Below are 57,671 nucleotides of genomic sequence, written 5' to 3'. Positions count from 1 at the left end.
CCCCGACCGGGAAGAGAGCCTTCGACAGGCGGCTGCCCAACAGTGAGCCCAGACTCCAGCAAGTTCTGGTGAAGTTGCGGGCCAAGCACGGCACCGTGCTCATGGTCGTCGACCAGCCAGCCTCCATCGGCGCCCTGCCCATCGCAGTCGCCCGCGACATGGACTGCCAGGTCGCCTATCTGCCCGGCCTCACGATGCGGCGGATCGCCGATCTCCATCCCGGCGAAGCCAAGACCGACGCCCGCGACGCCTTCGTCATCGCCGACGCCGCCCGGTCGATGCCGCAGACACTCCGCTCCACCGACCTCGAAGAGGAGACCGTCGCCGAGCTGGAGATGATCGTCGGCTTCGACGACGACCTGGCCGGCGAGGCCACACGCATCAGCAACCGCCTCCGGGGCCCGCTCACCCAGATCCACCCGCACCTCGAACGCGTCCTTGGCCCGCGCATCCAGCACCCGGCCATCCTCGGACCGCTGGACCAGTTCGGCTCCCCCGCCCTGATCCGCACAGCCGGACGGCGCCGACTGGTCAACCTGATACGCCCCAAGGCTCCTCGGATGGCCGGGCGACTGATCGAGGACATCTTCACCGCACTCGACGAACAGACCGTCGTCGTCCCCGGCACGGACGCGGTCGCCCTGATCGTCCCCAGCCTCGCCAGCTCGCTCCAAGCAGTCCTCGACCAGCGCAAACTCCTCGCCACACGGATCGAGGAACTGCTGGAGGCCCACCCTCTTTCCAAGGTCCTGACGTCCGTGCCCGGCATCGGCGTCAGGACCGGGACCCGAATCCTCATCGACGTCGCCGACGGCAGCCGCTTCCCGTCCGCCGCCCACCTCGCCGCTTACGCCGGACTGGCTCCCGCGACCCGCAGTTCGGGCTCCTCGATCCGCGGCGAACAACCCTCCCGCCGAGGAAACAAGCAGCTCGAACGAGCCTTCCTCCACTCCGCGTTCGCAGCCCTGGCCAACCCGGTCTCGCGGGCCTACTACGACAAGAAGATCGCTCAAGGAAAGCACCACACCCAAGCCCTCCTCTGCCCCGCGACACGACGAGCCGACGTGCTCTTCGCCATGCTCCGCAACGGCGCCTTCTACGACCCCCGACCCGCCCCACAGGTTTCTGCGGTCCACGCGTTCCCCGCACCACCCTTCGGTTTCCCGTTCGGGCAGCAGAAGTGGTTGCCGCGACTCCAGCGAACCGAGGCGGACTGCCGCGCCCGGCAGACAAGGTCACCGTACGACCGAAGGAGGATCACGCCGGGCCGCCGGTCCCCTTCGGGCCCTGAGACGGGACCGTTGAGGAAACGGTCCCCCGGCCGGTGCGCCGAGAACGGGCATCCGCTGCTTGCGCGCGTCGTGCTCGTAGGGAGCCGGCTCCCGGCCCGAGCGCTGAGCGGGTACGGGGGCCCGTGTCCCTGATGCTGCGGGGGCCGCGGACGATGCCGTACTTGGCCCGCCAAGCGGAACGATGAGCGCAGTTCTGGGCCCGTCGACGCCGATGGGTCCGTACGGACGCCGAGACGAACGCCTTCAGCCCACGTACGGACCCACCGCGGACAAGCCCCCGCCAGCCCCCTCACGAACCCGGGCCGGGCAGAGACGCGCCCGGGATCCCACCGTGCCACGGCGCCGGAGGCGCCCCCGCCCAGCGCGAGGTGCGCGCCTCGTTCAATGGGTTCCGCCGGTCCTGCCGCCGAAGTTCTGCGCCGCCTTGATGTTTCGCTCCTCGGTCTCCTGGTTGCTCCGCACCGTTCCGTCGGTCAGGTCGGCCACGGTACGCAGCGCCTCCATGAGCTTGTCCAGCTGGGTGATGGTGATGTTTCCGTATTCGTGGAAGGCGCGCGTGAAGGTCCTGCCGATCTCGTCGTCCCACCATTCGGGCCGCTCCATGGCGAGCAGGTCGCCGAGCCGCTTTCGCTCCGCGGAGAGGAACTCCGGCAGGGCGTCCTTCAGCGGCCGACCGTGGTAAAGCAACCCCTCGGGGTTCAGAGCGTACTTGTCCGGCGCCACGCGAATCACCTCTTTCTCTAGGGGATGGGCTGGACTACTCGTCCAGCAGTGCTGTCTGCACCTGGGTCTTTCGCCTCCGGGAGATCCAGTAGCCGCGTCCGGGCGGGAACTCACGGGGCTTCACGTCGCCGAACAGGACTCCCTCCGACGGCGGGCAGGACAGCAGCACGCTCGGGGTGTTGGCCTCGATGAGACGGCGCAGCAGCGGATCGTTCATCGCGCGGCCCGCGCCGCCCGCCGCCCGGGCGACGATCAGGTGCAGCCCGATCTCCGCGCCGTGGCTGAGGTACTCGAGGATCGGGTCGAAGGGGCTCGGCCCGTATCCGCCGGTGCCGAGCAGGTCGTAGTCGTCGATGACGAGGAAGACCTGCGGGCCGCTCCACCAGTCGCGTTCGCGCAGCCGGTCCGGGGTGATCTCGGGGCCCGGCACCCGCGCCTTGATGGCGTCGGCGGCCGCGGCGATCATCTCGCGCACCGCGTCCAGCGATACCGAATAGCTGAGCTGGTATTCCTCGGGCACGGAGTCGTAGAGCTCGCGCCGCAGGTCGACCATGGCGAACAGGGCCTCACGGCTGCCGTGCCGGCTGACGATGGACCGGGCGAGGTGCCTCAGCAGGTTGGTCTTGCCGCTTTCCGTGTCGCCGATCACGATCAGGTGCGGGTTGGTGTCGAAGTCGTGCCAGAACGGCTCGAGTTCGTTCTCCTCGACTCCCAGCGGGATCCTGATCCCCTCGGCAGGGGGCAGTTCCCGGGCCGTGAGGGTCGCCGGGAGCATCCGTACAGCGGGGGCGGAAGGACCGTCCCAGGCCTCGTTCACGGCCGTGATCAACGCCTGGGTGCCCTCGCCCAGGTCAGCAACCGAGGCGTTGCCGTCGATGCGGGGCAGGGCCGTCAAGAAGTGGTGCTTGTCCTCGGTCATGCCCCGGCCCGCGATGCGCGGCACCTCCTGGGCGGCGCGCATGCCCAGGATGGAGTCGACGGGGTCACCGAGACGCAGCTCGAACTTGCTCGCGATCTGGTCGCGCAGGGCCGACTGGAAGTCCGCCCATCGGGGCGAGGCCACCATCAGGTGAAGGCCGTAGGCCAGGCCCCGGGCAGCCAGCTGGGTGACGGTCTGCGCCAGCTCGAAGAAGTCCTGGCGCAGGATCGTCCAGCCGTCGATGACGAGGAACACGTCTCCGTGGAGGTCCTCGGGGAACCGCCCGGCGGCCTTGAGGCGGCGGTAGGTGGCCATCGAGTCGATGCCGTGGGCGGCGAACTCCCTTTCCCGGCGGGCCAGCAGGGAGACCATCTCGCCGATGGTACGGCTGATGCGTTCCTCGTCCATGCGGCCGGTGACGGTGCCCAGGTGCGGAAGCGCCTTGAGCTGGGCGAGGCTGCCGCCGCCGAAGTCCAGGCAGTAGAACTGCACTTCCTTCGGCGTGTGGGTGACAGCCAGTCCGGTGATCAGGGTGCGCAGCAGGGTGCTCTTGCCGCTCTGCGGTCCACCCGCTATGCCGACGTGTCCGCCGGCGCCGCTCAGGTCCGCGACGAGCGCTTCGCGGCGCTGCTCGAAGGGGCGGTCGACAATACCGACGGGCAGGCGCAGACCGCCGCCCTCCGGGCGGGGGGCGTGGTAGTTGTCCGCGGGCGCGGCGACCAGGTCCCCGTCGACGGCGAGCAGCCCGTCCAGGGTGGGCGGGATGGACAGCGGCGGCAGCCAGATACGGTGGGCCGACCGGGCGCCCGGCCAGGTGCTGAGCCTCCCGACGGCCACCTGGAGCAGGCTCTCGGCGTTCTCGTCCGGCTCCGGCTCCGGTTCGGTGAGCGGCGCCGCGGGCGAGGCGGCCGGCTGTGTCGGCAGCACATAGCCGGCGTCGAAGCGCACGACGGCGCCGGTCCCGCCGGCGGTCTGCGCCTTCTGGTGCTTGGGCCGGTACGGCCCCGAGACGTAGGCCGCCTTGAAGCGGGTGAGGGTGGCCTGGTCGCTCTTGAGATAGCCGTTGCCCGGCGCCGACGGCAGCTGGTGGGCGTCCGGAACGCCGAGGACGCCGCGGCTCTCCATGGCGGAGAAGGTACGCAGACCGATGCGGTACGACAGATGCGACTCCAGCTGGTGCACCCGGCCCTCGTCGAGGCGCTGCGAAGCCAGCAGCAGATGGACGCCGAGGCTGCGGCCCAGGCGGCCGATCATGACGAACAGGTCGATGAAGTCGCGGTGCGCGGCCAGCAGCTCACTGAACTCGTCGACCACGACCAGCAGCGACGGCAGTGGCTCCAGCGGGGTGCCCGACAGGCGGGCCCGTTCGTACTCCAGGAGGGAGCTGTAGTTGCCGGCCGCGCGCAGCAGTTCCTGGCGTCGGATCAGCTCACCGTGCACCGCTTCGCGCATACGGGTGACCAGCGCCGCCTCGTCGGCGAGGTTGGTGATGACGGCGGAGGTGTGGGGCAGCCTCTCCATGCCGAGGAAGGTGGCGCCGCCCTTGAAGTCGACCAGTACGAGATTGAGCACCTCGGACGAATGGGTCAGGGTCAGGGCGGACACCAAGGTCCGCAGCAGCTCGCTCTTGCCGGAGCCGGTGGCGCCGATCAGCATGCCGTGCGGGCCCATGCCGCTCTGCGCCGACTCCTTGAAGTCCAGTTCCACCGGCGAGCCGTCTTCGGCGATGCCGATGGGCACCCTCAGGTGGTCGCTCTGGCCGGGGTTGCGGTTCTCCCAGAGCCGAGGGATGTCGTAGGTGTACAGGTCGGGGACGCTCAGCAGGGCGGTCAGATCGAAGTCCGTGGTGAGCGGCTCGGCGATCTCCGTGCCCATGTGCATGCGGTACGGCGCCATCAATCGCGCCAGGGCCCGGGCCCGGACCAGGCTGAGCGCATCGGGGCGGCCCAGCGGGGTGAGACTCTCCCGCCCGGTGCGATCCTGGCCGACCATCTGAAGCTGCTCGGGGTCGACCTCGAGGCTGAGTATGTGCGGGCCGGCCTCGACGGGCAGCGAACCGCTGATGTCGACGACCACCGCGTTGCGGTAACCGCCGCTCGCGAGGCGTGAGTTGGCGGACACTTCGGCGGCGTCCAGCACGATGACCGTGAAGGGTTCCTCGGTCGAGGGCGCCGACTGCGGGTCGAAGCGCAGTCGGCCGGTGAAGCCCTCGCCGAGGACCTCCTCGAGGTCGGCGGTGGACCGGGTGATCAGCCGACGCTGCCCCGCGCCGTCGCTCGTGATGGTGTGCTGCGCGTGCGGCAGCCATTTGACCCACTCCCAGTACGCGGTCTCGTCCGCGCCCGAGCAGACGGCGATGTTCAGTTCGTCGGGTGCGTGGAAGACGGCGAGTTGCCCGAGCACGGCCCGCACCATGGCGCGTGCGGCGGCGGTGTCCCCGCGCAGTTGCACCCGCTCGTACGCCCGCAGATGTACGGCGATGGGCTGGTCCGCGACCGAGGTGTAGGCGCGGATGAAGCGGCGCAGCGCATGGGCGGCCAGCGGTTCCAGGTCCTCGACGGGCTTGGTCTGGAGGGGCGCCAGCCGTACGCCGAGCCGTTGCTCGCCGACGGCCAGCCGGACCTCGGCGAAGTCGCCGTGCCCCGAGCGCCGTTCCCACAAGCGCGTGGTGCGCACAACGGACCACAGGGCGGCCGGTTCGGGATTGCGCCAAGCGTGCACGTCCCGTTGGCGGGCGACGACTTCACGCACGCGACGCCGCATCTGGGTCAGGTAACGCAGATAGTCCCGGCGGTCGCCCCCCACACGTTGCTTGCGTTCGCCGGCCGAGCGCATGATCTGTGCGACGAGCATCACCGCCGTGGAGGCCACCATGACACCGCCGATGACATAGGTGTACACGCCGCTGCCGCCGGTGGCGCCCGGCCGCGCGTACAGCAGCACCATGCTGAGCGACATGATCGCCATCGGCATGTAGCTGAGCAGGGCCGACATCCCGTTCTGTCGCTCGGGCAGCACGGGCGGTTCCTGTAGCTCAAGCTGCCCGGAGGGCACCTCCGGGCCCGGCCTGCGCGGCGGGCGACGGAACAGTAGGAGACTCACACCAGGTCCTTCCCATTCGGCGCCCCGTTCCGGATCGCTGCCGGCCGCCGCCGGGGGCCGGCCTGGCCCGTCGCCAAGAACACCTCACAGCCGTCGGGACGTCCGCGACATCGTCCGCGAATCTCCGCGCATGGCACACCCTGTGTGTACGTGAGGGATCCGCTTCTGTTCGCCCCGAGGAGCTGTGCCAAGAGCGCGTCCTCAGCGTAGGGCCGCCGGTACGGGGGCCTGGACCGGCGGGCCCTTTCAGGCCCCGAGGCGGGGCCGTTGAGGAACGATCCACGGCGGGCGCAGAGGGTGCCGGCTGGACGTTGTTAGCGTGAGTCCCACTGCACGGAGCAGTCCCGCCATGGACCCGACCGCTGTTCCGAAGCCGTCAACAGGCACCGCTGACCCACTTCTGCCGTCCTGCCATGACCCCCACGGCCCGTGTCGGCTCTTCGGCCGCCCAGGCCGACCTGTCGGCCCGCCCGGGAACGGAAACGCCGCGTGAGCACAACCAACGCCAACGTCATCGCCGCCGATCTGACACGACTGGTGGTGCATGCTCCCAGCCGCGTCATCGACATCGCCGTGCCCTCCGACGTACCGCTGGCCGAGCTGCTGCCCGTACTGGTGAGCCACGCCACAGCCGAGGGCGACGATCTCGACGAAACCGGTCTGGAGTATGGCGGTTGGGTCCTGCAACGGCTGGGCGCGGAGGCGTTCGACGAGGACAGCACGCCCACGGAGCTGGAGTTGCGTGACGGCGAGACGGTGTATCTGCGGCCGCGCAGCGAGCAGTTGCCCCCGGTCCACTTCGACGATCTGATCGACGGTGTCTCCACGGGCATGTCGGAACGCAGCGACCAATGGCGGCCCGAGTTCACCCGGTGGCTGCTGCTCGGTGTGGCCGGCGGCGCTCTGGCCGCCGGCTTCGCCGTCCTCCTCGCCCTGCCCGGCACTGGTCTGCGGATGGCGCTGTCCCTGGGACTGGGTGTCACGCTGCTGCTCGGCACGTTCTCCGCGTCCCGGGCAATGGGGGACGCCGTCACCGGCACCACCCTCGGACTGCTGGCGGTGCCTTTCTTCGGGCAGGCGGGCTGGCTGGTCCCGGCCGGTCCACCGGGCACCGAACTGAACGGCGCCCGCATGCTGGCCGCCGCCACGGCCTCCGCCGGCGGGTCGGTGCTCGCCCTCTCGGCTGCGGCCGCGGCGGCGGCCCTGTTCTCGACCGTCGTCCTGCTCTGCCTGATCACGGCCGTTGCCGGGGTCCTCGCGCTCGCCGCCGGCCTGTCACCGGCCGAGAGCGCGGGCACCGTCGCGGCGTTCACGGCCTTGTTCGGTACCTTCATACCGGTCCTGTCCTTCCGGCTGTCCGGGCTGCGCCTGCCACCACTGCCCACCAACGCCGAACAGCTCCAGGAGGGCATCGACCCGCTCCCGGCGCGCGGCGTCCTCACCCGGACCACCGCCGCCGACCGCTACATGACGGCTCTCTACCTGGCCTGCGGCATCGTCTGCGCCGTGTGTCTGACCGCGCTGTCCACGGGCAGCGGGTGGGCACCGTACGCCGTTGGCGGTGTCCTCAGTGCGCTGCTGATGCTCCACAGCCGGGGGATGGCGAGTGCCCGGCAGAAGCTGGCGATCGCCCTGCCCGGGTGCTACGGCGCGCTGCTGCTGCCGGTGGAGGCGGTCCGGCACGCGGGGACGCCGTACCGGCTGGCCGTGCTGGTAGTGGCGGCCGCCGCCTGCGCGGTGCTGGTCCTGGCCGCCTGGAACGTACCCGGCCGCAGGCTGATCCCCTACTGGGGCCGGGCCGCCGATCTGCTGCACTCCCTGGCCGCGATCGCCCTGATCCCCCTGGTACTGGTCGATCTCGGTGTCCTCCCGGTGCTCCGCGAGATGTGGAGCTAGCGGCCGTGCAGTCCAGACGCGACCAGGTCCAGGCCTATACCTTCACCGTCGGCCGACTGACCTCCGGCATGCTCATGGCCGACCCGGACGCCGTCGACACCCCGATGAACCGCACACGTCGCGGCGGCGTGATCGGCCTCGTCATAGGCGCTCTGATCTGCGCCGGCTTCATGGTGGTCGGGCTGCTCCTCCCCAAGGACTCCGACGCCTGGCGCCGGCCGGGCGTGCTGATCATGGAGAAGGAGACCGGAGCCCGTTATGTGTACGGCGCCGGAACGCTGCGCCCGGTGATCAACTACACCTCGGCAAAGCTCGTCACCGGTGACAAGGGCACGGTCCAGCAGGTCTCCCGCAGCACCCTCGCCGACGTGCCCCGCGGGACACCCATCGGCATTCCCGGCGCACCCGACTCCCTGCCCGCGGCCGACCGGCTCACCGACGCCCCCTGGCGGGTGTGCGCCACCTCGCGCCCGGCCGACGACGGCGCTCTCGTGCCCACCACCACGCTCATCGCGGGCGTCACGCCGCAGGACGCCCCCGAACTGGGGCAGAACGAGGCGCTGCTCGTGACCACTCGCAACGGCAGACAGAGCACCGACCTCCTGCTGTGGCACGGCACCCGCTTCCGGCTGGACTCCGCACACGGCGCCTTGCAGTCCCTGGGCTACGGCACGGTCGAACCGCTCGCCGTCGACGACGCGTTCCTTTCCGCGATCCCCGCCGGTGCGGACCTCGCCCCGTGGACGGTGCCGGGCTCCGGCTCGACGGGCCCCCGGCTGGGCGGCCGGCTAAGCCGCGTCGGCCAGCTCTTCGTCGTACGCACTCCCGGCTCCCCCGATCAGTACTACCTGCTCGACCGGGCGGGTCTGGTACCCCTGACCCTCACCGAGCTCCAGCTGCTGCGCGGCGACCCGCGCACCCGCCAGAAGGCCTACGCGGGGCAGCAGCCGACGGTCATGACCGTGCCGCCGGACGAGGCCGCACAGCACATGGCACCGCAGGGCACCGCCGCCCGCGCCGGCGCGGACACGCTGCCCGTACGTCCGCCCGCCGCGCTGGCGCCGCAGGCCGGCAGCGTGCCCTGCCTCCAGGTCACGCCGGGCGAGGCCGCACCCCGCCAGTCCATCGTGCGAGTAGCGGCCGCAGAGGCCACGGGCATGCCCGTGGGGACGCGGCAGGGCGTGGCCCCCAGCTGTCCCGGCCCCGACGCGATCACCGTCCGCCCGGGCAGCGGCATCCTGGCAACGCCCCTGTCGGGCGGGACCACTACGAGCGGCGCTCGATACCTGGTGACCGACGACGGCATCAAGTATCCGCTGGCCGCGCCGGCGGTCTCCGGCCTGCTCTCCTACCCCGACCAGAACCTCGTACGGCTGCCGTCGGCACTGCTGCGGCTGCTGCCGACGGGACCCGTGCTCGACCCGGACCGGGCGGCCGACCCGGCCCTGTCCGGGCCCGAGCCCGCTTCGCCCGACCCCGAGTGCGGCCCGGCGAGGCGAACCGGCTCATGACCCCATGACCCCGGTGACCGGAGAACCGCTCCGGCCACCGCAGCCAATTCAGAGAAAGGCAGGAGTGCGATGAGCCCCGTACGCACAGTCGCCGATGACAGCGCCTATCAGGCGGCCGCCCAGGCGATCGAGACGACGCTCGACCAGTGCGACAAGATCACCGCCCATGCCGTATCCGCGTCCGAGACGCTGATCTCCGCATGGCAGGGAAACGCCGGCAACGCGTTCCACCAGGCACTGCAGGCGTGGCAGCAGCAGTACGCGCAGCTGCGGCAGATGATGGACACGTTCGCGTCGACGCTGGCCGGTACGCGTAGCAACATGAACTCGCAGGAGAACGCCGCCTTGCAGAACGCCCGGCGCTTCCACAGCATGATCAACGGTTAGTCACCGCGGCCGGACCGAGAAGTCCACGGCCACCAGATCCACACAGCCAAAGACCAAGAAGGAGACGGTCGTGCCAGACGGAAGTTCGTTTTCCATCACCTACGGACAGGCGGAGGAAGCCCACCAGGTCCTGGTGCAGGCCACCAACAGCATCGGCCAGCAGATCAACGATTTGCAGAGCCGCGTGTCCCAGGTCATCCAGAACATCGACGGTGACATGGCCCGCAGCTATCACGCGGAGCACGTGAAGTGGATGCAGCTGGTCGGCAAGATGGGCGACACCCTGTCCACCGGAACCACGACCTTGGCCACCAGCGCTGAGGAATACCAGCTCACCGACCGGACCGAGGGCGCCAAGTGGGAGTCCGCCGGAGGCTGAGCCCACGGGCGGGGGGCGCCGACGTGACTTCGGCGCCCCCCCGCCGATCCGACATCACGACCGGTCGTCCGGTACACGCCCCACCCTCTTCCACCAGGTACCGACCAGAGCCGAAACGGAGCACCGGATGCCCAAGTCAGAGAACACGGGTACCACGAAGTTCACTCCCGAGACCCTCCAGGAGTACGGGACCTCGGAAGGCTATCTGCCTGGCATGCGCAGAGAATCCCTGGCACACCAGCAAACACTCCAGGGATACAAGGACGAAACGGGGAAGATCCGTGCGGGCAATCCCAGCTTCGCGCCGGCCAAGGCATTCGAGGAAGCGTTCCTCAAGGCGTGCGAAGGAGCGAACGGGGAGTTCGTCTTCAACGACACCATGCTGATGTCGTTCACCGAGACGATGCGGGGCAATCACGCCTCATTCGAGAAGGTCGAGGAGAAGAACCTCGAGGACAACAAGAAGCTCGGACAAGTCGTCAGCCAGGATCTGCAGGCGCGGATGGCGAACCCCGGAGGAACCACGGGCATCGGCGGCACGGGCGGCGGTCCCGGCTCCAACACCGGCGGAACCAACGCCGGTTCCGGTAACACCAAGCCCTAGCGGTGTCGAGCCCGGAGCACGAACATGCCTGACTACAACCAGTGGAACCAGCTGATCAACATCTTCGTCCCCGACAAGGACGCGGCGCCCGGCACCCCGGGAAAGATCCCGGCGGCGGAAGAGGTGATGGCCCCGACCTGGGTCTACGGGTTCAACATGGCCAAGCGGCCCAAAGTCGCGAACACGGTCAAAACCATCCGCTACTCAGTGATGGGAGAGATGGGCCACGTTTACGACGCCTGGGCGGGTTTCGCGCTCTACGCAGGCGTCAAGGGCGGCGGCGAGGGCGACTCCGGTGGCGGCTGGTGGCGCTACTACCAGGGCAGTGTCATGGCGCTCGACGCGATGAACGGCAACGGGACGGAAGTCGCGAGCCCCCGCAGCTTCGACGAGGGGCACCGACAGGTCTCCGCGGTCGCCGAGTACTTCGACAAGTGGGGTCCGAACGTCAGGACGTGGAACAACGCGCTCCCGCACGACGGCTGGGAGGGCCTGGCGGCTTCGGGCTTCGGCGACATCATCGGCCGCGTGGCTCTCGCCTACGAGCACATCCAGGACACGGTCTCGGGCAGCGGGGGGCGCGGAGGTTACGCGGCAGCCGTCGACCAGGCCCAGCTGGCGCTCAGGGAAGCACGCAACAGCGCCGCCACCCATCTGCACGACTGGCTGTCGGACCCGGCTTGGTCACCCGAGGCAGCGGCCGCACAGGTCGCGCAGGGCCTGCTGATCCATACCACGGGGGGCAATGCCTACGTACAGCTCGACGGTGTGGATGTGGGTCGTGCCGGAGATGCCAACACCTGGATGGCCGTCGACCGGCTGGTCAAGGAGAAGTGGCACTCCGCGGTGCAGCAGCGCCTGGACGCCGCCGTGTCGGGCATCGTCAGTGCGCTGACCGACGGATACACCCGGGCGCAGATGATGCTGGTTCCGTTGAACAACGTCATTCAGACCGCGCTCGGCGGGAACCCCGCGAATCCGAAGTCCGTCGACGACATCCTCAACAAGAACCAGAAGGGCGGGGGAGACGGCGCCAACCTGCCCGATCGCGAGAACCTCGATGGTCTCAACGGCGGCGGCGGGGGCGGTGGGGGCTCTGAAGGCGCCGGCGGAGGCGGTGGGGGGATCAACGCCGATGAACTGTTCGGTGGATCCGGCGGGGGCGGAGGCCCCGAGGGTCTGGGCGGCGCCGGCGGAGGCGGAGGCCCCGAGGGCTTGGGCGGTACCGGCGGAGGCGGCACGTTCGACGGTCTCGAGCCCCCCGGGACCGGCGGTGGCAGTGGCGGCGGTGGCGCCGGCCTCGGCTCCGAGGGGGTCTTCGGCGGGGGTGGCAACCTCACCAACCTGGCTCCCCCCGGAACCGGTGGCGGCGGTGGCGCCGGCCTCGGCTCCGAGGGAGTCTTCGGCGGCACCGGGACCGGCGGCAACCTCACCAACCCGGCTCCCCCCGGAACCGGTGGCGGCGGAGCCGGAGGCATGGGAGCCGGTGGGTCCGGAGCCGGTGACACGTTCGACTCCCTGTTTCCCCCGGACGGTGAGCTCGGCGGCTCGAGCTTCGGTCCTGGCGGGACCGGTGGTGGCGCGGGCGGCCTCGACAATCCCAACGCCTTCGACCCCGGCAGCGGGAACTCCTTCCCGAGCCTGGCTCCCCCTGGCGCAGACCCAGGAAGCAACAGCAGCACGTTCCCGACTCTCACTCCGCCCGGTAGCGTCTTCACCGGCGGCCCGGGCGGGACCGGCGGCACAGGAGGACCCACCACCCAGCAGCCGGGAGGCGGCAAGACGAACGACGGCGCGGGCGGTGTCCTGGCACCCGACGTGCCGCAGGACGACTTCCCCTCCTTCGACGACCTGATACCCCGTCCCGGAGAGGGCGAGAGTTTCACGAGTCTCCCACCCGGCCCCCATGGGGGCACGTACACCCCAGGTACGGGTGAGGCCACGTTCGGATCCGGTCCCGGTGAAGGCACGTACGGCGGTCCGGGCCCGGACGTGCCCGGCTACGACTCGGGACAGTACGACGCGGGTTTCCCGGACGGCGGCGAGGCCCTCGGTCCCGGCTACAGCACACCGACTTACGAGGAAGGGGGCTTCCAGTCACTGGCGAGCACTGGCCACTACGAGCCGGACGGCTACGGCGCCGAGTCCTACGACTTCCCCCAGCAGGGCCTGTCCTCGAGCGGCTTCCAGGAGGCGTACGGCAGCGCCGGCGCGGGACTGGGCACCGGCCAGGGCGCCGGGCAGGGCACGGGGCAGGGTGCCGGGCAAGGCGCAGCCGGTATGAGCCCACAAGCGCCTTACATGCCAATGATGGGCGGTACGCCTGGTATGGGAGGGATGGGCGGTACGGGAGGCGAGAACAACAAGGAGCGCGAGCGTTCCGTCTGGCTCTCCGAGGACTCCGCCGTCTGGGGCACCGATCCTGATCTCGCGCCCACCGTCCTGGGCAGCACTCCACAACAATCCGTTCCCACAGGAGGTACACGTGGTCAGCAACCCGTTGCAGGGATACCTGGACGAGGCCCAGTCGCAACTGGACGAGGCACTGGCGCGGGCAGGCCAGGCGCGGGAGGCACTGTCGGGCATCAGCGCGATGGCCACGTCCAAGGATCGTCTGGTAACCGTAACGGTTGACGCCAGGGGCACCCTGACGGAGCTGAAGTTCAACTCCTCGCGCTACCGCTCCATGGCACCGTCCGAGTTGTCCGCCGTAGTGACCGAGACCATCGCGAAGGCCCAGAAGGACGTCACCGACCAGATGAAGGAGATCTTCGGCGAGACCGACGGGAACCTCGACGCGGTCAAGGACATACTCGGCGGTTCCTCCTATCAGGACGAACTGCACGAGATGCTCGAAGCGTTCATCGACGGCAGGCTGCCGGGACAGCCGAAGACGGACTGAGGCAGGAAGAGCCAGGGAAGACAGCGGCAACCGGCCGGCCTCCTGCGGGGAGGCCGGCCGGTCCGTCGTCACGGCCCGGCCCGCAACCACTGCCGTACGTACTGGCGACCCGTGTGCAGACGGGATTTGACGGTGCCCAGCGGCAGACCCGTACGTTCGGCGATCTCGGCGTACTCCATCTGGCACAGGTCGCGGTACACCAACGGTGCCACGAGCGCCGGATGCTCTCGTTCCAGTCGTTCGAGGGCGTCCAGCAGATCGAGCCGCGAGCCCGCGATCACACTCGTGGTACGCGGATCGGGGCTGTGCACGTCCACCGCAGGCAGCGGCTGTTCGGCAGTCCGCCGTTTCAGCTCTCGGTACTTCTGACGGGCGGCGTTGGCGACCACGGTGTGCAGCCAGGTGCTGAACAGACTGCGCCCCTCGAAAGTGTCGATCTTCCGGGCCACGTGCAACAGCACATCCTGGGCTGCCTCTTCCGCGTCCTCCCGGTTGGGCAGGAAGCGACCGCACCGGCGCAGCACCTCGGGCCTGATCCTTTGGAGGAGGGTCTCCAGAGCCTGCCTGTCGCCCTTCGCGGCTCGCTGGGCGAGGGCTTCTGTGTCATAGGGGAGCATGAGACAACTTTCTTTCGGCGAGGGCACATTGCGGCGTGGAGGACGGAAACGGCCGAGGTGACGAGATACTCGGCCGCAGAGGGCCGAACGGGCAGACCCGGTTTCCTCTCCGGGCCCCGCACGGGTGGCTGAGCGCCTGTGGAGCGCGTCGGCGCCTAGAGTCCTGTACACCCCCCCTGCCGTACGACACCGGAGACGACCGACGCGATGAGCACCGCCGGCGAGCACCATCGCGCAAGCCGGCGTCACGCGCGTCCTGTCGTCCGTGTCCGGCGTCCGTATCACCCGTTCCTTCCCGGCCCGGTGTCAATGCGCCGTGCCGGCCGACCAGACGACCTGGTCGTTGTGGAGGATGTTGACACTGCCGTCGGCACCGAGGCACAGGAGCGCCCCGTCGTGGTGGTAACTGCCGGAGTGCCACTGCGGCACCTCGTCGGGGTCGAAGACGACAAGGTTGCCGTCGCCCTGGAAGAAAGCCCGGTAGCCGTTTCCGGAGGTACCCGAAGACCAGCGGCGCCGGTTGTTCTCGTCGTAGATCACCAGGTTCCCGTCCGTCTGCATCACCATGCGGGTGCGGTTGGTGCTCCAGGCTTGCCCGGTGAGCAGCCAGGTGTTCGGCTGAACGCACGTTGTCGTCCACTGGGGAGCGGAAGTCTCCTGCCGGGGCGAAGCGGTGGACGGCTCGGCACGCGGGTCGTCGACGACCGGTCCGACCCCTGGGGTCCGGCGAACGGTGCCGACGGCGTCCGGTGTCCGGCCGGCCTTCGGGGAGGCTGCGGGAACCACGGAGGCACCGGGCGCGGCGGAGGCGGAACTGCGGGGGCCGGGGGACGCCGTCGCGCGGGGCGAGGGCGGCCGGGAGAGCTCGCCGCGGGGTGCGTGGGTCTCGCCGGCGGCTGCCACGTCCGGAGGGCTCGTCGTGTCGAGCCGCATCCAGCCGGTCAGTGCCGCGGTGGCCACGGCCAACACACCCGCGCCGAGTGCGAGCCGTCGGCCGCGGTGGGCCCTGTTCCCGGGCGCACCGCGGCCGGCCGTCCTGTTCCAGGGCCGCCGCCCGGCGCCCGGCAGGGCACCCGCCTGCTGAGCGTACTCGGCCGCTGCGGCGTCGAGTTCGTCTGCGAACGCCGTGGCACTGGGCCAGCGCCTGTCGCGGTCCCGTCGCAGAGCTCGCACCACCGCCCGGTCCGCGCGGTCGGGAACGCCCTCACGGAGCCGGCCGGGCGCGGTGACCTTGTCCGACGCCGCGGGAACGGCCCCAGTGAGCAGATGGTGGGTGAGCGCGCCCAGCCCGTAGACGTCGGCGCGCTCGTCGACACCGTCCTGCGGGTCGGCGAGTTCCGGGGCCATGTATCCGGCCGAACCCGCCACCATGGTGAGCCCGGAGGCGTTGGCCAGGCTCTTGGCCAGGCCCAGGTCCGCCACCAGCACGCGGTCGGGACCTCCACCGTGACGGGAGGCGAGCAGCAGGTTGGACGGTTTGATGTCCCGGTGGAGGATGCCCGCGTCGTGCAGCACAGCCACGGCGCGAGCGGCCTCCGCCGCCAATCGCAGCGCCTCCTCGACGGGCAGCGGCCCGCTCGCGAGATGATCCTCGAAGGTGCCTCCGTCGGCATACTCCATGACGAAGTAGGGGCGTCCGTCGTCGAGTTCACCGATGTCGTAGATCTGCACCACACGTGGGGAAGCCGCCTTGCGCAACAGCTGGGCCTCGGTGAGGAAGCGCTGGCACAGATCCATGCGCCGGGCCCAGTTGTCGGCCATGACTTTCACGGCGACGGGTGCCTCCAGGCGCTCGTCGTGGGCCATCCAGACGACGCCGAAGGCACCGACACCCAGCGGCTTCTCCAGCCGGTAGCGGCCGATGTTCTCGGAAAGCTGCATGGCTCCATGATGCGTGAATAACATGGTGTGCATTATGTGCCACCATAATGTTGGTGCGATAGCCAGTCGAGGGACAGCGGCGGGACACGCGTTCACCACCGCATGCTCCGGATCATCCGGGGGACACCGGCCGATCGTCCGCACATCCGCATCCCGCCGAGGCCGAGCACCCGTGAGCTGCCTCGGCGGCCCTCACCGGAGGACTCCGTAGTGCGCACGTGGAGACAGAGAGCAGCGGTCGCCGTCAGCTGTGCGACCGTCCTCGCGGCAGGCGGCGTCACAACGGCACAGGCGGCCCCGCCCCATGCCTCGTCGGCCTCGAACACAGTGCCCCAGGTACCTGAATGGCTCGACCAGAACAAGGGCTGCACCCACCCGTCGAAACGGACTGTCGCCAAGACCCCCTGGGCGCAGCAGGCTCTCGGGCTGCGCCGGGCCCAGGAACTCAGCCTCGGAGACGGGGTGACCGTGGGGGTCGTGGGCACCGGTGTGGACGGTGGTGTCCCATCGCTCGCGGGCCGGGTCTCGGGTGACGGCAAGGACGACTGCGTGGGCCACGGCACCTTCGCCGCCGGCCTCGTCGCCGCCGCTCCGGAAGAGGGCGTGGGCTTCGTCGGGGTCGCGCCGCACGCGCGGATCCTCGGGGTGCGCGCCACCACGGAGAAGGGAATGACGGACGCGGACTCGATCGCCGCCGCGATCACCACCGCGGTCGACGGCGGCTGTGACGTCGTACTGGTCTCGGTGCCGTACGGGAGGTCGAGCAAGCGGCTGGCTTCGGCCGTCGAACACGCGGCGAAGAACGACGTGGTGCTCGTGGCTCCCGCCGCTGGCGGTGAGCAGAGCAGTGCCCCCGCCTATCCCGGCGCCCTTCCCGGCGTCGTCGGCGTCGGCTCGGTCGGGGCGGACGGCGCCCCGTATCCGACCGGGCGTAAGCCGACGCCGTCGCCGCCCGATCTGGTGGCCCCCGGCGACCGGCTGATCAGCGTCGGTCCGGGGGGTGGCCACTTCACCGCGAGCGGTGACTCGGTGGCCGCGGCGTATGTGGCCGGTACGGCTGCGCTGGTGCGCGCGTACGACCCGTCGCTGCACGCGAGCGACGTCGTGGAGCGCCTCCAGGGCACGGCCGTGCGGCCCTCGGGGTCCGTGCCGGGTCCGCTGTCCGGGTACGGCATGATCGACCCGGTGGCGGCGGTGTCTGGCGTGTCCGTGGGCTCCGAACAGGCCCGGGGCACGACGGTCCGTCCCTATCGCGCCCCGGAGCCGGAACCCACCGTCTCGGCACTGCCGGCCTGGGGGGTGGCAGGCGGTGCGGCCGTGGTGATCGCGCTGGCGGCGGCAATGGTCGTGGTGGTGCCGCGCGGGCGGGCCCGGGGCTGGCGGCCGGGAGCCCCGATGAGGGAGCCGGATGCCGCGAAACACGGCTGATCCCTTTCAGGCCCCGCAGCGGGACCGATGAGGAACGATGGCGCCAGGACCGGCAGGTGCCCGCGGAGCCGCTGTTACGTTGGGGCGCGGCAAGGCGGTCACCACGACGGGCTCCGTCACTCGATGTCCCCGCAGGACAGCACTGTGCGTTCGGGTCACACCGCCGCGCACCGTACGGTCCACCGCAGGGCCGGGGTCCCAGTCCCCTTGTCGCCATGGGCGGGCATTCCCCTGCCCGGTCCTCTCGTGTGCACCCTGTCGACCGGCGACCTGTTGGGACCCGCACCGACCTTGCAGTCCGACGTCGAAGAGGACAGAGCACGCGATGAGTGAACCCACGGCGACGCCCGCCGAGTACGGCAGGGGTTCAGCTGCCGCGAGGCCAGGAGGGCCGGCCGGTCCGCACGGCGCCGGTGCGTCGATCGCCACGTCCGCCCCGACTCCGGCTGCCGCCGCTCCGCAGCCGCCCATGTCGGCCACCTCGTCGGGCGCCGGTCCGGCGCCGGCTGCGGCCACCACGAGCCTCGCAGAAGCCGGCATCGGCGGCTCGTCGCCGGCGGCCGTCCCGGACTTGTCGACGGCGCCCACTGCCACGGCCGGCAATCCGCCCGTGCCCCCGTCCGGTTCCGCATCCCCCGATCCCGGCTCCCATGACAAGGGCCGGACGGGCCGGATGTCTCCTGGAGTGCTGGCCGGCGCGGCACTCGCCGGACTGCTGCTGGTGGCCACGCCGTTCGTGCTGGCCCAACTGTCCCGGAACTCATCACCGGACCACCGCACCGAGGCCAGCGGGCCGCGCGAGCTGGAGATCACGCCGGACAACGCGGATCCTGGGTTCGTACCGGTCCCGGCGGCCAGTTCAGGCGTTCCGCACGCACGGGCACTTGCGCCTGACGTCCCCCGCTCGGGCGGGAAGCCGGGACGGGTCGGCGCCGGCAGGGCCGGGGCGGCGCCGTCGGGCACCCCGGCACCGTCGGCGGGCACCAGGGATGCCGCGAAGCCGACTGCGAAGTCCGCGGCGGCGTCGGGCACGAAATCCGCCGCGAGCGCGCACGACAACAGCAGCCGTACGTCGGCCACCCAGAAGCCGCCCTCCCCCGCCCCACAGCCCGCGAAGGTGGAACTCGTCAGCAAGTTGAACGACAAATGCCTGGATGCCACCGACAGCAACTTCACGCCAGGAAACCCCGTCCAGATGTGGACGTGCCTCCAGCGCGGCAACCAGTACTGGCAGTTCTACCCGGACGGCACCCTGCGGGCGGGCGGACTGTGCACAACCAGTGAGTCGACCTCGAACGCGAACGGATCGCCGGTCCACCTGGAGCGGTGCGACAACCGCCCGCAGCAGCAGTGGGTGCTCGGCAAGGGCGAGAACATCGTCAACCCGGCCTCCGACAAGTGCCTCGAGATCGTGGACGTCAACCGCAACGACAGGGCGCGTCTGCAACTGTGGTCATGCAACGGCCAGACGCACCAGAAGTGGTACAAGCGCTGAAGCCGGCGCCTCGTCGGATCCACAGCTGAGCCGCCCTCTCGACCCGGGCCCCGCCCGGTCACCCCAGGACTCCCGCGCCGTCGCGGACCGGAAAGGAGAACGCCCCATGACCCGGCAAGTACTGGCCGTCGACCCGGACGGCACAGGGGGTCACGCGTCCATCGCGGACGCCGTGCGGGCCGCGAGCAGCGGTGCCCTCATCACCGTGGCCCCTGGCCGGTACAGCGAAGCGCTGGTGCTGTCGGACGTGGTCACCATCATGGCCACGGAGGGCCGGGGTTCGGTGGAGATCGCCCCCCGGGCCGGTACCGCGGTGACGGTCACCGCGGAGGCGGTCAAGCTCACCGGGCTGGTGATCAGGGGCAGTGACGAGAAAGTGCCCGCGGTCGACGTGCCGGCGGGCCAGCTCGAACTGGACGATTGCGAGATCAGCGCCGTCTCCTGGACCGCCGTACTGGCCAGGCACTCCGGTGCGCTGGCCATGCGGGACAGCAGGATCACCAATGACACCGGCGCGGGGATCGTGGTGACCAGCGAGGGCGAGAGCATCGTCGAGGACTGCGTACTGGAGGACCTGGGGGCGTCCGGCCTGGTGATCGGCGAGCGCGGCAACCCCCTGGTCCGGCGCTGCACGGTGCGGGACGCCGCGGGCAACGGGGTGTTCGCCAGCGGTGAGGCACGCGGCCGGATCGAGGACTGCGACATCTCCAAGACGGAGAAGCCGGGCATCGCGCTGGAGGACAGCAGTTCCACCGTCGTCGTGCGGACCCGGGTGCACCAGGTCGGTGTCATAGGGATCCTCATCTCCAGCCGCAATCGCGTCCAGGTGGAGGACTGCTCGGTGCAGGATGCGGCCGGACACGGGCTGGTGGTGACCAGCGACGCGGAACCGCTGGTGCGCAGGCTGCGGGTCACGGCCGCGGCGCAGCAGGGTCTGAGACTCGGCGACAAGTCGCGGGGCCGGTACGAGGACTGCGAGGTGCTCGATCCCGCCGAGGCCGGACTCTGGGTCGGCGGTACGGCGTCCCCGGTCGTCACCGGACTGACGGTGCGCGGCGGCGACGCGGACGGTGCGCACCTGACCGACGACTCGACGCCGGAGCTGGACCAGCTGCACATCAGCGGACCGTCCGGCAGCGGGGTCCGGGCCGACGAGAGCACCAACCCGCTGGTACGGCGGACCACGGTCGCGGACTGTGACGGGCAGGGCCTGGAGATCGGTGACGGCGCCCGGGGACGCTACGAGGACGTGGAGATCACCGAGGTCGGCAAGTCCGGGGTGCGGCTGACAGGTTCGGCCCATGCGCTGCTGCATGCCGTCCTCGTCCGGGAGCCGGGGGACAACGGCATTTCGGTCGGCGGGGGGGCCACCGCGACCCTGCGGGATTGCGACACCTTCCGCCCCCGGAACCACGGCCTCTCGGTCGCCGCGGGTGCCAAGGTGACGGTGAGCCGGTCCCGGTTCCACGGCTCCGGCCGCGCCGGCGTCATGATGGCGGCGGGCAGCTCCGGCACGCTCACCGACTGCGAGGCCTTCGACAACTCCGGTGACGGCATCCTGCTGCACACGATGGAACGCGTCGTCATCAGGAAGTCCGCGGTCTTCGACAACGGGCGCAGTGGGCTGCATCGCACGGTGCTGAGCGAGAACACCGTCCTGGAGGAGTTGCTCAGCCGGTCCAATCGCACGCCGGACGTCCACGGGGAGCCCGAGGTGAGCCTCGGAACACCCACCGCCGACGTGGCGACACCGCTGCGGGCGCGGATCGAGAGGGTGCCGGCCGACCACCGAGCGGACACCGCGGACGGCGATGGCACCACCCGCCCGGACGGAACGGCGACCGCGGCGGGGCCGAGGACGGACGGCACCTGGGCGGACGACGGCGCCCGGGGCGAACGGAAGAAGAAGGGCAAGTCGACACCGCTGGAGGAGCTGGAGTCGCTGATCGGCCTGGAGTCGGTCAAGCACGAGGTGAAGACCCTGGTGAGCCTGAACCAGATGGCGCGCCGCCGCGCCGAGATGGGCATGTCGGCACCGCCGATGAGCCGCCACATGGTTTTCGCCGGCCCACCCGGTACCGGCAAGACCACCGTGGCCCGGCTCTACGGCAGCCTGCTGGCCGAGATGGAGGTGCTGCGGTACGGGCACATCGTCGAGGTGGCGCGGCAGGACCTGGTCGCCCAGGTCATCGGCGGTACGGCGATCAAGACCACGGAAGCCTTCGAGAAGGCCCGTGGCGGAGTGCTGTTCATCGACGAGGCCTACACCCTGACCTCGCAGTCGGACGGTGGCGGCGGTGCCGACTTCGGCAGGGAAGCCGTGGACACCCTGGTGAAGCTGATGGAGGACCACCGCGACGACACCGTGGTGATCGTCGCCGGATACTCCGTCGAGATGCGGCGATTCCTGGCCACCAACCCGGGCCTGGGATCACGCTTCAACCGCACCATCGAGTTCCCGAACTACACGGTGGACGAGCTGGTCACCATCTTGGAGCACATCTGCGGCCGGCACCAGTACGAGCTGGGGCCGGGTACCCGGGAGGCCCTCACCTCGTACTTCGAGAACATGAAGCGGGACGACACCTTCGGCAACGGGCGTACCGCGCGCAAGGTCTTCGAGGAGATGGTCGACCGCCAGGCGTTCCGCCTCGCCGGGGAGGCGGACGTGACGCCCTCCGACATGGTGCGCCTGATGCCCGAGGACCTCGGCGAGAACGCGCCCGGAAGCGCCGACGACGGTGAGGCGGGCCATGGGGAGCTCGACATGCTGCTCGCCGAACTCGACGCCATGGTCGGGCTCGAACAGGCCAAGGAGTCCGTGGCCTCCCTGGTGCATCTGGTCGCCAACACCCGCCGTCGCGCGGCCGCCGGCCTGCCCACGGCGGCACTCAGTCATCACGCCGTCTTCTCCGGCGCCCCCGGAACCGGCAAGACGACCGTGGCCCGGTTGTACGGGCGGCTGCTGGCCGCGCTCGGCGTGCTCTCCAGCGGCCAGGTCGTCGAAGTGGCCCGCGCCGACCTGGTCGGGCGTTATGTCGGCCACACCGCCCAGATGACCAGCGACGCCTTCGACCGGGCGCGCGGCGGGGTGCTGTTCATCGACGAGGCCTACACCCTCACTCCCGGTGGAGGCGAACGCGCCGGCAACGATTTCGGCCAGGAGGCCGTCGACACCCTGGTGAAGTTGATGGAAGACCACCGCGACGACGTCGTGGTGATCGCCGCGGGGTACACCAGGGAGATGGCCGGGTTCCTGGCGTCCAACCCGGGGCTCGCCTCACGCTTCTCCCACCAGATCGAGTTCCACGACTACTCGGCCGACGACCTCGTCGTCATCGTCGAGCGCATGGCCGAGTCCAGCGGCTACACCTGCGCCCCGGAGCTCATGGAGCGGATCCGCGAGCACTACGCGACGCTGCCGCGCGACGGCTCCTTCGGCAACGCCCGCGACGCCCGCAAACTCTTCGAGTCCATGGTCACCCGTCAGGCGTTCCGGCTCAGCAAGTCCGTCTCGCCGACCCTCGACGAACTGCGCCGACTGCTCCCGGAAGACCTGGTGGTCTGACCGGGCGGCTCGCCGACACCACCGCTTCACACTGACGCATGTTGTGACACTAATCTCTCTCTGGGAACCGAACTTTCTACCCACGGTGTGCATCGAAGAAGGGTGGCCGAACCGACCGGCGTTCGGCTGCCCTTCACTGCTGTCTCTCACACGCCCCGTGCACGGGAGCAGCCGACATACCGAGGACCCAAGAAGATGAGCAAGCCGCACGTAGCGGTACAGTCCACGGACCCGATCACCCGGTGCGGCCTGGAGCACGCACTGGAGCGCAGCCCGCAGCTCGTGCTGACTTCCGTCGAGGAGGCCGATGTCGTAGTGGTGGCGCTCGACACCGTGGATGCCGCGGCCCTTGAGACCTTGCAGGCACTGAAGCCCGGCGAGGACGCCCGATTCGTCGTGGTCGCATCCCGGGGCTGGTACGTCGATCCGACCCTCGCCGTCGAATGCGGTGTCAGGGCTGTGCTCTGGCGGGAGGAAGCGAACGCCAACGCCCTGGTGCGCGCGGTGGCCATGGTGGCCGCCGGACAGGCCTGGCTGCCGCCGTCGGTCCAGGGACGGCTGCTCGATCAGGTTGAGCACGTGCAACGTGAGGTGTTGCGCCCGCGCGGCTTGACTTCCTCTGGTTTGACCGGCCGGGAGGTAGACGTCCTGCGCATGCTCTCAGAGGGCCTGGATCTGGCGGAGATCGCCCAGAAGATGAGCTACTCCGAACGCACCATCAAAAAGATCATTTCCTCCGTCACCACGCGCCTCCAACTGCGCAACCGCGTCCACGCGGTGACCTACGCGATCCGGGCCGGGCTGATCTGACCGTACCGGCCCGCGTCGCGGCCGGCCCCGGAAAGTGACCCGGGCGCCACAGCGTCGGGGGATCGCGTGGCGCCCGGGCCGCACCCGCAGGGTTGAGGAGTTGCGGGTGCGGCGTTCTGAACGCACCACGTGACCGTGTCGAACCGGCGTTCAGAACGTCTGACCACATACTATCAAAAAAACGGTTCAGTTACACAACGTGTGACAGCGAGGAATCTGTGTCCGTCCTGGCCCGGCCGCAGCGGACGGGGCGTTCCTTGCACCAGTCCTCGTAGCGCGTGGCCCAGGTCTCCACACCGGGGTCGCCAGTGAGCACGTCCGCGGGGATGCCGGCGAACGGTCCGGCCGTCTCGTCCGTGACCACGGCCAGGCCGCCCCGTCCCGCCAGGGTGATCTCTCCCAGCCGGTCCAGACGGTGGACCTCGGGCCCCGCGATACGGCGCACACCCCGGAGCGGGTCGCTTTCCACCACCGCCGCCAAGGCCAGGGCCGTGTCGGAGGCCGCGACAGGACGCACCCGGGTGGACGGCAGACGTGCCTGTCCGTCCCGAACGGCCAGGCCGGTGATCAGTTCCACGAACTCGAAGTAGAGCCCGGCCCGTACCACGCTGTAGGGCAGGCCACTGTCCCGCACGGCCCGCTCCTGGGCGAGCTTGGCGCGGCAACAGCCCATGCCCGGCAGACGGTCGACACCGAGCGACGAGAGGATCACCAGGTGACGCACGCCCGCTCTCACCGCGGCCTCGGTCAGATGCCCCGTCGACCGGGTGACGTACCGCATGGCCGTGTCGGCGTCCCAGAACGGAGCGTTGGACACGTCCACGACCACGTCCGCCCCGCCGAGGAGCTCATCAAGCCCTCCGCCGGTGAAGGCGTCGACTCCGGTGCCGGGGAACCCCGACCGCGCATCGTGACCGTGGTCCCTCAGGATGTCGACCAAGGGCGAACGGATCAGCCCGGTACCGCCGACAACCACAACTCTCATCACGCTCTCCGTCCACCGCCGCGTCCGGCCGATGCAAGGCCGATCCGTCCTGGCCCGGCGGCCATCGCACCGGGAACAGGTCGCTCAGGGATGATCTCGCGGTTCGGCACGGCGGGGAGCGCCCGCATCGGATGGGGAACCTTGGGGACCACAAGAGGGTCCAAGAGAGCGCTGCGAAGGGCTCGTTGCGGAACGGAACCCGCCTGGACGGCGTACCAGCCCGTCACCGGGCCCCGGCGCGGCACCACAGCTCGGCTCGGCCGCTCCTCAGTCGCCACTGCCCGCTTGCCAAGGACCTGCACCCTAAGCGTTCGCCGTCGCCGGACGTCCGCGTGCCGGAGACCGCGACGCCACGCTGCGGCCTGGTGCCGGCCTCCGCGAAACAAGCCCGATCGTCAGGCGCAGGAGAGGCGTCACGTTCGCGCTGCACACGGGCATCAACAAGTACCAACGCCTGCGCATCCCCTGGGAACGGCGTGACGACACGCGCGAGCAGACCCGAAAGGGAATCATGTCCATCCCCGATGAGCCCGCTTGTTGCGCAATAAGTCCTCGGAGGTGAGGCTGAAAGTCAATCAACGGAACCGCGCAGCCGCACGCATCGATTCCGAAATGAGGAAAAGCCGCCCACCTGGGCCGAAGACCCAGGTGGGCGGTCTCTTATGCGGCGGGCGCCGTGGAAGGCGTGAGCCGGATCAGCCCTGCGCCAGCCACCAGCCGTCGCCGGCGATCCACACGCAGTAGGTGCCAGGCTCCTGGTGTGCCGCGACGGCGCAGGCGATACCGCCGCCAGGCCCGAACGGCTTGATGAAGAGGGTCTGAGAAGACGCCGACGCCGAGGTCGCGGTTACACCGGCCAGCGCAAGCCCTATGAGACCGGCAGTAGCCATCCGGCGGCCGAATCGTCCGAGCATCAGTAACTCCTTGTGTGTGGGGTCAGGACTTCAGCGAGGAAGATGGTGTCAGCACGTAACGTAAAAAGCAACGTGTGTCGACAAGTTGAGCACACGGTTGCTCAAAGGTGGGGTGAAAATGCGGCGGACGGCGGTGGCCGCGGTGCCGGCCGACGGCGTCCACGGCGGCATCGGTCCGACCGTGGTCACTCGCCGCAGACCACCGTTCCGACCTGTTTGTTCCTCACCGCACTCGGGTCGAGACGCCTCCACGGCGGAACGAGATGGCGGCGCCCCGCTCCCCCGTCGCCCTCAGGACGGAAGGCCCGTCACACAACAAACGTTCACAACATAATGCTATGAACTGCGCTCCAATGACCTAGCCTTGACCCTCGACCACTAGCAGTGAAACGGAGTCACACCTTGTCCAGTGCCCGCACGGCCGGAGGCCGTCACCGCAAACCCAAGTCCGTGAGCCCGGCGGTGCGCCGCACACTCATCGTCGCCGCGGCCGCCCCGGTGGCGGGAGCACTGTTCACGGCACCGTCCGCGTTCGCAGCCGACCAGCTCACCCCGACAGAGCAGCGGATCTCGGACAACCTCGACGCCCGAGTCGTCGACGAGCGGATCGGCTCCACCTTCAGCGGTGTCGTGCTCGACGCCGAGTCGGACACCGTCATCTGGAGCCATGACGCGCAGACGGCGCTGATGCCCGCTTCCAACACCAAACTCGCCACCGCCACTGCCGCGTTGACCGTGCTGGGACCCGATCACCGGTTCACCACCAAGGTCGTCTACGACAACGGCACACTCACGGTCATCGGTGGCGGCGACCGCACTCTGACGGCCGATGACATCGCGGCCCTTGCCAAGGACGCCGCCGCGGGGTTGAAGAGCGCAGGCCTCGACACGGTGAAGGTCCGCATCGACGACAGCCTCTTCCCCGAGCCGGAGCTCGCCCCCGGGTGGACACAGAACTACTACGACGACCAGGTCGCGCCCGTCCGGGCCCTGTCCTTGAGCGGCAGCCTCAACGCGGACACAGCGATCGAAGCGGGTGAGGCGTTCGCCCGGCAACTCGGTGAGCAGGGCATCACGGTCGAGGGGGGTGTCACCCGTGGTCAGGCCGGCCCGGGTACCGTTCCTGTCGCCGAGCACGCCTCCGAGGCACTGTCGTCGGTCGTCAAGCAGATGCTCAAGAAGAGCGACAACTCCATCGCGGAGGCGTTGCTGCGGGCGACCGCCTTGGGCTCCGGGCGGCCGGCCACCTTCGAGGGCGGTGTCGAGGCGGTGCGCACCGTGCTGAGCGAGCGATACGGGGTGTCGATGGACAACTTCGTCATTCACGACGGCAGCGGGCTCTCCCGCGACAACCGTATCCCCGCGCAGACCATCGCCGACATCCTCGACAACGTCACCGAACCCGCCAACCGGGACGTGCTGAGGTCCATCGACGAGGGCCTGCCGGTCGCGGGCGAGACGGGAAGCACTCTTGGTCCCGAGTGGGGCCGCTTCGACACGGCGGACTCCAAGTGTGCCGTGGGCGAGGTCAAGGCCAAGACGGGCACACTGACGGGCGCCGCGGCACTGAGTGGCCTGACGAAGGGCGAAGACGGCCGCTGGCGGGTGTTCGCCTTCGTGGAGAACGACTCTCCCGCCGCAGCGGCCGACGTCAAGGACGCTCTCGACGGCCTCGCCGCGACAGTCAACGGCTGCTGGGCGTAGTGCCCGTGGGCCGGGGCCGAAGGCCGGTCGGCAAAGCCCGAGGGCGCCTGCCCTCCAGGCGGATCGCCTGACGGCAGCGAACGCCGCCCGTACCGTAGTGCGGACATCAGGTGCGGGCGGCATACGAGCAGGCCATGCGGCGCTCGGAGCGCAGGATGACCACGACTGCCAGTGCGGCCTGCGCGGATCCGCGCTTCTCCTGTCGCGCAGCGGCCGATCGAACCCGTTCCCACTACTTACGCGATCACGGAAGCCACGGCTACTCCTGCCACGCTGCGCTGTGTCTACGCGCGTGCCGAGAGAACCGCGAGCCATCCGTGGTCTTGACTGCACCGGTGCCGCGACAACCGCACACGAGTGTCCGGGCGCCGCAACATGGTGATCCTCGAACATGCTTTTGAGAGACATCCGGATGAATCGCAAGACCTTGGCGCTGGCGGCGATAGCCGGCGTCCTCACTCCTGTCCTCGCCGCGTGCGGAGGATCGGACGGAGAGGGGAAGGGCGGCGGCACCGTCGTCGTGGGTACCACTGACCGGTTCACCGCCACCAAGGAAGAACCGGCGCCACTCGACCCTGCGTACACGTATGACACCAACGCCTGGAACCTCTTGCGTCAAACCGTCCAGACCCTGATGACACAGCCCAGAGGCGATGGCTTGCCAGTGCCGGAGGCGGCTCGGAGCTGCTCCTTCACTGACAAGGGAAATGAGAGGTACGTCTGCGAGCTGCGCGACGGACTGAAGTTTGCCGATGGTAGCGACGTGACTGCTGCCGACGTGAAGTACTCCATCGAGCGCTCCCTCGGCATCAGTGCCGAAACAGGTGTCGCCAGCTTGCTGAACACGATCGACACCATCGAGACGCAGGGCACTCGCAGCATCGTTTTCCATCTCAAGACCGCTGATGCCACATTCCCGTACAAACTCGCCACACCTGTGGCGGGCATCGTCAATCCGAAGAAGTACGCGAAGGACAAGTTGCGTAACGGCTTCCAGGTCGACGGTTCCGGTCCTTACACCTTCAAGGCTGCCGTGAAGGACAACACGGTCACCAGCGTCACCTATGTCAGGAACCCCCTCTACAAGGGAAGTCTGAAGGTGAACAACAGCCAGGTGGAGATGAGAGTTTTCGAAGACGCTGACGCCATGGGCTCAGCGATCGAGGAAGGCGACATCGATCTCATGACACGAACCATGTCGCCCTCTCAGATCCAGAAACTGGATTCCAGCTCCGACGACAGCGTGCACCTGGTCGAGATGCCCGGCCTTGAGATCCGCTATCTCGGGTTCGACACCAACGCTCCCACCGTGAGGACCAAGGCCGTCCGCCAAGCCATGGCGCAGGTCATCGACCGTTACGCGCTGATCTCAAAGGTCTACGGAACTCAGGCCGATCCGTTGTACTCACTGGTTCCGGCCAGTGTCGTCGGCCATTCCAACGCATTCTTCAACAAATATGGCAACCCGAGCGTCGACAAGGCCAGGGGCCTGCTGAACGCGGCTGGCATCAAAACGCCGGTGAAGTTCACCCTGCACTACACCACCGACCACTACGGGACCGCCACCAAGCAGGAGTTCGAGGTGCTGCGGAAGCAGCTCAACGACAGTCGCCTGTTCGACGTCACCCTGCGGGGTCACCCTTGGTCTACATTCCGGCCCGCCGAGCAGAAGGGTGAATACGACGTCTACGGAATGGGTTGGTTTCCTGATTTCCCCGACCCCGACAACTTCCTCGCCCCATTCCTGGACAAGAACAACATCCTGGGGTCGCCGTACTCCAACACCACCATCCAGAAGACGTTGATTCCGCAGTCGCGCCGCATGCAGGACCGGCTGGCGGCAGCGCGCAGCTTGACCCGAATCCAGGACACCGTCGCCGAGGACGTGCCCGTTCTGCCGCTCTGGCAAGGCAAGCAATACATCGCTGCTCGGGACGACATCACGGGCTCCGAGTATGCCCTCAACTCCTCGTCCGTGCTCTGCCTGTGGGAGCTCAGCCACGGAGTGAGCCAGTGACAGACGGGCACGGATGTCGGAGGCCCGACATATCGGCCGGTACCCGTGACGCTTTGCCTGGCTGACGGGACAGCCACTCATCCTTTGCCGGGTGTACGCCGACTGGGATCTGCCCAGCGAGATCCACGTGCCCAAAGCAGTCGCCCGAGCCTTCGATTCCGCCTCACCTGCGCCGCGTCGCCGAGCTCGACCGTGCCCGAACGCTGGAGACGACACAGTGACAAAGTCCCGTGTTCTGCAACGGTATCCCCATCGCCGTCATCATGCTCGGTGTGAAGCGCGGCCATTGGACTGACAACCACGTGCGAGTCCGTGAGCAGCGTGCCGTGCTCCTCATGGCCACGATGGCGTCGGTACTGACCGGCACATCTCTGCTTGTCGTCCCCGGTGCGCCCCGCGAGGTGTTCGCCCTAGTCGTACTTCGTGACCACACCAGCACCCAGACAGTGGCAGGAGGCCTGCTCGGAAGGGTCGTTGCCGCTGTCGCATTCACCGCGATGCGTTGACGAACACCGGATCCCCGGCCAGCTCGGTGACATCGCGCGAATCGGTGGAAACACTGGTCCCGGAGGCCGCAGCCACCAGAGCGATCCCGCTGTGGCCGGTTGCTGCGGCCTCGCTGGCCAGGTAGAGCCGATGACGACGCTCATCGATCGAACTGGCCCGCAAGGCGGTGACCGGAGGACGCACAGGCATGGTCCACCATCCCACGAACTCCCAGAGCAAGCAGTAATTGAAATACAAGCCCCGGAGGTGCCGGTGTACTGCCGGCCGACCCCGGCCGAGGTGGTGCCCTTCTTGACGAATCCGGCGTCGACGATCAGCACCCCGTCTGGCCCCAGCCGTTCGGCCACGTACTCGCGGACATCGTCACGCAGAGCGTCCACGTCCCAGACGCTGCTGTCCAGCAGCCGCTGGAAGCCGTCCGAGGTGCGGCGCCCAGCCCATTCCGCGAGGTGCCGGCCATTCTTGCGCGCCGCCCGCTCCAACAGACCACGGACGTAGTCCCGCATCCGCCACCGCAGATCCGCCCGGTCGAACCTCCCCGCCATCCGACCGAACACCGAATCCGAGGCGAGTCCACCGTGGTGCTTGTCCAGGACGAGTCCCTCGGACGTAACCCGGAGGGTTGGTGCGTCCATAGCGGCCCAGGCAGACCCCATCTATCCCCTTCTCGGGGGTTCACCTCCCCGACCTCGACCAGCTGCTTGCCCGTGGAGGAGTACTCGGCGTCTCCGCACGGAGAGGTGGTCAAGCGCGCGACCCTGTCGACAACGCTCGTGCGGCCGTCGTGCGCGGACCGCTCAGTCCACGGTCGCGAGAACCAGGGATACACACAGGATGAGCACAACCCCGGCGAGGAAGGCCAACGCTGCGCAGGCATTTCTGCGCAACCGTGTGTAGCGTTCGGTGTGACGTGCTTCCACCATCGCAATCTGATCCGTGACGTGGTCTGCGATCGTAAGGGATGTCCTGATCTGTTCCTCGACGTACCACCACTCGATGTCCGCCTTCTGCCCCTCACTGAGTCCCGGCACACGGGCGGCGAAGTCGGCCGCGCGGTCTTGGGCGGCCCGGCGGTAGGCATCCCAGTACAGGTAGTCCTCCAGATCCGTCAGACCACGCATGACCTCGTCCTTCGCATCCATGGTGTGCTCCAGCCATAGGTGTGCCACGTAACGCCCACGGCGGCGGGGGCCAATGCGGTCTGCCGTCTATACGGTCGGGCGGGCGGGCATGTGCCAGATAGTGTCAGGTACCCATCGTATCTCTCGCTCGCGAGGGGCGGACGGCTGCGGCACGCCTTATGGGCCGTCACACCGGCCATCCGTACTGCGCTACACGAAACGGGGTCATTCCGGCGATGCGCAGCGGAACAACCTGGCCTCACAACAGTGTCACTACATGTTGCGTCGCTTGTGGGGGGCGCCACGCCTCAATGGATCACCCGAAGGCGTGAAGCACTCCGCTTCGACGCTGTGCCCGGACTTACACGGTCACCGTCCCTCACGACGCCGCCCACGTCGACAGCGCCACACGTCGCCAGTGGTGCTGGAGGCGGTCGTGCACACCACCGCCGACGAGGGCCCCGGGTGCGGGTGCGGCTCGACGGCCTGGCCGCCGAGCCGCACCCGTATCGGTGAGTCTGGGAGCGACGGCAGAGGTCGAAGTGCATCTGGGCGACGCTCCCCCCTCGGTGGCGGTGCCCCGTCTTTGATCGGGTGATGATGCGGGCGTCCGCGCCGGCTTCGACGCTGCGGGGTGAGGCGCCGGACCCGGACGTCGTGGTCCGGCTCAACTCGGTCGGCCGGGTCTTCGACGCCGGCCCTCACATGCAGGTCCTGAAGTAGGGCGAGCTGACGGCCCGCGACCGGTAACACCTGCCGGTCGTCGGCCACTCCGCATCCGGGAAGTCGACGCGGCTGGACTCTGGTCAGCGAGTCGTACTGGATGAATGCTCACAACGGATGCAGCGGCGCGCCCCAGCCTGTGCAGACACTCCTGGGCACGGCATCGGGCATGCCCTGTGCAGGGCACCGGGCGCAGCACCGGCCCGGCCGGTCCTCCGGGGGCACGGCGTGGGTTTCGGGTAAGGCGGTCCCCGGCAGTCTTGCCACTTGCTCACCGGTCTCAGCCGGCTGGCTCACATGGACCGAATCAGCTGGCGTCCTGGTCGACGTCCCGGCGGCCCGAACCGGAAATGTCCTGGCGTTCACCTGCGGTCATCCCGCCCCACACGCCGTACGGCTCCTTGTTGTGAAGGGCCATCGCGGCGCACTCCTCGATGACCTCGCACCGGTCGCAGATCTGGCGCGCCTGTTCCTCCCGCCGGCGGCGCCGGTGGCCCCTCTCCCCTTGAGGGGGAAAGAAGACGGCGCTGTTCATCCCACGGCAGGCGGCACGTTCCTGCCATTCCCAGTCGTTCAGCAACGGCAGCAGTTTGGTTCGCATCCTTTTCCTCCTCCTTCCGCCCCCGCAGGGTCCGGACGTGCGTGACGGTTATGTGAGAACTTTGAGTCCCCGCCCCGGCTGCGAGGACCATGTCCGATCCGGGGCGGGAGGCGTGAGCGCGACGGCCCGTGGAGCGAATGGCTCAGCGGCGGAGGGGGATATCGCCCTGTCTCCCCGTCTCGTTCAAGGCGTGTGAAGAACCGGAAATGCCCCTGCTTGAGACGCCGCGCACTGCTCCGGGCGACCAGGATCGGCGTCGACGCACAGAACGGGTCGCAGTGTGGCCGAGGCGTTCCACGTCCTTGCCGAGCCAGGAGGCAGTTCCGATGTGGTCGGCATTAGCAGGAGTACACCGGGTGCGTGCCCCGTAGGGCTTGCCGCTGGCTTGGGTCACCTCCTGGACGGCAGCAGGTGATGTCGTCCGGGCAAGCTGGACATCGGCGAGCGAGCACTGCGCCGTCTCGCATGAGCATGGGTCATAGGTCATTGCCGGCTGCGGGCGCGGCCGGCAATCGCCGCGGTCAGGAGGGGTGGAGTTCCACAACGACGCGGTAGCTGGCAGGTTCTGAGGTGATGTGAAGGCCTGGGTCGTCGAACATGCGCTGTAGTGAGGCATGCCACTCGGGGTTGCCGGTGGCCTTGTCGAGCGTGGTGCCTGAGGTCCACTCGGCGATGTGGACGAACTGCACCTCGGGGCCGTCGGCGAGCGGCCTGTGCAGGCGGGAGCGGACGAAGCCAGGCTGTGTCGACATGATCCGGGCGTTCTCCTGGTACACCTCGACGAAATAGTCGGCTTCGCCCGTCGGCACGGTGTAGCGCTTGATGACAGTGACCGGCCCGTCGATGCCGGTCTTCGATTCCAAGGATTGACTCATGCCCACAGTGACCGACGATGCCACTCGTTTGTGACCATTAGTCGGCTGTTGATGTCGCGCACCCGCATCGAGCGTCATCGCGTAAGAGTTTCCACCCGACCCTCGACAAGGTCGCCCGAGCCCGGTCTCATGCCCCCGCGCGCCCTGGTCGAGAAGCGTCACGCCTTGGAGGACACCGGCCCGGCGTGTGTTGAGACGACGGGGGACAAGCGCGAAGCTGTCGGTGACAGCAACTTCGACTGCCAGCGCACCTTGATGGCAGGGAGGACGCCAATGCCTCCTTCATGGCCGGGTGTGGCACGCGAGCTTCGCCGCCACCTCGGCTGGTCCTCGGCGGCCGCAGCGCCCACGATGTCCGAGGGAATCCATCGCGCTGGGCTTGCTCGTGCCTCCACAGTCGGAGCGGAAACTCGAGCCCGCCTGGGCGGACGTCGACATGCTGTGCCTTGCGCCGGCGCGGTCCGCTTCCCGCGAAGGCCATGGCACGACAGAGACGACGGCGCGATTGCGCTGCCGGTGGTTGCAGCGTGCCAACCGGGACACGCCCCCGGTACCGTCCGGCAACCGCCTGCATCACGGTCGGAACCATTCCCCCATGGGCTGCGATCCGACGGGACGACCGGGAGGACATTGCCGGACCACAGCCCACTGCTCTAGGGAGTGAGCAGGGACAGCTTGCATCACCGGCCGACGACTCCGGTGCGGCACTGCCCGAATGAACACCGAACGCGGCCCTTCGGGGATCGGTCCCTCCCCGCTCTGTGAACCCGGATCGGCCCCGCGCTTGCTCTGGCGGCCCGCGCCCCGAGCCGCGTGACGCCGGCACCGACTCGCCGTCCGAACCGCGCCTTCCATCAGCTGCGGGCCCTCGCCCGCACCCGCGAGCCCAGGTGCGATGGTGTGCGCCGGATCTCGTACTGACCGACCAGCCGGAACCTGCGAGCCCCGGTCGTCCGCTGTGGGAGAACCTCGCGAAGGTGGAGGCCGAGGATCTGCGCTCTCAGCTCGTCCGGACGCCGGCGAGTACTCGGCAGGTGCTGCAACGCCAGGACGTGGCACTCGCGGACGTGCTGACCGGCTGGGACGGCGCCAGCGAGGGCAGTCCGTTCGATGCCCTGTTCGTCCTGGAGAACACCGAATCCCCGGCACTGCGACTGCCCGGCTGTGTCCAGAGTCCTCTGTGGTACGCGGCGCCGGACGCCAAGTGCCCGCTGACAGTGTCCGTGATCGACCACTCCGACGGGCTGGACGTGTTGTGGGAGTACGCCGAGGGCCGTTTCACCGGCGAGGCCGTCGAGGCGATGGCCGAGCTGTTCCGGCGGGGCGTGGACGCGCTCGCCTCCGGTGGACGCCCGACGCCACGCGAGCTGGTCGCCCCGTACCGGCGGTCTCTGCCGCGCCACGGACGCGGGCCCGCCCCGTTGCCCGGGTTCACCACGGTCGCCGAAGGATTCGCACGGCAAGTCGTCCGCACGCCGGACGCACCCGCCGTCGTCACGGCCACAGGACGCACGCTGAGCTATGCGGCGCTCGACGCGCATGCCGCGACCCTGAGCGCACACTGTCCGATCCCCGGAGACGGCAGCCCCTGCCGGGTGGCCCTGTACCTGGAGCCGTCCGTCGAGCATGTGGTGGCCCTGCTGGCGCTGGCACGCCTGAATGTCACCGCCGTTCCCCTCGACCCCTCGTACCCGGCCGAGGTGCTGCGCGGCGTTCTCACGCGGGCCGGCCCGCTGTGTGTCCTGGTCACACCCGCCGGCGCGGCGGCGCTGGACCCGCTGTTGCCGGACGGCACGGTGACGCTCCATGTCGCCCTGACGGACGTGGTTCCCCCACCGGGTGGCCGCACGGTCACGCCCGGCGGAAAACACACCCACGACGGCAGCCGGCCGTTGTACACCTTGTTCACGTCCGGCTCCACCGGCGTCCCCAAGGGGTGTGCAGATCTACGACCGCACGCTGTGCGACCTGATCCGGTGGCAGTCCGGCCCCGGCGGTCTGACCGCCCCGGCGCACACGCAGCAGTTCTCGATGCTGGCGTTCGACGTGTCCTTCCAGGAGATCTTCGGAACGCTGTGCACCGGCGGCTGCCTCCACCTCATACGCCCCGAGTGGCGCCAGGACGTCCCCGCGCTCCTGGAACGGCTGGAGTCCGCGGGGACCGAGCGGATCTTCATGCCGTACGAGGCCCTGCAACTGCTCGCCGAGTACGCAGTCCGCCAGGGCAGGTTCCCCTCCCGGCTGCGCGAGGTGGTCACCGCGGGCGAGCAACTGGTGTGTGCCGACGCCATCCGCCGGCGGTTCGCCGGACTGCCCGGCGCCCGCCTGTTCAACCGCTACGGGCCGCCCGAGACGCATCTGGTCAGCGCCCTGTACCTGGAGGGCGACCCGAGCCGGTGGCCGGAGCGGCCGGCCATCGGCCGTCCTGTGGCCGGTGCGGATCTGCGCGTGGTGGACGGCATGGGCGACGCGGTCCCACCCGGGCGCACCGGCGAACCGCTCATCGGCGGCACCATGACCACGCGCTGTCACCTCGACGAACCGGCTCTCGGCGCCACCCGCTTCGTGGAGATCCCGGGCGAGGGGCTGTTCTGCCGCAGTGGGGACCGGGCCTGGTTCGACCGCGAGGGCCCGTTGCACTACGCGGGCCGTGACGACCAGCAGATCAAGCTGAGCGGGCACCGGCTGGAACTCGGCTACGTCGAGGCGGCGCTGCTGCGCCATCCGGCGGTGGTGAACGCCGTCGTCACCTGTGACGGCGACCGGTTGACAGCCTGCCTCGAGCTACGCGGCGAAACCCCGTCCGCCGACGACCTGACAGCCCACCTGTCCGCACTGCTGCCCTCGTACGTCCGCGTGGACCGCTTCCGCAGGCTGGAAAGGCTGCCACGCACGCGGAGCATCGCGGAAGCGCTCGCGGATCCCGCCCCCGTCCCCGGCCTCACCGAGAGTAAGAATCGGAGCGCGACCAGTGAACCCCTGCCAGTCGCTGCCCGTCCGGTCGTTCTGGCGGTCGGCAGTCGCCGAGCCGGACCCGCTGGACATCGACGACGTCTGGACACCCAAGTTCACCCTCGACCAGGACAGCCCCGTCATCACCGCGGGCTCCTGCTTCGCCGCGCAGCTCGGACGGGCGCTGCTGAACTCGGGCTTGAACTGGCTCGATGCCGAACCCGCCCCGCCCGGCCTGACCCGGCAGCAGCGCCAGGACCGTGGTTACGGCGCCGTCTCCTTCCGAACCGGCAGCATCTACACGCCGGCCGTCCTGCGCCAGTGGCTGTCGTGGGCCCTCAGCCACGCACGACCACCCCAGGAAGCCTGGCCCGACGGCGACCGTTATGCCGACCCGTACCGTCCGGCGATCGACCCCGACGGCTTCGCCCGGCCCGCCGAAATGCTCCGGGCACGCGAAACCACTCTGTCCGCCATCCGCACCGCCGTCACCACGGCGAGCTGCCTGGTCTTCACCATGGGGCTCACAGAGGCGTGGCTCGACGCCACCGACGGGACCGCGCACCCCACCTGCCCCGGCACCGTCCGCGGCACCTTCGACGCCGGACGGTACAGTCTGCACAACTTCACCTTCGCCGAAGTACACAGGGACATGACCGAGGCGATCGCGATGGCGCGCCAGGCCGACCCCGGTCTGCGCGTTCTGCTGACGCTGTCACCGCAGCCCTTGACCGCCACCGCGACCGGCGGGTCACGCGCTCCCCGCCAACGGCTACTCCAAGTCCGTGCTGCGCGCGGTCGCCGGCCAGCTCGCCCTGGAGGACCCGGACATCGACTACTTCGCTTCCTACAAGCTCATCACCGGGCCGGTCTTCGGAGGCAGGTTCTTCGGCGCCGACCAGCGCACCGTCACCCCCGAAGGAGTCGACTTCGTGATGCGGCACTTCTTGGCGGGACTGGCCAACCGCCCCACGCAACCGCTGCCCGCCCGCGACACCGATGCCCGTTCAGGAGATGCCGCCTGTGAGGACGCCGTCCCTGACTGCTACAGCCCCCGCTAGGTTCCTGCTGCTCGGAGCTTCCCACGCGGGACCGATCGGACGAGCAGCCCAGGGCGCCGGCATCCCGTTCCAGGGCGGCCCCATAGGGGCCGGCCGGGAGTTCACCGACAGCTTCTTCACCACCCGCGACTCCCCCGCCGGGACCGACGTGGTCTTCCGATCCGACGAGGCCGAGAAGCACTACCGTCGCTCCCTCGAGGAACTCGGCATCAACGCCCTCGCCCGCCTTCGCATCCCTCTGGTCGCGACGTTCGGTTTCTGCGCCTACTTCGTTGCGCTGCGGGAGAACTGGGACCTTTACCGTGACCGGTCGGGGACCGTCCCCTCCGGCGTCCTCTCCAGCTCCCTGTTCGACGCCATCGTACGAGCCTGCGTCCGTGACGCCCTCGCCTTCTACGAGACGACCGGGGACCTCGGCCTGCGCATCCTGGTGGTGATGCCGCCGCAGCGGATCCCGGGCCAGTCCGATCCGGCGGTGTTCATGGCGGCGCAGGAAAGCATCCGGCCGGCCGTGGAACAGCTCGGCGTCGAAGTCGTGGAGCTGCGCCACCGGACCACCGGCCCGGACGGATTGCAACGCCCCGAACTGTGCGAGGCCGATGACGAGATCCACGGCAACCTCGCCTTCGGTCGCATCGTCCTCGCCGAACTGCTCGACCGAGGCCTGTAACCCCATTCCCCCTTGGAGAACGTCATGGAGCCCTACGCACGCGAAGCACTGGCTGCGGTGACCACCCGTCCCCTGCCCCCCTACCGCACGCTCACAGTCGAACGCATCACCCCCGTTCTAGGCGCTGAGGTCTCAGGCGTCGACCTTGCGCAGGAGATCCCGGCCGAGCAACTGGAGGAGATCCGCACCGCGTTCCTCCATCACCACGTCCTCGTCTTCCGGGACCAGGCGATCAGCGTCGAGGACCACAAACGCTTCGCCGCCGCTTTCGGTGAGCTGCGCCCCGTCAACCCGCCGCCGCCCGTGGCCGATCCCTACATCCTGGAGATCCGTACCACGTCCGCCGCGGTGAACGTGGCGGGCAACGGCTGGCATGCCGACGAAACCGCCGACGCCGAGCCGTCACTGGGGTCCATGCTCTACATCACCGAAGTCCCGGAGCCGGGGTGCGGCGGCGACACCCTCTTCGCCAACATGCACCTGGCCTATGACATGCTCTCGCCCGCCATGCGGTCCCTGCTGGACCAGCTCACCGCGGTCCACGACGGCGCTCAGGCCCTCCAGGGCTCCACCCCGCCGGAGGACTACGTCATCCCATTGAGCGAGCACCCGCTCGTCGCCCGGCACCCCGAGACCGGCCGGAAGCTGCTCTACGTCAACGAGGCCTACACCAGCCGCATCCCGCAGCTCTCCGCCCAAGAGAGCCAAGCCCTGCTCGGCATGCTCTTCGAGACCATCGCCGCCAGGCCGGCCCTCCACTGCCGCGTCCACTGGACCCCGCACACCCTGGTCTTCTGGGACAACCGATGCGTCCAGCACCACGCGACATTCGACTACTACCCCTACGCCCGCTACGGCCGGCGTGTCGCCATCAACGGCGGGCCTGTCAAGGGCTGACGGACGAGATGGTGTGAAGGCGCCGTGGGGCCCCTTCACACCGTCCCAATCGGTGTGTCGGGGTGGTATCAGGGGCTCCCTGCCCGCAGCAGCGCCCGCCTGCCCATACCCACGGCGCGCGTCACCGCCTCGGCCAGGCCGTCCCGTAGGCGTGTGCGGGCCTCCCGAGCGGCCGGGCCTTCAGCGGCACCGTCCGGACCCGTGCAGGCGGCGATCCATGCCTGCACCAGGGCGAAGACGAAGGGCCACGCGCGGGCTTACTCCCGCGCGCTCGACCAGCAGCCGCCTGCCGTGAACGGTCAGCCGGGCATTACGGTGGGACACGAAGACCTCCGTGCGGTGCAGTCCTGGACAGCTCCACCACACCGGAGGTCTTCGCCATGATCAAGCCTGGCGACTGTCGATAACGCCCGTGATCAATACACCTAGGGCGCGAGCAGGCGCGATCGGTACAGATGAGGCGGGCGGGCGACGAAAGCGGACCCCCACTGTTGAACGGTGTGCCATTGTGGGTTGCGGTCTCACGTGTCATGCTCTTGCTGACCGGCACTCAGGGACGCGATGCACGTCCCGTCCGGTCGGCATTCCGGTACGCGTCAACTCCAGGCATACGTAGCGAAGGTGAGTACTTGCCGTGATAGCCCACCGCATCAAGAAGGCAGCCGCTTCCATCGGTGTCGTCACCGTCGTGACCCTGGGGGTCGCCCTGGGGACCGCGGGCGCCGCACACGCCGACACCCGTATGTCGTCGTACAGCAGCCAGGGGGAATGCCAGAGCGTCGCCAACTGGTACAACGCCAACGTGAGCGGTTACTTCTACTGCAACAGGGACGTGCAGGGAGTCTGGTGGCTCTGGGCCGGGAAGTAGGGTAGTCGGCCCGTCGGCATTCGGGCCCGGCCCCTCGGTGAGCAGCGGAAGCAACGCCGCGCACGGCTCCTGAGCCGGCCAGGGCCGTCAGCCATTCATCTCCGCCCGGTGGGACACCGGGCGGAGATCGGTCTGTCCATGTCGGGCAGCCACCGCGGCCCCCCTGCCGCGGCTGTGACTTTGCCAGGCTGTCTTCCCGTCGGAGGGTCCGCGAACTCGTTGCTCGCAGACGATGCCGGGCCTTGCCGCGAACTCCGCGGCTTCCAGCCGCGTCGGACCGGGGAGTCCCCGGCGTCGGCACCTTCCGCTCTACTCAAGGACCACACTCACACTTTTCACAACGTGTGATGATCTTTTAGATAGTCAGGGTCTCATGTTGGTAAGCGGCGTCACGGTCAACTGCGGGGCAGGGATCCGGAAGGGGAACGCACCCACCAGTCGTCGTCCGGCCGCTGACCGTCGGGACCGGATGGTCGTTCCGCCCATGCCTCATCGATCGTCATGCCGCCATCGCCGAGGACGTCTTGCGCATGAGGCTCTTCTTCACTCCGGACAGATCGCCGGAGCCCTGCGGGCCGCTTCAACGGCGTCGAGGCAGCCAGCGGGCCAGCGTGTTCGCGGGGCTCGTCGTGGTCGGCCTGTTTGCGGCCGGGAAGGCCACGGACGGTGACCGGGCGCCGGGGGGACAGTGACCGGATCTGCGTCGGCCATACCTGCCGCTCCACTCTGGAGCAGACCTTACGGTGACTTCGGTGGAATGAGTCCGTACACACGTACACCCGGCTCGGCTCGGGCACCCCGGATACCCTTCGCGCTCCTCACCCGTGCGTCAGGTTGTGCCGCGAGGTGTGTCGGGCACTGTCGGACCGGATCGCGGCTCATCGTTGCCAGGAAGACGCCCGCGGGCATGGGACTGCAAGCCCGTCGCAGGCGGCATGGTCGCTTCCACAACTGTCGTCCCCACGGGGGGCCGCTCGGCATGCTCGCGGCCTGCTCTGCGCCTTCTGAGGAGAGAGGTTCGCCACGTGGAGTCATGGAGACGTGAGCAGGGGCGCGGAGTCGCCACCGGCCCGGGCCGGCTGGTGGGCATGCGGGGGGCTGTGTGCCGCGACTGTTCGAGCAGCGGGTGCGGGCCGTCCCTGAAGCTGCGGCTGTCGTCGACGGGACGGCTGGATGACGTACGCGGGGCTCGATGCCGCCGCGAACCGGCTGGCCGGAGTGCTGGTGGAGAAGGGCGCGGGCGCCGAGAGCGTGGTCGCGGTGAATCTGCCGCGGGGACGTGACCTGGTGACGGCGGTGCTGGCGGTGTGGCAAGCCGGTGCCGCGTACCTGCCGCTGGATCCGGCGCTGCCGGCCGAGGGCCGCAGGTATCAGGTGGGGGCCGCTGGCGTCGCCCTGCGCATCGGACCTGGGGAATACGAAGGGGTGGAGGCGGTCGGCCGCAGAACCCGTGCGCGGTGGTCACCCCCGGCGACCTTGCCTATGTGATCTTCACCTCGGGTTCGACCGGGCGCCCCAAACCGGTGGCCGTGACCCACGCGTCGCTGGCCAGCCACGCGGCCGACGTCGGCACGGCCTTCGAACTGACCGAGGCCGACCGAGTGCTGCTGTTCACCGGTCCCGGCTTCGACGTGTTCAGCGAGGGGGTCTTCCCGACTCTGCTCCTGCGCCGGCAGAGCGGCCGGGCCGATCTGGTGATCGGCAGCGCCGTGGGCAACCGCCCGCCCGGCTTCCGGGAGACCGTCGGGATGTTCTGGGGGGAGTCTGTCTTGAGCACCCCCCGCTGCTGGTGGTCTTGGCGGTCGCGCTGGCCCGGACCGGCGCGGTCCACCTCTCCCCCGGCGCCCGGCCGGGGGCCGCGCGGGTGGAGTCGATCACCGAGGACGCCGGCATCGCCTGCCTGCTGACCGACGACGCCACCGCCCCGCGCCCAGCTGGACCCGTGAACCGGCCGGCGCGGTGGACGGGCTCGTACTCGCCCGGCGCGGCGAGCGGGCGAACGGGGCGCAAGTGCCCAGCGAGGCCTTCTGCGCCTCGGCGCCTCCGGCAGCACCGGCAGGCCCAAGATCGCCCTGCTGCCGCAGGAGGCGATGGCCCACCTGGTCCGCTGGACTTGCCACCGGCTCGGGATCGGCCCCGGGTCCCGGATCGGCCTCTCGTCGGCACCACCTTCGACGCCCACCTCAAGGAGCTGTGGGAGGCACTGTCGGCCGGCGCCACCCTGCACGTCGCATTCGAGGACGCCCGTGGCTCGACGGCAGAACTGTTCCGGTGGTGGCAGGAGTCGAGCCTCACCCACTGCCTGCTGCCCACCCCGCTCGCCGAACGCGCCTTCACCCAGCCGTGGCCGGCTCACCTGGCCCTGCGCCACATCCTCGTGGGCGGTGACCGGATGCTGACGCGGCCCCCGCGCAGTGCGCGGCGGCCGTGCCCAACGTGTACGGCCCGGCCGGAGCCACCGTGCTCACCACCACCCACCGTCTGCGACCCGAGAGCGACGACCCTGCCGCCGCGTGCCGATCGGACAGCCCCCCGACCGGTTACGCGGTCTTCATCACCGACCAGGACGGCCGGATCGTGCCCAGAGGGCAGGCCGGCGAGGTCCGCACCGGCGGTGCGGGACTGACACTCGGTTACGTGGACCCGCGGCGAACCACCGAACGGTTTGTGCCGGCCCCCGCCGGCCAGCGGTATGCGGACCGGGTCTACCGGACTGGTGACAAAGCGGTGGTGCGCCCCGACGGACTCCTGGAATTCCTCGGGCGCCTGGACGAGCAGGTGAAGATCAGCGGCGCGCACGCCGAACCCGCCGAGGTCGAGGCCGCTCTGGAAACGCATCACTCGGTACGGCGCGCCGTCGTGGTCCCGTTCCAGGCCGCCGGCGGCGGTCTGCGCCTCGCCGCCTTCCCCTTGCTCGTCGAGGGCGCGCGGGCCGACGAGGATGCCGTGCTGGCCACCGTTCGCGCCCGGGTACCGAAACAGGCGGTGCCCGCCGTGGTGCGCTTCGTCGACACGCTGCCGCTCAACGCCAACGGCAAGGTCGACCGCGCGCTGCTCACCCGCCAGGCCGCTCCCAAGACGTCCGTCACCGAGGCGGCGCGGACCCGGCAGCTCCCGCAGGCCGAGGACACCGAGGCGTTCCTCCGTGCGGCCTGCCGCCGACTGCTCGACCAGCCCTGCCTCACGCCGGCCGACAACCTGACCGAATCGGGCGGGACCTTACTGGCCGTCGCACGCCTGGTCGCGCTGCTCGAGAGCACCTACCCGATCCGGATCAAGGCCGCGAAGGTCATGTGCCAGCCCGGCCTGGCGGCCCTCGCCGCGCTGGTCGCCACACCCCGGGCGGAGGCCTGCACCCAGCTGAGCTCTCCCATCGGCAAGGCCACGCGCAATGCTCCCGGACGAGGCCGAGTTCTGGGCGCCGGGTCCGCCCGATGCGGTCGAGGAGGATACGGATCACGCAACATGGGTGCGGGGGTACTCACCGAATGAGCGGCTGCCGGCGGTCTGGGAGCGCAAGGTTCACGCAGAACGCCCGATGCCCTGTCACAGACCTCGTTCGACCCTGGTCATACGGGTAGCACGCTGCGCTCCACTTCCACATCGCAGATCTATGCGACACATCAAAAGGGTTGATCATGAAGGTGGTCGTCATCGGCGGAACCGGGCTCATCGGCAGCAAGGTGGTCGCCAAGTTGCAGGAACACGGTCATGAGGCCGTGCCCGCCTCTCCCAACAGCGGTGTCAACACGCTCACCGGCGAAGGTCTGGACGAAGCCCTCCAGGGTGCCCAGGTCGTCGTCGACGTCTCGAACTCCCCGTCCTTCGCGGACGACGACGTGATGGAGTTCTTCCGTACCTCGACGTCCAACGTCCTCAAGGCGGAGAAGGCCGCAGGCGTCGGCCACCACGTCGCCCTGTCCGTGGTCGGTACGGACCGTCTGCAGGGCAGCGGCTATTTCCGCGCCAAGCAGGTACAGGAGGATCTGATCAAGGACGGGGGCATCCCCTACTCGATCGTCCACGCGACGCAGTTCTTCGAGTTCGCCAAGGGTCTCGCCGACCAGGCGACCGACGGTGACACGGTGACCCTCCTCCCCGTGAAGATCCAGCCGGTCTTCTCCGACGACGTCGCCACGGCGGTCGGCCGCACCGCCGTCGGTGAGCCCCTCAACGCCATCACCGAGGTGGCCGGTCCCGACGTCTTCGAACTGCCCGAGCTGATCCGCAAGGAGCTTGCCGCGAAGCAGGACACGCGTAAGGTCGTTGCGGACCCGAACGGCACCTACTGGGGCGCGAAGCTCCAGGACGACACCCTGCTCCCGGGCCCGGACGCGCACATCGGCGAAGTCCACTTCGACGAGTGGCTCGCACAGCAGAAGTAACGGGCACGAACGGTCCTGGCGAGGAGCGGACGAGCCCACGCCACGATCACATCGCGTACGCCGGCGCACCGATGGGGCGATCGGGTGTGACGGCCCACTGGTCGGTGGGCCCGGTGTGCGACGAGGCCCCTGATCGTCCGGCTGGTGTCTCACTTCCCAACAGCCGACGTCAGGAGCCTCGCCGGTCCCGCCTCGTGCCGTGCCCCCCTTCTGGGGAGCACGGCACACCTCTTTGGACGACTCGCCTGGCGCGGACCAAGGCAGCCCCTCCCCGCTGGTCGCCTTCATCGGTCGTCGTCACAGAGTGCTACGCCTTGTACGCAGGCGTGCAGGATACTTCTCGGAATCGACGGCAATTGGCTCACGCAATGGGCAGAACGAGCTACCGCTCGCCGGTATCCATGCGTTTCAGTTGGCGTGATCTTGCGGCAGCCTGAGGTCTGACTGCTGTGGCCAAGAAAATGAGCGCTACCGGCACCTAGCTAGCGAACCCTCGCCGACGCTGCCCTCCACCTTGCCGGCGCACAGGTGCCGACGGCACCGCCCTAGGGACAACACCCACAGATCTTCCGGCGCCAACCGCTCGACCACGCGGTATCAGGCCCGGGTCAGAGGTCCCCTGGGCGCTCCATCGCGTAACCACGGGGGGATCGCTCCGTGGTCTGTCACTGTGACCGGGTCGAGTGCAAGGGCGTCCGCTCCTGTCACAAAACGGGACATCATGCGGACAGGTCCTTGTGGTGTCAGGTGGGCCTTGTGACCCCGGTGAGTCCTGTGGCCACGTGATCGTTTCAGTCCCAGGGGATATGAGGCAGCAAGATGTTCTCGTTTCATGTTCACACGGCTCGGGTATCCGTGATCAGCGGTCTCTCTGGCCGGGAAAGCACGCCTGGGCCGGCACACCGTGCCGACGTCTCCGCAGCGACGGTGTCGGCCGATCCTCCCTGCACTGCCGAGCGCGATGCCAAGTGGTTGGTGGGTCTTCAGTTCTTCACGGGAGATCGACGCTGTGTCTGGCTGTACTACGTCATGGACGGCGCCCTCCAGGCCGCTGAAGCGGCGTGTGAGGGGGTACGGCGGGCCGGCAGTGAGCTGATGGACCAGAGCGCACGGTCGGGGATCGAGTTCGCTGGTGGGCGGATCGAGCTTCGGCGAATACGCCAGGACGCCATCGGCCGCTTCGTTCTGGTTCCCAGCCGGTGACGGCTCCGCCCATTCGAAGCATCGTTCATGCCGCCGCAAGGGGGCCGGGTCGGTAATCCCTGACCCCCGGATTACGTGCGGCTTCCACGAACAGCGACGAGGTGGGCACACTGGCCGTCTGCCCGTGCTCGTCGGCCAGCCGCACCGACGCACCGACCACGGCGGCCACCTCCCAGACCGGGCCCTCGACGGTGACCATGGCGCTCACCTCGACGCGCCCCCGGCTCCGTGCGGCAGCCGTACGCGCTCGGCGTGGTGAAGTCCCCGGTTAGCCGACCGTTCCACCGCGCGTGGTGGAGCACCGGCAGCACCCGCCGGCACCTCACCAGCCGCCCCGCACCCCGCTACCAGCGGCTGCGACACGGTGAACGCGTCGAGCACCGCCCGCTCGAACCGCACCCGCCTCACACACTGCTTAAGGGCCGCGGCGAGCACCGCCGCGGCCGAGCAGTCGGCAATCCGGGCACCCCAGCCCGTGCAGCAGGCCAACTACCGCGGCACCAACGTCACTACCGCCCCGTGTGGAGACCACGCTGGGTCAGCCGCACGGGCCGCGCCGGCAGGCCCAACACGCGCGGATCAGTGTTGCAAAGCCGAACCCCGGTCACGACACTGTCCAGGATCGCAGTCGGCGGCCGATCAGGCCGACGCCCGCCGTGCCGGAAGCGGCGTCCCGCACCAGGGCGACGGCCTCTTTGGTCAGGTAGTCGAACCGGTGCCCGTTCAGGGCAAGGTACGCCTCGTAGGAGTGCTCCAGAGACGGAAGCTTCGCCAGTGTCTGGAGCAGAGCGGCTGCCTTGAGGTACACCGAGCCGTAGACGTCGCGTTCCATCGCCCGGCGTTGACCCGGCCGGCCGCCGCGTAGAGCGGCCCGTAGTCGTCCACCTGGGGATCACCGGGCAGCAGATCGGCGGCGTGCAGCAGGAAGGCGACGTCCAGCGGATGGAGCGGTTCGTTCTGCGTCACGCGGCGTAACCCCGCTCCTGCTGCTCCTCGAGTTCACACCGCGCCTGAAGCTCCGCCTCACGCTGCTGCGCACCGGCACCGGCCGTGTCGGCCTCCTCGGCGAACGCGTCACCGCTGCGCGACCTCGACACCCTGAACGCGTCGAGGAAACGGTCCTCCACCGCGGTGGCCCGGGCGTACGCAACCGACAGGATGTAATCCTGCCGGCTGACACCTTCCTGCTTCGCGGCGGCCTCGATCGCGACACGCTGGGTTGGATCGGGGAAGCGCAGGTTTATGGCCTTCGTCATGCTACCGCCGGTACCACTGCCGGGACAGCCCCGGCCCAGGACTGCGGCCGGCGCGTCGCGATGCCTGACGACAACTGGGCGCTGACGGCACCGCCATGAGACACCGGCATACGCCCCATGCCACCTTGCACGTCTTTCCTGCCCCCACCTCTTCCTCTGTCCGCACGACCGCAGACGGCACTGACGTACGGGGACGGGTTCCGCTGCGGGAGGCGGCCGGAACGCTCCGGCCTGTCGGCGGGTGGGTCCGCCGGGATCGCGCGGTGCGGGCGTGCCAGCTGCGCGGCGACGGCGAGGCGCTCTCATCGAGAGCCCCTCCACGGGGAGATCGTCGTCCGTTTCCTCCCGCGCACGCGGACGGTGTGATGATCCGTGTGGGCCAAATCATGGAGTCGCCGGACGCACGTGTCTGCCGTTCACTGGAAGTTCACGTGGAATCACAGATTCATCTCGAAATCGTGCACGCTTGGGTACGCCGTTTACCCGAACACGCCCGGATGGCACATGCCTGGGCCACCTCTCCATAGCCTGCCTCTGTCGCCTCACACTCAGCCACCGCGGCGCCCTGCGATCAGGTCAAGGAAATGAATGGATGCCCTCATGAGTCAGAACTTCGTCATCCAGGGGAACGACCTTTGGGACCCGACCACCTTTGATGCGCTGCGCCGCCAGCTCATCCCATCGTTCGACCTTCTGTATGGCAGCGCGGTGCAAGCGGTCGCCATGACAGTCGGGAGCGCACCGCGCATACTCGACCTGGGGGCCGGTACCGGGTTGCTCAGCGCAGCCTTGCTGAACGAACTCCCCGGGGCGCATCTCACTTTGGTGGACCGTTCCGAGATCATGCTGGCCAAGGCGCGCTCACGCTTCACGAACCAGGACAACATCACAGTACGTACCGGCGATCTACTCGATCCCATACCAGTCGGCGTGTTCGACGCCGTCGTATCGGGCCTGGCCATCCACCACTTGACACATGACCAGAAGCGGGATCTCTTTAGCCGCATACGCGCCGCCCTGGGTACCGACGGGGTTTTCGTCAATGTGGAGCAGTTGCTGGGCAGTACGCCCCGTTTGGAGAAGATGTACGACGAGCAGCACGAGCGCCATGTGATCAACGAGCACACACCCGCGCACGAGTGGGTAGCCGGACGTGAGCGGATGAAGTTCGATATCCCGATCGATCTCGATACCCAGCTTGGTTGGCTCCGGGAGGCCGGCTTCAGCCAAGTGGACTGTCTCTCGAAGGATTGGCGCTTCGCGACCTATGCCGCATGGGTGACGTCCTGACCGTTCCGGATCGGCCGACTTACGAGTTGGCGCGTGATAGCGGGTGAGGCGTGTTTGGCCTGGTCGTGGCCTGTTGTCAGGTGTTGACGGTGCGGTCGGAGACGAGGCCGGCGATGGCGCGGTAGGTGTCGGGCAGACGGTCGCGGCGGTGGTTCCAGCGCGTCAGTTGCTTCCAGCGTTTGTGGTCGGCGAGGGCGTGTTCGACGGTGATGCGGTCGGAGGAGTGTCCGTGGCGGTCGCGTTCCCACTGTTCGACTCTGCCGGGCAGTGCTGCGGGCCGGGGCTTTCTGGGTGGTGTGATCGCTTGCCCGCGGTGGTCGCGGCTCAGGCCGAGGTAGCCATCGTCCAGGAGGACCGCGACGTCGGGGAAGTGCTGGAAGCAGACGGCGATGCCCTCGTTGCGGGCGGCCGTGGCATCGTGCATACGACCAGGCCGCAAGGTGTCGGTCCATAACGTGCGGCCCCGCCAGTCAGCGACGACGGTGGCCTTCATGGTGTTCTGTTTCTTCTTCCCGGAAACGAATGCGCGCCGTCCGCCGCGACCGGCCGGTGGCCGGCGGACCTGGATCTCGGTGGCATCCAGCCTCAGCTCGACGCCTTCGGCCTGAGCGTAGGCGAACACGTCGGCCATAGTCCGTAACCGCAGGCCGGGACGGTCGGGGACCGCGCATCCCCGCTCGGCCAGGAGCGCACGTATCTCTGCGATCGCACGGGTGACGGTGGAGCGGTCGACACCGAACAGCAGCCCCAGTACCGAGTGCGGCAGGTCGTACCGCAGATGGATCAGCGTGGCCACCAGCCGGTCGACGAAGACCAGCTGGTGGCGGGCGCCGGCTCCCGCGGCCCGCTTCCTGGCCCCACCTCGTGCAGCATGGCGACGACCCTCGACCCCGGCTTGCCACGGCACCGCCAACTCCTCGATCAGACACGCGAGATGACGCCGAGAGATCCCCGTGAACAGCCGATGCGCCAGCACCGCCCGATTGACCATGATCGACTCCGGTGTTCCACCTGGCAGGCCGGCGGCCCCGCCCGTCGATCATTTCAGGAGGCCTCGCCCGTGCACTCGCCGCGTCCATTCGGATGATCAGCCCCACTGGACCCCATGCCACGGCACGCGGCGGATCCCGCGCTTCCTGAGACGGGTTGCGTCTTCGCGTCCCCGGGAAGTCACATGGATGATGTGCCGCCCCGTTGTCCGAGATACCACTGTTGGACGACCAATCAGTGTGATCCCATGAGACGTCGCATCAAGCCAGGCGGTCTCTGCGCAGGTGGGCCGCCGTATGACAGGCCGCACGACAGGAGTTCAGCTGTGATGACATTGACGAAGTCCTTCGCTCGTCTCGCCGCTGCCACCGCCGTCGCCACCGTGACGGCGTTCGGCGCTCAGGCTTCCGCATCGGGCAGCCCACTGTTCGCGTACTTCTACAGCGGTCCCGGCCAGACAGGCACCAGGGCGGAGATCGACCTGGACGAAACCGGCGTCTGCCACAACTTCGCCGAACCCGCCCGCTCGTACGACATCGCGTCGACGAACGACATCGAGGTCTACTGGAACCGCGACTGCCGACCGAGCGAGCCGGGTTACCCCGACTTCCGTACCGGGACCCTATCCACGGGCGAGTTGCCGCTCCCGGGTATGAGCTACCGCGTCCGCCTCGGCTGGGACTGACCTCCGCCACGGATGGAATGGTCGACCGCGCTGGCCCTGTGCGTCTTCTTCCATCGCCACCGCCTACTCGCATCTCCGCCCGCCGAGCGGAAAGGCTCGCCGAGGCCCTCGGCGCCACGACCGGCAATCTCGCCGCCCAGTCAGGCAACACCACCCGGGCCGGCACGCACGGCCGGCATCGTTGATCAGGCTCTGGAAGACGTACCCGCGCGCCATGAACCGCGCCCTTGAGCAGGCGGTTCACGGCGACGCTGAGTTCTTGGTCCACCGTGAGTGGCACCCGCTGTCCGCAGCGGTGTGCCGCGGAACTGACGTGTGGCGAGTGACCATCCGGCTCGCACTGGCGGGGTTGTCGGCAACGGGCTGGTCCCTACCAAGGGCGACGACGCGGCCATGGACCAGTGGGCACGGTACCGTCTCCGCCTCGAGAGCGCACTCTTACCCGACGCCGACGGCGGACAGCCTGAACGCGTCGGCGCTGACGTCCCACACGGGTGATCCGTGATGAGCTGCACCCGCAGGCGCGGGCGGCCGGCATCCGTCGGCTCGCGGCAGGCTCGGCACCGTGCGGGACGACGGCCCGGCCGCCCATCGCGATCTGGCGGGAGGATCGGTCCGGCGTCGTCCAGCAGTTCGGCGAGCCGTTCGCACGATACCGTCCAGTGCGCCGACTGGCCGTCCGGCGGGACCAGCAGGGGCAGGGCGGGGTTCCTCATGTGCACACTGCTCACACACCGTCGTCGTCAGGTCGGTGGGGTTGCAGCTCCGCCGACCACAGGTGACGTGACCGGAGCGGTCTCCTTGGTCGACGCAGATCGCGTGCCATACGAGGTCTGCGAAAACCTGCTACGAGATGCGAGCTACCGCCGACTCGGACTGCTCTGAATCCCCTGCCGCCTCATCTGCATGCGGCAACGTCGTACCTCATATCGACGTGATCAGTTGGCTGATTGACTCACCGCGCCCGTGCTCCTCAGAGGACCGGAACGTGGCGGAATCCGGTGGGAGATCGCTTCGTGCGTACTGCCCCGCAGGTAGCGGACGAGGTCCTCGTCGGTGCCCTCGGCACGGAGTTCCCGCACAACCTCCTCGACAGCCCGGTAGAGGACAGGAGAGCCGATCCGTACCACTTCGCGTCCGACGGGAGTGAGTTTGATCTCGACACTGCGGCGGTCGTGTGGTGAAAGGTGCGTGGTGACCAGCCCACGGTCCTGTAGACGGGTGACAAGGCGACTGGTGCCGGACTGACTCAGGCCGATCCCGTTGGCCAGGATGTTGAGGTACAGCAGACCCGAACCGGCTCGCACGCTTTCGTCCAGCGCGCGCAGGGCGTGAAACTCACTGGCCCCCAGCCCCAGGCGCTGATGAAGGTGCCGCCCGACCCGGGACTCGATCCGACGGTGGGCACGGGTCAGTGTGTCCCACCGGGCGATCGACGCGGCAACGGCGTTCATGCTGGATGGCCTCCCTGCTGTCCGCAGCCCCTGCCGTTTCCCGCATGACACATGCCGGCATGAGAGTACGGCGGAACAGCCGCCGCTGGTCTGCAGCAAGTAGACAGACCAGGGTCCTTCGTTGTGACAGCCCCAGCAGTACCACGCCTTCTTCGACGCTCTTGAGGGGACGATGTTGTCAACGGTGGGCGTTCTCCTGCCGGTTGCACTTACGGAGGGGATCAACACGTTCGTGTCATGGGTATACGGTCTGCACCAAGCCCCCCGCAGAACCCGGGGGAATCCAGGAGGGATGGGGCAGTCCGGCAATGGCAACGGGAGATCGACAGTGGGAGGCACAGGCGAAGTGCGGGGCCGAGGTCGCTGAGGCGTTGTTCGTCGAGGGGACGGTCCAGAAGCGGGTGAAGACTCTGTGCAGCGACTGCCCGGTCCGCACCGAGTGTCTCGCCTACGCCCTCGACAACCGCATCGAGCACGGTATCTGGGGAGGCACGACAGCGCGTGAACGCCGCAGTCTTCTGCGACGCCGCCCGACGGTGACCTCCTGGCGCCTTCTGCTGGACGCTGCCCGCACCGAGCATGCGCACTCGGGTCGACTGCTCCCGCTGTCCGGCGTGGATCACAGGCGGACCGTCTGAGCAGTGTCTGCTGTCCTGACCCCATTGCGTCCTACGAGCGGCAGGCGCCGCCACAAGCCCACCAGTAGAGGATGCCCCTCAAGGACGGGGACACCTCGGCGTGCGTGACCCATCTGGCCTCCGACGCGGCGTCGGCGGCCGTCGATTGGCGCTTGTTCCTGCCCGAGAGCTGGGACTGCGCCTCGCCGAAGGCCGATCCGGCCAAGGTGGCCCGCCGCGCGAAGTACGGCATCCCCGACGAGGTCGGTCATGTCGAGAAGTGGCAGCCGGCCTTTGGACCGAACCGACGAGACGAGGTCGTGAGCCCTCGAGGTCCCGCTCGTCGTTGCCGACGGAGGCTACGACGATGCCGCATCCTCCCGCCATGGCCTGGGAGAACGCTCCCTTGAGTACGTGGGGCTCCACCACGATGGCTCGACTACTGGTGTCTGCGACTCAAGGGAGAGTGGTGGGAAGTACGCGAGTAAACCGCCCTGCCAGCTTCGCAGTCCTCGTATCGGCAGAGGCTGCCCGCGCGCCGTTCATCGCGCGAGGTAACGGCCTCTTCCCGTCTCCCTGGGCGGTGGGTGCACACCGAGCCCGACCACAGTCCTCGACGTCTCGCCACTTACCCCGCCGTCCGGGCTCGCGTATGGGACCCGAGTCGTCGGGACTTCGCTCCCGACCTCGCGGAGCCGCCGTGCGCGGTGGACGCAGTCGTCCAAGCCTGGACGAATGGAGTGAGACGCTTTCACCGGGTCGGCCGCCGGATCGGCAATCAACGCTCGCTGCGCCGGTACGTCGCACCGCCTCCGGTCAGGTCCCGTCAACGGACCGGGAAGCGGGACCGAGTTCGGCGAGAGCGGTCTTCAGCTCGGTCCGCCGCTTGATGCCGAGCTTCGCGAAAACCTTGCGCAGGTGGTACTCGACGGTGTGCGCGCTGATGAACAACCGGGCGCCGATGTCCCGGTTCGTCAGCCCCTCGCGCGCCAGGCGCGCCACGTTGAGTTCCTGGTCGGTGAGCTGCGCCGCCGACCCCCGCACGCGGACCCGCAGGGTTTCTCCGCTCGCGTGCAGCTGGTCCGCGGCGCGCTGGGCAAAGCCGTTCAGGCCGCAGTCGCTCAGCACCTGGTGTGCGGGGCGGAGCTGTTCACGCGCGTCGGCGTACCGGCCCCAGCGGTTGAGTGCCTCGCCGTACAGCAAACGGCAACGCCCCACCCAGATCGGGATCCGCTCGTGCTCGAAGCCCTTGATCGCGTCGCGGTACAGCTTCTCGGCCTCGTCACCCGCACGCAACTGCGCCTCCGCCATCGCCAGCACGGCCAACGCGTAGGTGGTTCCGACCGGCCGCGTGACGCGCGCCAATTTCTCGAACGCCTGCTCGGCGAGCGCGCGCTCACCCGTGTGCGCGGCCGCTTCCACCAGTTCGAGCAGCGTGCGCATCGCGAGGTTCAGTTCGTGGGTGTAGGGCAACTCGCGGCGACTGGAGGCCACCGCCTCGGCGAAGCGGCCCAGGCCGTTGTAGAGGACCGCCTCGGAGAAATTCGCCGCGCTCAGCGCGTGGCCCTCCCCCCGCGCGTGCCCGTCGGCCCTGATCTGCTCCGCCCAGCGCTCCGCCTCGGCGGCCTGCCCCCGGTATGCCGCGAGGAGGAGCCGTCCGTACTGCGGGAGCGGATTCCCGGTGACCTGTTTGATGGCGTCGATCTCATCGCAGGAGGCTTCCGCCCCGTCCAAATCGCCGTCGGTCATCTGCACCAGCATCAGCAGGCTCAGGGCGATCGGCAGTACGGTGACGACGCCTTCGGCGCGAGCGACCTCGACCTGCCGGTTGGCGAGCGCGCGAAGCCCGGCGGGGTCCCACAGGTCCTGGGCGGCACGAGAGGCGAACCACACCCAGTGCAGCTCCAGGAAGTCCGGTGCCTGCTCGAGGAACGCACGCTGCGCCCGTCGCAGGGTGGCGAGCGCGGCGTCCTGGCCTTCGGTGGCGAGCAGCGCCTGGCCGCGCAGGATCAGGTCTCGTGCCCGGCCGGTCTCCTCGGCGGCGGGCGTTGCCCGGAGAATCGCGTGCGCGACCGCGGCCACCTGTTCGGCGTCTCCGAGCCTGCCGCCGTATGTTGCGGCCGCCAGCGCTTCGATGTAGGTGTCACGGGCGAGCGCCGGGTCGAGCCCTTCAAGCCCCTGCGCCGCAGCGAGCAGTTGCTGTACGCCACCGCGGTCACGCCGCAGCGCGTATCCCGCCCGGGCGCGCAGCCGCGCGACGAGCGCCTCCTGCAACGCAGTGAGATGAAGGGCGCGGGCGTACTCGAGCAGGCGCAGGGCCGCGCCAGGCGCGCCGGCGTCGTGCTTGGCCTCGGCGGCTGCGATCAACCGCTGCCCGCGGGGGAAGGGCGAAGGTGTGAGCTCCGCCGCCCGTTCCAGGAATGCGCCCGCGGCAGCCGCACCGCCGCGTGTTCGTGCACGCACCGCGGAACGCTCCAGATCGGCGGCGACCTCCTCGTCCGGGTACAGCGTCGCGCTGGCCCGATGCCAGGCCCGGCGATCCGGATCGTGCTCGGCACTGGTGACGTCCGCCAGAGCGGCGTGGACGCGACGCCGGTCCCCCGGTGACGCCGCCCGGTACACGGCCGACCGCACCAGTGGATGACGGAAGGCGACGCGGGTGCCGACGACGAACGCCTCGGCGTCCTTGGCCGCTTCGAAAGCCTCCGGTCCCAGTCCGAGTACGGCACTCGCCCGCCACAGCAGTCCGGGATCACCGGTGGGCTCGGCGGCCGCCAGCAGCAGCAGGAGGCGCGCCGAAGCGGGCAGCGGGGCGAGCTGCACGATCAGACTCTGCTCGATGCGGTTCTCCAGCGGCAGGGAACCGGTCAGGGCGAAGCCACCGGCGACCCGGGCCGGGCCCAGGGCACGGGGCAACTCCCGCAGCGCGAGCGGGTTCCCGCGAGCCTCCGCGATCAGTTGGTCGCGTATCCGCCGGTCGAGACCACCGGGCACCGCCAGGCGCAGCAGTTCGCCCGCGTCGTCGTGGCCCAGCCCCTCGACGACCATGTGCGCCAGGCCCGCGAACACATCGTCGGCCCGGCGCATGGCGACCACCAGGGCGATGCCCTCCGCGTCCAGGCGCCGGGCGGCGAATGCAAGGGCACGCGCAGACGCCTGGTCGAGCCACTGTGCGTCGTCGACGACGCACAGCAGTGCCTGGTCCTCCGCGGCCTCGGTGAGCAGTCCGAGCAGTGCCAGCCCCACGAGGAACGGGCTCGGCACGGCGGCGGCGCTGCGCAGCCCGAACGCCACCTCGATCGCCTCCCGCTGCGGGGCCGGCAACCGGGCGGCCGAATCCATCATGTGCCCGCAGAGCTGCTGGAGGCCGGCGTAGGCGAGTTCCATCTCGGACTGGGAGGCGACGATACGCTCGGTGCGGACGTGCGCCGCGGCCCGCGCCGTGATGTGGTCCAGGAGCGCCGTCTTACCGACGCCGGCCTCACCGGAGACGATCAGCGCCCCACTGTGGCCGACGCGGGCACGGCTCACCAGCGCTTCCAGTTCCGCCAGCTCGCGGCTTCGTCCCCGCAACGGCGCGATACGAGGCACAGTGTCCGCCTTCGCCGGAAATTCTCCACTCTGTCATGTCTTCGCCGTCACAGTCTATCGGAGCATCGCCCTGAGCGACCCCGAACGCCGGCAGGGTCCCGTGCCTCCGCCACAAGCGGATTGCAGCCTGATTCAGCCGGTCCGGGCAGGAGGGGAGATCTCGTGCGCTGGCCGCTGGTCAGCAGGGCCGAGCCTGCGAGGACGACGCCGTGGGTCGCGCGGCGACCACCGCGAGGAGAGCTTGGTGCCGTCCCTGATCCCGTCTCGCACCGCTGACGCCCGAGCAGGTGGAGCGGGCACCGGCCCTGGCACTTCCTGGCGCGCGAATAGGTGTCGCCGCAACTGTCGCCGGACGGGCTGAAGCGGACCCGGAGCCGGTGTTTGCCCTGCCGCGGCCGGCCGAGGAAACGTCCGGCCTCCCGGGGAGGGGCCCCGCCGGACCGGTCGGCGACCGATGTCGGCCGCCTGCTGCGTCGCGATCACTCCCTGCGGTACTCGCCCAGTTCCGCAGGGAGCCTCCATGGTTGCCGAGTCCGATGGCCGGGTTGGCCTCGTACGTCGCGGGATCGCGCGCGACCGGAAGCCGCTGGAGTTCGACCGCCTCGGGGCAGTGGCGCACAGCCGTCGGAGCCGCAGCAGGTGGACGCTCGGATTCGGTGCCGGGGAGCGCTCCCTTCCCGGGGGCGACGGGAGCGGCGCCGCGCGCGGCGGGCCGCGGCCCGCCGTACCGGGGGCGAGCGAGCCGTCCCCTCGTGGTGTGGCGGTGCGAGCGCATCCGGAGAAGGCGAAGCCCATCCGCCGGTACGCATGGATCGCCGGCGCGTGGATGTCCGTGATCACCTACCAGAAGTGCTCCGGGCCGGTCTCGCGGTCCTCGACGGTCAGCCGACAGTGCCAGCGGCGTACTCGTTCTCGGGAAACACCTTGTTCACCTTCTGGGGCGCGACACCGGGCAGGAGATCGCGGAAGGCGCCAAAGCGACGATCCTTACGGTCACACCCAAGTGGCTGCGGTGGACCCCGAAGCTGTCCTCCGGGCGGTCGTAGCCGAGCCGTCCCAGCCCTCCGCATGAGGTCTGGGACGGCTCGGCTACGGCTTGGGCAGAAAGCCCGGGAGCCTGGAGGGATACGCTGCGCACCGTGCCGGCCGGGACGGTATTCACCCGGACCTTCGACGGGGTGGGGCCGTCCTCGGAGTCGACGTCACTCGGCCCGGTCCCAGTGTCATGGGCGGACGACTCAGGCGCGGTCTTCGGGTGCGACGTATTCGAAGGTGGGGGCGGCGGCCAGCCCGTCGTCGTCCTGCATGGCCATCAGGGTCTGTGCCTGTCCCTTGACCGCGTACATCGTGCCGACCGACATTCCCAGCATCGCCGGGTTGCCGTTGAAGGCCTGCTCCAGCTGCTGCAACATCTTGCAGTACGTCTGGTTGAACGCTTCCTGCGCGGTGCGGATCGCGCTGCCCTCGGGGTGGTCCTCCAGCCGCGGGTTGGGGCGCAAGGGGCGGATGCCGGCAGGGTCGACGGTCACAGCCTCCCCGGTGGGGCCGGACTCGGGCGTGTCACCGGGCTGGTACCGCCGTCCCAACGCGAGTTCCTGGAAACGGTAGTAGTGGGAGACGGCCTTGGTCTTGGGGTGGAACAGGTCCATGTCGCCGTCCCAGACGTCGGCACGGGCCGCGCCCTCACCCTGCTCGACGATCTCCTCCAGCGCCGCGAGCGCCGAACCGAGGTCGGTGACAGGGTTGAGGTGCCCCGCCGTATGGGCGAACGGGCCGCCGGAGACCTGACGGGCGGGGTCACCGGTGAAGACCTGGTCCTCGCCCAGCTCGGCACACAGGCGCCGCAGCCCCTTCTCGACGGCGTCGTAGAACTGCCCGATCGTCTCGTAGTTGTCGCCCTCGGCCAGATCTCCACGGTGCGCCGGCTGTTCGACGCGGAGGAACATCTCAAGGGCCTCCGCCCCGAACGGCAGAAGGGACAATTGGATGGACGGGTCGGCGTGGGGCATGGTCCGCGGGTGTGGGGGCAGCAGGTGCGGCGCATCCAGGCGGGGCTGTCCGCCGACCGCGTTGAGGAGGTTCGCAGCCAGAGCGAGGTGGATCATCTCCTCGACGAAGACACCCCCGATGAGCTGTGCCGCCTCCGCGTTCCGTTCGGGGTCGAGGGAGTAGAGGGCCGTGAGGTAGGGCGGCAGCGTGGCGTGTTCGAGTTCGATGGCCCACTGCAAGTGCCTGCGCAGGTCGTCCAGCGTCGCGATGCCTGTCGCCGCGGCGGTGTCGAACTCATGGGGCTGGGTCTGAGACATGGATGAGACGCTCATTTCGGTTGTCGTAGGCGCAAGGGGACGCACCTGCGGCAGCTGACATCGAAACACCGAAGTCGTTGCGTGGATGACGAGGCTGTTCGTTCGCCGCCGAAAGAGCCGGCGCATTCCCTGAGTCACCTCACTGACAGGGCAGGCGACGTATTTGTGACACGGTTACGTGCCGTCACCTTCACACGCTCTGGGCGGCCCTGCGTCCGTCGATGCACGGTGTGAGATAGTGTTTCGACCGCCGGGGCGGCGTGCGGCCGCCCTGCCGCAGTTTCCGAGCTCCTGCGCTGGCAGGACACATGTCGGCTTCCCCGGCTCTGTTTTCCGTGTTCCCCGCTTCCCGGAGGCACAGTGCTCACTCTCGGCAAGCACACCGCCCGGGGAATCATCCGTGAAAGGTGTACCCCATGGCTGAGCTGTTCTACGACGCCGACGCCGACCTGTCCATCATCCAGGGCCGCAAGGTCGCGGTCATC

General features: G+C 69.2%; 41 protein-coding genes and 7 pseudogenes (1 of these 48 running past the window's edge). 30 read left to right on the top strand and 18 right to left on the bottom strand.

Annotated elements, in window-relative coordinates:
- Positions 1 to 1,109: pseudogene (locus IE294_RS34405) on the top strand (IS110 family RNA-guided transposase); its annotated part reaches 64 nt to the left of the window's first position; the annotation flags it as partial.
- 564 nt (positions 1,110 to 1,673) lie between these two features.
- On the opposite strand, the gene IE294_RS34400 reads toward IE294_RS34405, so the two are convergent.
- A complete protein-coding gene (locus IE294_RS34400) occupies positions 1,674 to 2,015 on the bottom strand; it encodes a hypothetical protein (RefSeq protein WP_189892703.1) in 342 nt (113 codons plus the stop codon).
- A 34-nt stretch (positions 2,016 to 2,049) separates the two neighbouring features.
- A complete protein-coding gene (eccCa, locus tag IE294_RS34395) occupies positions 2,050 to 5,988 on the bottom strand; it encodes a type VII secretion protein EccCa (RefSeq protein ID WP_306433494.1) in 3,939 nt (1,312 codons plus the stop codon).
- 537 nt (positions 5,989 to 6,525) lie between these two features.
- Here eccCa and eccD point away from each other — a divergent pair.
- The 7 genes from eccD to IE294_RS34365 all read left to right on the top strand — a co-directional run bounded on the left by eccD (position 6,526) and on the right by IE294_RS34365 (position 13,715).
- Positions 6,526 to 7,932 carry a type VII secretion integral membrane protein EccD gene (gene eccD / locus IE294_RS34390; RefSeq protein ID WP_229917578.1) on the top strand — a complete coding sequence of 469 codons (1,407 nt, stop codon included), beginning with the start codon at positions 6,526 to 6,528 and terminating at the stop codon, positions 7,930 to 7,932.
- Between the two features lie 5 nt (positions 7,933 to 7,937).
- Positions 7,938 to 9,443 (top strand): type VII secretion protein EccB, encoded by a 1,506-nt coding sequence (gene eccB / locus IE294_RS34385; RefSeq protein WP_189892699.1) that lies wholly within the window; start codon positions 7,938 to 7,940, stop codon positions 9,441 to 9,443.
- Between the two features lie 69 nt (positions 9,444 to 9,512).
- Positions 9,513 to 9,830: a WXG100 family type VII secretion target gene (locus IE294_RS34380; protein WP_189892697.1), complete on the top strand. Its 318-nt coding sequence runs from the start codon at positions 9,513 to 9,515 to the stop codon at positions 9,828 to 9,830.
- 70 nt (positions 9,831 to 9,900) lie between these two features.
- Entirely contained in the window at positions 9,901 to 10,209 is a 309-nt protein-coding gene (locus IE294_RS34375) for a WXG100 family type VII secretion target (protein ID WP_189892695.1), read from the top strand.
- 127 nt (positions 10,210 to 10,336) lie between these two features.
- A complete protein-coding gene (locus IE294_RS34370; RefSeq protein ID WP_189892693.1) occupies positions 10,337 to 10,813 on the top strand; it encodes a hypothetical protein in 477 nt (158 codons plus the stop codon).
- Between the two features lie 126 nt (positions 10,814 to 10,939).
- Positions 10,940 to 13,447, top strand: a complete 2,508-nt coding sequence (locus IE294_RS49120) for a hypothetical protein (protein WP_268252828.1) — start codon at positions 10,940 to 10,942, stop codon at positions 13,445 to 13,447.
- Complete coding sequence (locus tag IE294_RS34365; protein WP_268252829.1) at positions 13,347 to 13,715, top strand: YbaB/EbfC family nucleoid-associated protein; 369 nt, start codon at positions 13,347 to 13,349, stop codon at positions 13,713 to 13,715. The genes IE294_RS49120 and IE294_RS34365 overlap by 101 nt, the downstream gene beginning before the upstream one ends.
- Before the next feature lie 68 nt (positions 13,716 to 13,783).
- On the opposite strand, the gene IE294_RS34360 is transcribed toward IE294_RS34365, so the two are convergent.
- Positions 13,784 to 14,332 carry an RNA polymerase sigma factor gene (locus IE294_RS34360; RefSeq protein WP_189892689.1) on the bottom strand — a complete coding sequence of 183 codons (549 nt, stop codon included), beginning with the start codon at positions 14,330 to 14,332 and terminating at the stop codon, positions 13,784 to 13,786.
- Positions 14,333 to 14,638: 306 nt separating this feature from the next.
- On the bottom strand, positions 14,639 to 16,213 hold the full coding sequence (locus IE294_RS34355; RefSeq protein ID WP_189892687.1) for a protein kinase domain-containing protein: 1,575 nt from the start codon (positions 16,211 to 16,213) through the stop codon (positions 14,639 to 14,641).
- Positions 16,214 to 16,540: 327 nt separating this feature from the next.
- On the opposite strand from IE294_RS34355, the gene IE294_RS34350 reads away from it, so the two are divergent.
- From IE294_RS34350 to IE294_RS34335, 4 genes are all read left to right on the top strand, one after another.
- Positions 16,541 to 17,641, top strand: coding sequence for a S8 family serine peptidase (locus tag IE294_RS34350; RefSeq protein ID WP_189892685.1), 1,101 nt, complete (start codon positions 16,541 to 16,543; stop codon positions 17,639 to 17,641).
- Positions 17,642 to 18,314: 673 nt separating this feature from the next.
- On the top strand, positions 18,315 to 19,136 hold the full coding sequence (locus IE294_RS34345; protein WP_189892683.1) for a ricin-type beta-trefoil lectin domain protein: 822 nt from the start codon (positions 18,315 to 18,317) through the stop codon (positions 19,134 to 19,136).
- A gap of 106 nt (positions 19,137 to 19,242) precedes the next feature.
- Positions 19,243 to 22,704: a right-handed parallel beta-helix repeat-containing protein gene (locus tag IE294_RS34340; RefSeq protein ID WP_189892681.1), complete on the top strand. Its 3,462-nt coding sequence runs from the start codon at positions 19,243 to 19,245 to the stop codon at positions 22,702 to 22,704.
- Between the two features lie 195 nt (positions 22,705 to 22,899).
- On the top strand, positions 22,900 to 23,514 hold the full coding sequence (locus IE294_RS34335; protein ID WP_189892679.1) for a helix-turn-helix transcriptional regulator: 615 nt from the start codon (positions 22,900 to 22,902) through the stop codon (positions 23,512 to 23,514).
- 190 nt (positions 23,515 to 23,704) lie between these two features.
- On the opposite strand, the gene IE294_RS34330 is transcribed toward IE294_RS34335, so the two are convergent.
- Positions 23,705 to 24,499 carry an SDR family oxidoreductase gene (locus IE294_RS34330; RefSeq protein ID WP_189892678.1) on the bottom strand — a complete coding sequence of 265 codons (795 nt, stop codon included), beginning with the start codon at positions 24,497 to 24,499 and terminating at the stop codon, positions 23,705 to 23,707.
- 695 nt (positions 24,500 to 25,194) lie between these two features.
- The gene (locus IE294_RS34325) at positions 25,195 to 25,413 is read right to left on the bottom strand and encodes a hypothetical protein (protein WP_189892676.1); all 219 of its coding nucleotides are present in this window, start codon (positions 25,411 to 25,413) and stop codon (positions 25,195 to 25,197) included.
- A gap of 450 nt (positions 25,414 to 25,863) precedes the next feature.
- Here IE294_RS34325 and dacB point away from each other — a divergent pair, with 450 nt between their 5' ends.
- Positions 25,864 to 27,117, top strand: a complete 1,254-nt coding sequence (gene dacB, locus IE294_RS34320; RefSeq protein ID WP_189892724.1) for a D-alanyl-D-alanine carboxypeptidase/D-alanyl-D-alanine endopeptidase — start codon at positions 25,864 to 25,866, stop codon at positions 27,115 to 27,117.
- 412 nt (positions 27,118 to 27,529) lie between these two features.
- Positions 27,530 to 29,134: an ABC transporter substrate-binding protein gene (locus IE294_RS34315; protein WP_189892674.1), complete on the top strand. Its 1,605-nt coding sequence runs from the start codon at positions 27,530 to 27,532 to the stop codon at positions 29,132 to 29,134.
- A 489-nt stretch (positions 29,135 to 29,623) separates the two neighbouring features.
- On the opposite strand, the gene IE294_RS34310 is transcribed toward IE294_RS34315, so the two are convergent.
- The 3 genes and pseudogenes from IE294_RS34310 to IE294_RS34300 form a co-directional block, all read right to left on the bottom strand.
- A complete protein-coding gene (locus IE294_RS34310) occupies positions 29,624 to 29,860 on the bottom strand; it encodes a hypothetical protein (protein WP_189892735.1) in 237 nt (78 codons plus the stop codon).
- Between the two features lie 20 nt (positions 29,861 to 29,880).
- Positions 29,881 to 30,186: pseudogene (locus IE294_RS34305) on the bottom strand (transposase); the annotation flags it as partial.
- Positions 30,187 to 30,438: 252 nt separating this feature from the next.
- Positions 30,439 to 30,783, bottom strand: coding sequence for a hypothetical protein (locus IE294_RS34300; protein ID WP_189892671.1), 345 nt, complete (start codon positions 30,781 to 30,783; stop codon positions 30,439 to 30,441).
- A gap of 576 nt (positions 30,784 to 31,359) precedes the next feature.
- Here IE294_RS34300 and IE294_RS49115 point away from each other — a divergent pair.
- Positions 31,360 to 31,485: a hypothetical protein gene (locus tag IE294_RS49115; protein ID WP_268252827.1), complete on the top strand. Its 126-nt coding sequence runs from the start codon at positions 31,360 to 31,362 to the stop codon at positions 31,483 to 31,485.
- 307 nt (positions 31,486 to 31,792) lie between these two features.
- On the opposite strand, the gene IE294_RS34295 is transcribed toward IE294_RS49115, so the two are convergent.
- Together IE294_RS34295 and IE294_RS34290 are read right to left on the bottom strand one after the other, a co-directional pair.
- A complete protein-coding gene (locus IE294_RS34295; RefSeq protein WP_189892669.1) occupies positions 31,793 to 32,086 on the bottom strand; it encodes a WhiB family transcriptional regulator in 294 nt (97 codons plus the stop codon).
- A gap of 521 nt (positions 32,087 to 32,607) precedes the next feature.
- Positions 32,608 to 32,949, bottom strand: a complete 342-nt coding sequence (locus IE294_RS34290; RefSeq protein WP_229917574.1) for an antibiotic biosynthesis monooxygenase family protein — start codon at positions 32,947 to 32,949, stop codon at positions 32,608 to 32,610.
- A gap of 1,313 nt (positions 32,950 to 34,262) precedes the next feature.
- On the opposite strand from IE294_RS34290, the pseudogene IE294_RS49400 reads away from it, so the two are divergent.
- The 11 genes and pseudogenes from IE294_RS49400 to IE294_RS34245 all read left to right on the top strand — a co-directional run.
- Positions 34,263 to 34,841: pseudogene (locus tag IE294_RS49400) on the top strand (AMP-binding protein); the annotation flags it as partial.
- Positions 34,801 to 35,802 (top strand): annotated as a pseudogene (locus IE294_RS49395) (AMP-binding protein); the annotation flags it as partial. The pseudogenes IE294_RS49400 and IE294_RS49395, both read left to right, overlap by 41 nt.
- A gap of 130 nt (positions 35,803 to 35,932) precedes the next feature.
- A pseudogene (locus IE294_RS49390) lies at positions 35,933 to 36,580 on the top strand (GSCFA domain-containing protein); the annotation flags it as partial.
- Between the two features lie 118 nt (positions 36,581 to 36,698).
- Complete coding sequence (locus IE294_RS49385) at positions 36,699 to 36,974, top strand: GSCFA domain-containing protein (RefSeq protein WP_306433493.1); 276 nt, start codon at positions 36,699 to 36,701, stop codon at positions 36,972 to 36,974.
- A complete protein-coding gene (locus IE294_RS34275; RefSeq protein ID WP_189892666.1) occupies positions 36,937 to 37,644 on the top strand; it encodes a hypothetical protein in 708 nt (235 codons plus the stop codon). The genes IE294_RS49385 and IE294_RS34275 overlap by 38 nt, the downstream gene beginning before the upstream one ends.
- Before the next feature lie 24 nt (positions 37,645 to 37,668).
- Positions 37,669 to 38,541, top strand: coding sequence for a TauD/TfdA dioxygenase family protein (locus IE294_RS34270; protein WP_189892665.1), 873 nt, complete (start codon positions 37,669 to 37,671; stop codon positions 38,539 to 38,541).
- Positions 38,542 to 39,175: 634 nt separating this feature from the next.
- Complete coding sequence (locus tag IE294_RS34260; RefSeq protein WP_189892661.1) at positions 39,176 to 39,409, top strand: hypothetical protein; 234 nt, start codon at positions 39,176 to 39,178, stop codon at positions 39,407 to 39,409.
- Positions 39,410 to 40,582: 1,173 nt separating this feature from the next.
- Positions 40,583 to 40,897, top strand: coding sequence for an AMP-binding protein (locus tag IE294_RS48050; RefSeq protein ID WP_229917572.1), 315 nt, complete (start codon positions 40,583 to 40,585; stop codon positions 40,895 to 40,897).
- Positions 40,867 to 41,316 (top strand): AMP-binding protein, encoded by a 450-nt coding sequence (locus IE294_RS49380; RefSeq protein ID WP_306433492.1) that lies wholly within the window; start codon positions 40,867 to 40,869, stop codon positions 41,314 to 41,316. The genes IE294_RS48050 and IE294_RS49380 overlap by 31 nt, the downstream gene beginning before the upstream one ends.
- 520 nt (positions 41,317 to 41,836) lie before the next feature.
- Positions 41,837 to 42,901 carry an AMP-binding enzyme gene (locus IE294_RS34250; RefSeq protein ID WP_189892658.1) on the top strand — a complete coding sequence of 355 codons (1,065 nt, stop codon included), beginning with the start codon at positions 41,837 to 41,839 and terminating at the stop codon, positions 42,899 to 42,901.
- A 146-nt stretch (positions 42,902 to 43,047) separates the two neighbouring features.
- Positions 43,048 to 43,794, top strand: a complete 747-nt coding sequence (locus tag IE294_RS34245) for an SDR family oxidoreductase (RefSeq protein ID WP_189892656.1) — start codon at positions 43,048 to 43,050, stop codon at positions 43,792 to 43,794.
- A 1,228-nt stretch (positions 43,795 to 45,022) separates the two neighbouring features.
- On the opposite strand, the gene IE294_RS34240 is transcribed toward IE294_RS34245, so the two are convergent.
- The 3 genes and pseudogenes from IE294_RS34240 to IE294_RS34230 all read right to left on the bottom strand — a co-directional run bounded on the left by IE294_RS34240 (position 45,023) and on the right by IE294_RS34230 (position 46,253).
- Entirely contained in the window at positions 45,023 to 45,196 is a 174-nt protein-coding gene (locus IE294_RS34240; protein WP_189892654.1) for a hypothetical protein, read from the bottom strand.
- Between the two features lie 405 nt (positions 45,197 to 45,601).
- Positions 45,602 to 45,963: pseudogene (locus tag IE294_RS34235) on the bottom strand (fic family toxin-antitoxin system, toxin component).
- Positions 45,960 to 46,253, bottom strand: a complete 294-nt coding sequence (locus IE294_RS34230; RefSeq protein ID WP_189892652.1) for a hypothetical protein — start codon at positions 46,251 to 46,253, stop codon at positions 45,960 to 45,962. Before IE294_RS34230 ends, IE294_RS34235 begins: the two are co-directional and overlap by 4 nt.
- Positions 46,254 to 46,853: 600 nt before the next feature.
- Here IE294_RS34230 and IE294_RS34225 point away from each other — a divergent pair.
- On the top strand, positions 46,854 to 47,543 hold the full coding sequence (locus IE294_RS34225) for a class I SAM-dependent methyltransferase (RefSeq protein ID WP_189892650.1): 690 nt from the start codon (positions 46,854 to 46,856) through the stop codon (positions 47,541 to 47,543).
- Positions 47,544 to 47,619: 76 nt separating this feature from the next.
- On the opposite strand, the gene IE294_RS34220 is transcribed toward IE294_RS34225, so the two are convergent.
- The gene (locus tag IE294_RS34220; RefSeq protein ID WP_189892648.1) at positions 47,620 to 48,534 is read right to left on the bottom strand and encodes a transposase family protein; all 915 of its coding nucleotides are present in this window, start codon (positions 48,532 to 48,534) and stop codon (positions 47,620 to 47,622) included.
- Positions 48,535 to 48,861: 327 nt separating this feature from the next.
- Here IE294_RS34220 and IE294_RS34215 point away from each other — a divergent pair, with 327 nt between their 5' ends.
- Positions 48,862 to 49,218, top strand: a complete 357-nt coding sequence (locus IE294_RS34215; RefSeq protein WP_189892646.1) for a hypothetical protein — start codon at positions 48,862 to 48,864, stop codon at positions 49,216 to 49,218.
- A gap of 938 nt (positions 49,219 to 50,156) precedes the next feature.
- Here the strand turns inward: IE294_RS34215 and IE294_RS34210 are convergent.
- Complete coding sequence (locus tag IE294_RS34210) at positions 50,157 to 50,672, bottom strand: MarR family winged helix-turn-helix transcriptional regulator (protein WP_189892644.1); 516 nt, start codon at positions 50,670 to 50,672, stop codon at positions 50,157 to 50,159.
- Between the two features lie 308 nt (positions 50,673 to 50,980).
- On the opposite strand from IE294_RS34210, the gene IE294_RS34205 reads away from it, so the two are divergent.
- Together IE294_RS34205 and IE294_RS34200 are read left to right on the top strand one after the other, a co-directional pair.
- Positions 50,981 to 51,310 carry a WhiB family transcriptional regulator gene (locus IE294_RS34205; protein WP_189892642.1) on the top strand — a complete coding sequence of 110 codons (330 nt, stop codon included), beginning with the start codon at positions 50,981 to 50,983 and terminating at the stop codon, positions 51,308 to 51,310.
- A gap of 77 nt (positions 51,311 to 51,387) precedes the next feature.
- Positions 51,388 to 51,706: pseudogene (locus IE294_RS34200) on the top strand (transposase); the annotation flags it as partial.
- Between the two features lie 399 nt (positions 51,707 to 52,105).
- Here IE294_RS34200 and IE294_RS34195 read toward each other — a convergent pair.
- The gene (locus tag IE294_RS34195) at positions 52,106 to 54,862 is read right to left on the bottom strand and encodes an AAA family ATPase (protein WP_229917570.1); all 2,757 of its coding nucleotides are present in this window, start codon (positions 54,860 to 54,862) and stop codon (positions 52,106 to 52,108) included.
- A 1,256-nt stretch (positions 54,863 to 56,118) separates the two neighbouring features.
- The gene (locus tag IE294_RS34190; RefSeq protein ID WP_229917568.1) at positions 56,119 to 57,186 is read right to left on the bottom strand and encodes a ferritin-like domain-containing protein; all 1,068 of its coding nucleotides are present in this window, start codon (positions 57,184 to 57,186) and stop codon (positions 56,119 to 56,121) included.
- Positions 57,187 to 57,671 lie beyond the last annotated feature (485 nt).

The sequence above is a fragment of the Streptomyces canarius genome, from assembly GCF_014650735.1.
GTDB lineage: Bacteria > Actinomycetota > Actinomycetes > Streptomycetales > Streptomycetaceae > Streptomyces > Streptomyces olivaceoviridis.
The sequence above is the reverse complement of the archived record's forward strand: the minus strand, read 5'-3'. Positions and strand labels throughout refer to the sequence as shown.

Coding starts and splice junctions, on each gene's coding strand:
- IE294_RS34380 (WP_189892697.1), top strand. CDS start 9,513: ATGAGCCCCGTACGCACAGTCGCCGATGACAGCGCCTATCAGGCGGCC.
- IE294_RS34370 (WP_189892693.1), top strand. CDS start 10,337: ATGCCCAAGTCAGAGAACACGGGTACCACGAAGTTCACTCCCGAGACC.
- IE294_RS49120 (WP_268252828.1), top strand. CDS start 10,940: ATGGCCCCGACCTGGGTCTACGGGTTCAACATGGCCAAGCGGCCCAAA.
- IE294_RS34360 (WP_189892689.1), bottom strand. CDS start 14,332: ATGCTCCCCTATGACACAGAAGCCCTCGCCCAGCGAGCCGCGAAGGGC.
- IE294_RS34355 (WP_189892687.1), bottom strand. CDS start 16,213: ATGCAGCTTTCCGAGAACATCGGCCGCTACCGGCTGGAGAAGCCGCTG.
- IE294_RS34345 (WP_189892683.1), top strand. CDS start 18,315: ATGTCTCCTGGAGTGCTGGCCGGCGCGGCACTCGCCGGACTGCTGCTG.
- IE294_RS34340 (WP_189892681.1), top strand. CDS start 19,243: ATGACCCGGCAAGTACTGGCCGTCGACCCGGACGGCACAGGGGGTCAC.
- IE294_RS34335 (WP_189892679.1), top strand. CDS start 22,900: ATGAGCAAGCCGCACGTAGCGGTACAGTCCACGGACCCGATCACCCGG.
- IE294_RS34330 (WP_189892678.1), bottom strand. CDS start 24,499: ATGAGAGTTGTGGTTGTCGGCGGTACCGGGCTGATCCGTTCGCCCTTG.
- IE294_RS34325 (WP_189892676.1), bottom strand. CDS start 25,413: ATGCTCGGACGATTCGGCCGCCGGATGGCTACTGCCGGTCTCATAGGG.
- IE294_RS34315 (WP_189892674.1), top strand. CDS start 27,530: ATGAATCGCAAGACCTTGGCGCTGGCGGCGATAGCCGGCGTCCTCACT.
- IE294_RS34300 (WP_189892671.1), bottom strand. CDS start 30,783: ATGGATGCGAAGGACGAGGTCATGCGTGGTCTGACGGATCTGGAGGAC.
- IE294_RS49115 (WP_268252827.1), top strand. CDS start 31,360: ATGATGCGGGCGTCCGCGCCGGCTTCGACGCTGCGGGGTGAGGCGCCG.
- IE294_RS34295 (WP_189892669.1), bottom strand. CDS start 32,086: ATGCGAACCAAACTGCTGCCGTTGCTGAACGACTGGGAATGGCAGGAA.
- IE294_RS34270 (WP_189892665.1), top strand. CDS start 37,669: ATGGAGCCCTACGCACGCGAAGCACTGGCTGCGGTGACCACCCGTCCC.
- IE294_RS48050 (WP_229917572.1), top strand. CDS start 40,583: ATGACGTACGCGGGGCTCGATGCCGCCGCGAACCGGCTGGCCGGAGTG.
- IE294_RS34245 (WP_189892656.1), top strand. CDS start 43,048: ATGAAGGTGGTCGTCATCGGCGGAACCGGGCTCATCGGCAGCAAGGTG.
- IE294_RS34240 (WP_189892654.1), bottom strand. CDS start 45,196: ATGGTCACCGTCGAGGGCCCGGTCTGGGAGGTGGCCGCCGTGGTCGGT.
- IE294_RS34230 (WP_189892652.1), bottom strand. CDS start 46,253: ATGACGAAGGCCATAAACCTGCGCTTCCCCGATCCAACCCAGCGTGTC.
- IE294_RS34225 (WP_189892650.1), top strand. CDS start 46,854: ATGAGTCAGAACTTCGTCATCCAGGGGAACGACCTTTGGGACCCGACC.
- IE294_RS34220 (WP_189892648.1), bottom strand. CDS start 48,534: ATGGTCAATCGGGCGGTGCTGGCGCATCGGCTGTTCACGGGGATCTCT.
- IE294_RS34215 (WP_189892646.1), top strand. CDS start 48,862: ATGACATTGACGAAGTCCTTCGCTCGTCTCGCCGCTGCCACCGCCGTC.
- IE294_RS34210 (WP_189892644.1), bottom strand. CDS start 50,672: ATGAACGCCGTTGCCGCGTCGATCGCCCGGTGGGACACACTGACCCGT.
- IE294_RS34205 (WP_189892642.1), top strand. CDS start 50,981: ATGGCAACGGGAGATCGACAGTGGGAGGCACAGGCGAAGTGCGGGGCC.
- IE294_RS34190 (WP_229917568.1), bottom strand. CDS start 57,186: ATGTCTCAGACCCAGCCCCATGAGTTCGACACCGCCGCGGCGACAGGC.